The organism is Halochromatium roseum (assembly GCF_016653315.1).
Lineage (GTDB): Bacteria > Pseudomonadota > Gammaproteobacteria > Chromatiales > Chromatiaceae > Lamprobacter > Lamprobacter roseus.
In genome coordinates this window covers 124,327-181,997 of the sequence record NZ_NHSH01000070.1, presented here as the reverse complement: position 1 = coordinate 181,997, position 57,671 = coordinate 124,327, and the positions used below count along the sequence as shown (strand labels likewise).

The following is a 57,671-nucleotide window of genomic DNA, read 5'->3' as shown; positions in this document are numbered from 1 at the left end:
TCACCGGAGGGCATGATGTCGACCCCGTCCTCTATGCCGCCGCTCCCGAGGTGAAGCCGAAATACGATCCAGAACGCGACGCGCTCGAATCGGCCGTTATCGATCGCGCCTTGAAACGCGGCCTACCCCTACTCGGCATCTGCCGTGGCGCGCAGCTGCTCAACGTGCGCCTCGGAGGAAACCTCTTCCAAGAACTCCGCTCACGCCGCAAGCACACCTCCAACCGCTGGACCATCTTCCCGCTCAAAACCCTCTGCATCGAGCCCGGCACCGAGCTGCGGCGCCTAATCGATAGCGACCGCGCCCGTATCAACAGCCTGCACAATCAAGGCATTGACCGCCTAGGCGAAGGCCTGATCGTCGCCGGTCGTGATCTCGACGGTATCGTGCAAGCGATCGAAGCCCCCTTGCGCCACAGCGTCCGCGGCGTTCAATGGCACCCAGAATTTCTCCTCTACAACCGCGGCCAACGCCAACTCTTCAACAGCCTTGTCGCCGCAGCTCGGCTCAGAAACGCCCTCCTAGCGACTGCGCGACCAAAAGGCCAGCATTGATTCGTGCTCGCCTTTGTTGGCCTTAAGCGCCTTGTAGGATGCGAGGAAGTCCTCCTGAACCTAGGGATCAGGAGCCTTGCCCGAGGCTGCAGATGCGCATCCAGTTCGGCCAGCTGCAAGTGGGTGAGCAGCGCCTCACGACCAAACCTCCATGCCTGCGCCAACACCGTCTGCACCGCCGCCGCCTGCAGATCAGGCGGATAGCCATACTTGCGCAGGATGCGCTTCACCAGCACCCGCATCTTGGCGCGCGCATTCTCACGATGTGCCCAGTCGACGGTAATGTTGCCTTGCAGCTGCACCAGCAACTCATGGGCGATCACCTTGAGCTGAGCGTTGCCCATCACCTCGACCGCGCTTTGATTCTCGGCCAGGGCATCGTAGAAGGCCAACTCATCCTCGCTTAGGCCTGCTTCCTCACCACGCGCCTGGGCCGCGCGTAGCTCCTTGGCGATCTCGATCAGTTCCTGCAGGACTTCGACCGTACTGATGGCGTTGCTGTGATAGCGGGCGATGGCGGCCTCGAGCCGTTCGGAGAAGCGGCGGCTTTCGCTGACATTGCTGCAACTGCGTAAGCGCACCTGATCGTTGAGCAGCTTGCGCAAGGCCTCGAGCGCCAGGTGCTTCTGCGGGGTCTGGGCGATCTCGGCCAGGAACTCATCGGAGAGGATCGAGATGTCTGGCGAGCGGATGCCAGCGGCACCGCGGATGTCGACGATCTCGGTGGAGACCACCGAGCGATCGATCAGTTGGGCAATGGCCGCATCACGCTCGGCGCTGCCGTGACCGCCACCGCTGCTCGACTTGACCAAGGCGGCGCGGATCGCCTGGAAGAAACCGACCTCATCGCGGATCGCCTTGGCCTCTTCGCTGGCGGAGGCCAGGGCATAGGCCTTGGACAGTTGCAGCACGGCGTCTTGATAGCGGCGGTGGGCGCGCTGCTTGGCGGTCTCGTCGCACTCGCGCGCGGCGGCGGCTTGTTGCTGGCTGAGAATCCACTCGATGGACTGGCCCATCAGTGCCAGGCGCTCGCTGGGGTGCCGGTGAGCGCGGCCCGATAGTCAAGGCCGTGGGAACCGAACCCATGGAACATGGCCTGCACGATCTCGACCTTCTCCAGCATCACCGCGACGGCCTCGGCGGTGTCGATGCCGGTGCGCTCCTGATCCGAGCGTGAGTATTGGCCGAGGGCCTCCTTCAGACGCTGGGCGATGCCGATGTAATCCACCATCAGCCCGGCGGGCTTGTCGCGGAAGACGCGGTTGACCCGCGCGATGGCCTGCATCAGCCCGTGACCGCGCATCGGCTTGTCGACATAGAGCGTGTGCAGCGCCGGGGCATCGAAGCCGGTCAGCCACATGTCGCGCACGATCACTAGCCGGAGCGGATCGTTCGGGTGCTTGGCGCGGCTGGCCAAGCGCTTGCGTTGGGACAAGCTGGCGATGTGCGGCTGCCAGTGCTCGGGATCAGCGGCGGAGCCGGTCATCACCACCTTGACCGCGCCCTGGTCCTCTTGGTCGTTGTGCCAGTCGGGCCGCAGGGCGACGATGGCCTGGTACATCGCCACGCAGATGCGCCGGCTCATGCAGACGAGCATCGCTTTCCCATCGAGTGCCTCCAGGCGGCGCTCAAGGTGTTCGACGAGGTCGGCGGCGATGCGGTTGACCCGATCCTCGGCGCCGACCAGGGCCTTGATGCGCGACCATTTGCGCTTGAGGATCTCCTCGACCTGATCATCATCGGCGTCGCCGGTCAGCTCATCCAGCTCCGCGTCCAGCTCAGGCTTCTTGCCTCGGGCAGTTCGATGCGGGCCAGCTGGCCGTCGGAGATCACCAGTGCGGCGTTGGTGCGGAACAGGCTGGGGATCTCGGCCTTGTAGGTCTGTAACTGGGTGTAGGCAGTTTGAAGGGTCGCTTGCTCGCTGCTCGGGCTTTTCAGCTCGATGACCACCAGCGGCAGGCCGTTGATGAACAGCAGCACATCGGCGTAGGCCTCACGCTCCGGGGCGCTGCCATCGGGGCCGGCCTGGGCCTCGGTGGTGGTTTGGTAGCCGAGTGCCGCGAGATCGGCGAGCAGGGCTTGCTCGATGTCGGCTTCAGCGAGAAAGGTCATTGCCCATGGCCTTGGCGAGCAGTGCGAGTCCGCGGGCGTTCTGGCCTTGGCCGCGCTGGGCACGGACGCGAAAGAGGGCTTCGGCTTCGGCTTCGGCTTCGGTGACCATCTGACTCGCCATCGCATCAAACAAAGCATCGATGCTCTGGCCGCGGCCTTGGGCGATCTCGTCGAGGCGTCGATAGGTGTCGTCGGGTAGCGTCACGGTGAGCGAAGTCATGGCGTTGAGAACCAGTTTTCCATAGCCAGCCCTTCAAACGCGCGAAAGTCGTCCAGGTTGCGCGTGACCAGCACCAAACCATTGGTGGCAGCAATGGCGGCTATTTGCGAGTCTGCGTAGGCGGGCGGTTGACCCAGCCGCCGCAAGCGGGCGCGCTCATTCGCCTGCCAGGTCGCCGCTTCGGTATCGAACGGTAGCACTGGCAGACCGGGTTGCACGCGCGAGAAGAGGTAATCTTGGAGTTGTGCGCGGCGTCGGCCTGGCTCCAGGATCAACATCCCAAAAAGCAGCTCTTGCCAGGTGACGCTTGCCAGCGCCGCTGTTGAGCCATGGGCTTCAAGTTTCCGCATCACCCCGGGATCTGGCTTTTTCGCCACAGGCTCGGAGACGACATTGGTGTCGAGCAAATAACTCAGTCGGGCCACTGAAAAGGCTCCTGAGTAGAACGATCACGCCAACCGTCGATCTCATCATGTGTCCAGTCAATCGGTTCAAAATCGGGCGCGGCTCGCATCTCCAGCAAGGATTGCCAAAAGTTCGCCGATTCGCGGGGCGTCGCAATCGCTGTGGTCTGAGGGTCGCGAGCCTTAAGCGGACGCACAATGACTTCCACAGCTTGGTGTTCCCATTCCGGGGGCAAGTCGATGCAGAGTTGTCTGGGCGCATCGTCGATCTGGCTTTGCAGGATGGTCATGGTCGTTTGCACCTCATCAGGGGTCTTAAAGCACCGCCTCGACCTCGCGCTCGGCGTCGCGTAGGCGAAAGGTGACGATGCGCGGCGGGTGTCACGCTGGGCACCGATCGTCGGCACGCGCTCAGTATAGGGGCATCCAAAGCGATACGGCATTGCTCGGGGTGTCCCGGAGCGTTCCTGCACCACTTGCACTCCAATTGTCCCGTAATCCACGAGGGCGAGGCTGAAGGACGACACGAAGACGCGCCAACGAGATTCATGGATCATCTGCGCTGCAGCTGAGCGCAGGACGACGGGATCATTTGAGGGATATCGATCCCAGGTAGGGATTTGGGCGATTAGCCCATTTGACCAGGTATACCCTTGTGGGGATTTTGAGGGGTCAAACCACCGAACCGATGAAAGAAAGCACCATTAGTGATTGTTTTTAATGGTTTTATCGAGCATTGAATGGCGGAGAGGGTGGGATTCGAACCCACGGTACGCTCGCGCGTACACCTGATTTCGAGTCAGGCCCGTTCGGCCACTCCGGCACCTCTCCTAGGGCCGATCTTTACGACCGGTAGTCGCAAGACGGCCAGTTACTATATCATTTCAAGTTGCAGAGACCAACGGATTGCTGCAATTTCTGGCGTAGCACGCGCCGGCTCATCACAGGCCGCATCCAACGCCGCTGCGCTGCCTGACTGTGTGCGCAGTCCGTCGAAGGCGTGGTCAGGGGTGACGCCAAGTCCGCAGCCGCTGGGCGTTGACGAACTCGAGGCTGATGCCATGTTGCTCGTGCCGTATGCGAGTCAGGCCAGCATAGTCGATGCGGATGCGGTACCAATGCCGGGGGTCGGCGTCCATGACATGACCGACGATGGCTCGGCTGACGCCAGCGTGACAGACGATGAGTAAGTGCCGTCCTGGATAGCTGGCGACTTGGCGATCGTAGGCGCGACCAATGCGCGCCTGCAAGGCATCGAGGCGCTCGCCACCTGGCGGCCGGTTGGCGACCGGATCGCGTCGGAATGCGCTGAAGACGGCCGGCTCTTGTTGCGCGAGATCGGTTGGCCTGCGACCTTCCCAAGCGCCCATGGCGACCTCTCGCAACTCAGGGTCGACCGCTAACGGTAGGCCGTGCCGCGATGCCAGCTCGCAGGCGAAGTCGCGCGCGCGGGCCATGGGTGAGCTGAGGATGAGATCCCAGGGGTTGTCGTCGCCAACGGCAGCGCGCATCTGCTGCCAGCCGAGGGCGCTGAGTGGATGATCGACGCCCTGGCCGCGGATCATGCGGCCACCGAGCGGCTCACCGTGGCGGATCAGGTCGACAATGGTATCTTGACCGGGCACAAGGATCTCCTTGGCGATGCAGCGGCCAGCAGCCGCTCCTAGGTGTTGCGTGATGAGAGTATCTTAATGCTGAAACGAGACAAGACCTACGTCGGCCTAAAGGCTGACAGCTACGGTGGCATGACGCCCACCGGCACCATTATTCGCGACGCCCAGGTCTTTGGCCTGATCCCGGAGGATGAGACCTGCAAGGGCTGGACGGTGTCGCGCGTCGAGGCCCTCTATGATCAGGTCAGCCAGGCCTGGCACCCGTATGGCCACCTCGCATCGCGCCTACCAGAAGACTTGCGCGAGCGTCATCGCCGCATCTATCAAGCCGCTATCCAACAGGCCCGCGAGTTGGGCTGGTCCGCCGAATTGTATGACGACCCAGAGATCTGACGACCCACTGATCACCCGCCTGCTTGAGTTGGCCCGCGAACTCTCTGAGGGTTCCGAGGGCTATCTCGAGCGCCAGGACGACCCCCAGCTCTGGTACAACCGCGGCTACGCCAATGGCATGCTTGCCGCGCTCCACAGGCTAGGCTATGGCGCGGAGGCGGATGCCGCGGTCGAACCGGACTGCTACGATGCTGCCCGCGACCAAGCCCACCTCGCTTGGGGCAAGGCCTACGAGCACGGTCGCGAGATGGGGATCGGCGAAACCTACCAAGTCACGGGGCATCACCCACCTGAGTCAACGCAACCGGGCTAGCCGGCAAGGCGCAATCCAACAGGATCACTCTGGTCGAGCGCGCCGATCCGCAGCGTATCGCCTCGCTCAACCTGCTTTCTTGACTTAGAAACTGTCCACCAACTCCTTCCCGATTTGAGGACCCAGGGTGGGCGATTATCGGGAAATAGAAAAAGGCAGCCACTTACTTTCACTCACTTACTTTCACTCACTTGCTCGAACCACTCGCTCGACCCACTCGCTCGACCCGATTCAGGAACCGGAATGACTCGACTGATTTCGTTTAACGTCAACGGCATCCGCAGCCGTCCGCACCAACTCGAGGCGCTGAAGGCGCGGCATGATCCGGATGTGGTCGGCATCCAGGAGTCGAAGGTCGCCGATGAGGCCTTTCCCGCCGCCGCCATCAGCACCCTTGGCTGGCGCGCGGCCTACCATGGCCAAAAGGGCCACTACGGCGTTGCACTGCTTAGCAAGCGCGATCCGCTGCGGGTGATCAAGGGCTTCCCAGAGGATGGCGCAGAGGCACAGAGACGCGCCATTACTGGCTTCTACGAGCTCGATGACGGGGCCGAGCTGGCAGTCATCAATGGCTATTTCCCGCAAGGGGAGAGCCGCGCGCACCCGACCAAGTTTCCCGGCAAGCAGAAGTACTACGCCGATCTGGCAAGCTACCTGCGCGAACATTTCAGCCCTGATCAACCGCTCGTGCTGATGGGCGACATGAATGTCGCGCCACAGGACGCGGACATCGGCATCGGCGCCGACAATGCCAAGCGTTGGCTGCGCAGCGGCAAATGCAGCTTCCTGCCCGAGGAGCGCGAATGGCTGCAAACCCTGATGGACTGGGGCTTACACGACGCCTATCGCTGCATTCATCCAAACTGCGACGACAGCTTCAGCTGGTTCGATTACCGCTCGCGCGGCTTCGAGCGCGAGCCCAAGCGCGGACTGCGGATCGATCTGATCCTGGTCTCGGCACCGGTGCGCCAGCGACTGCGCGACGCCGGCATCGACTATGACATCCGCGCGCTCGAGCGGCCGTCGGATCACTGCCCGGTGTGGATCGACATCGATTAACGGACAGGCCGACCCCATTCTTTGCCGACCGTCAGCCACTGCGCCAACCGGCCGCACTAGCCAGGAGACCACGATGAGCGAAAACAAGATCCACGCATTCGAAGGCAACGAGATCGATGTGCACTGGGACCAGCGCCTGTGCATCCACATCGGTGAATGTGGACAGGCCGACAACAGCCTGTTTGAGGGCGGCCGCGAGCCCTGGTGCGTTCCGGACCAGGTCTCCAAGGCCGAGGTCCGCGAGGTCTGCGAGCGCTGCCCGAGCGGGGCGTTGAGCTACATCGACAAAGACGGCTCGGCTGAGCAGCCCGCGGCTGAGAACAGCGGCCAAGTCGTCTACAACGGCCCGCTCTACCTGACTGGCGAACTCGACATCGAGGGCGCACCGGAGGATATGCCGGGGGTTCGCTTCCGTGCCGCACTCTGTCGCTGCGGGGCGTCGAAGAACAAGCCCTTCTGCGACAACAGCCACATCGAGGCCGGATTCGAGGATTTCGGCGCCATCGGCAAGAGCGGGCCAGGCCTCGAGGCCAGCGGTGGGCCGCTGAAGATCAAGGCCATCCCGGACGGACCTCTCAAGGTCGAGGGCAATCTCACGCTGCGAGCGGCCAGTGGACGCATCGCTTGGCAGGGCACCAAGACCGCGCTCTGTCGCTGTGGCGCATCGAAGAACAAACCCTTCTGCGATGCCAGCCATCGCGAGGCGGGGTTCAAGTCAGACTAGCTCTAAGACGCTGTGCTTGAGACCGGCAAAGGCGGATGCGGGAAAATCGCCCGTCAATGTGCCCGATGTTCATCTGAATCCTTAGAGCCTCATCGAGAGCCTCATCGAGAGCCTCATCGAGAGCCTCGTCGAGAGCCTCGTCCAGAGCATCATCGGCCCATGTGCCGCCTCGCGGCGTCGGGCTATAGCACAGGCGTCACCAGGTCGGCATCAAGCACGGGATCGGCCTGCAGCCCAGGCCGCTGATCGACCTCATCGGGGTCGATCACGCCTTTGATCCGCACGGGGAGGAGACGGTTGCTCAGATCCACTCCAGAGGTCGGGATATGCGCCAGGAGGTAGCCCGGCGTGTAGCCTACCTGCACTGAGACGTCGAGCGAGGCGTCGTCTTGCTGGCCGCTGACGAAGCCCTCGATCAGAACCTCCTGAACCGATCCAACCTGGCGCTGCAGCCAAGCACGTTTGAGGCGCTGGGCGAGCACATGCAGCGCGCGACTCCGGGCGCGCTTGACCGACGTTGGCACCTGATCCGCCATCTCGGCAGCGCGGGTGCCTTGGCGTGGCGAGTAGCTGAAGATATGCAAGCCACCGAAGTCCATCTGCTCGACGAAGGCCAGGGTTTGCATCCATTCTGACTCGGTCTCGCCGGGAAAGCCGACGATGATGTCGGTGGTGAGGTTGAAGTTCGGATGCGTGCTGCGCGCCAGCTCGGCCAGCCGCGCAAATTCCGCCGTCTTGCAGCGCCGCGCCATCCGCTTGAGCACACTGTCGGCGCCGCTCTGGAGCGGCAAGTGCAGATGCGGCATCAGGCGCGGATGTTCAAACAGCCGCCAAAACCGCTCCGGCAGATCCCAAGGCTCGACCGAGCCTAGCCGGACCCGTGCCACATCAGTCTCGGTCAGCACGGCCGCCAGCAGCTCGCTGAGGCTGGAGTCGCAATCGCTGCCATAGCCCGCGGCATGCACCCCGGTCAGCACCACCTCTTGAATGCCATCGGCGACCAACTGGTTGATCTCGGCACAGACCTCGGCGATCGGTCGGCTGCGCTCCTCGCCGCGCGCGCGGGTCGTGATGCAAAAGCTGCACTGATAACGACAACCATCCTGGATCTTGACGAACGCACGCTGCCGACCGCGCGCAAACAGCGCCGCCGCGCCGGGCTCGGTCGCCGCCTCGGGCATCAACGGCAGCTGCAGGGCTTCCTCGGCGATGGCGACCAAGCGATCCTTGTCCTGGTTAGGCACCACCAAGTCGATCCCGAGCTCACCTAGCTGATTGGCCTCGAGCGACACTGCACAGCCACTCACGACCAAGCGGGCACGGGGGTTTTCGCGCTGCAGCCGACGCAACAGTTTGCGTGATTTACGCACCGCCTCGGCAGTGACGGCACAGGTGTTGACCACTACCAGATCCGCCGCATCGCCCTCGCCGCTGATCCGGCAGCCGCGGGCCTCCAGCTCCCGCGACCAGCCGGTCAGCTCGGCTTCATTGAGCCGACAGCCTAGAGTGCGCAGCTTGACCCGCACGCCGTCTTACCAAGGATTAGCGCCAGCCAGGCATCTGGCGACGCGGGATCAGGACGCGCACCTGCTCAGCGCCGTCTTCACGCGTCAGACCCAAGACATCGCCATCAGGCGGCACCGGCAGCCGACGCGTGCTGCTGCCGGTCGAGACACGATAGCTCTCGCGATAGCCGCGACCATCATCGAACGTCTCTGAGCGGCGGGTATGCGCATCGCGCCGCGTCCGCACGAGCACATTTTGTCCGAACGGCCGTACCTGCACATTGTCTGGCGCCAGCCCATTGAGATCGATGATCAGGATGTAGGCCTCCTCGGTGCGCTCCTGCGTCATCCGCACCTGCCCCGTACTCCAGCGATGCCCGGCGCCGGAATCAGGTAATGGCGCGCGATAAGGCATCGCCGGCGCCGGCATAGGCTGCGCGCCGACCGGCCCTTGAGGCGGTGCGGCGAAGCTACTGGTGAGCGCCACCAATAGGCTGATGCCGAGCGCAGCAGCCGTTAAGCGGGCCATCGACCCATTAGCTAAACATGGTTTCATTGGACCAGTCCTCTACAGGTGAGCAAAGGGGATTCAGCACAACTTCAATTATAGGCGGGCCAGCTTACGCAAGCAGCCGAGCTCGTCCTAACGCTCATGGCGCCGCGCCACCCCGGCAGATGAATCGCACGAGATCCAGGTTTAGGCTCATCGCGCCGCCAACCCTGACGATGAAGTGTTTGTTGGACGATAAGCCATTGTCGCAACCTCAGGCACGCAGCTTCCAGGTCGGACAGCCGGCCGTATCAATGAGCCCATGCCGCAGCAGCCAGTCGCGCGCATCGGCCGCGTCTCGCTCGAACCAAGCCGCTGTACTGCCGAGCCTAAAACTGTAGCCCCAGGCGTCCATATCAACAAAGAGACGCTCAGCACCAACCGTCACGAGCTGGTTGGCCATTAAGATCTGCAGATAGCAGACCGCATCTTCCTCGGCAAAGCCGCCACCGGCGTCGGTATGCAAAGCGGCACGGCGCTCCGCATCCATGCAGACGAAATGCGCGGCCTCATGCAGCGCCGAATGCACCGGGGTATCGTCGCGCAGATAGATCACTGAGCCGATCAGCCCCGCCTCCGGCGCGCCCCAATAAGAGCCTGGGATCGGTGCCGCAGACTCGACGCGCGCCGTGCACAGCGGCTTGAACCGGCGCAGTAATGCATCGATCTCAGGACGGCAGTCGTGGTAACAAAGCATCTGGTCGTCTGTCTTCTCTATCGAATCGATTGTCGTTGATGGCCTATGACGCGGTCCCAGACACCCTGCGCCAGCGCCTGCTGCGCTTCACCAAGAGGATTCTTCGATGGCACGCCATGCCCCCGACACCTTTTCAAGTCCTGCAACTTCAAGCCCCACGACTTCTAGTCCTACGACTGTAGCTGAAACGACACCCGGAACAACCCTAACGGAGCAACTCGAGCCTAGCCGCATTCAGGTCAGCCAGATGGATCAGATCGCTGCCCGTGCGATCGCGATCATGAGCGTCTTGGGTGGGCTCGGCCTCGGTACCCTACTGATGCTTGCACTCGCAGGACCGGCCCCAGAGCGCCTGCAGCAGGATGCCGAGCTCGCCGGCTTAGTGCGGAGCATGGTCCTGGTGAAGGGCATCATCCTGCTCGCCGCCCTGAGTCTCCTGACCTGGCGGCTGGGCCAGCCTGTCGCGCGACTGCCGCTGCTCGGCTACGCGGTCAGCCTTGGCGTCTCGGCGGCTGCGCTCGCCTGGATGTGGAGCCTGAATGCGATCCCGATCGCTGCCCTCTTCTTCTACGGCGGCCTCATCAGCGGCTTCTTCACCGCATCGCGCGACCACGCTCTGCCACCGAGCCGATCCAACGCCTAGCAAGACCTAACGATAAACAACCCGCGCCGCCAGCCCGCCAAACCGAAGCTTGCCCGACGCGAGCGAGGCATCAGTTGCCAACAGCCGAGCTGAACGTGCTAGCGTAGTGGGTTTTTCACGCCGTTCCCATCTCGTATGCTCGCACTCAGCGTCCACCAGCTCAGTAAGACCTATGCCAACGGCCTCCAGGCCCTCAACGCTGTCGATCTCCAGGTCGAGGCAGGCGATTTCTTCGCCCTGCTTGGCCCGAACGGTGCTGGCAAATCGACGCTGATCGGCATCGTCACCTCGCTGGTGCGTAAGAGCGGCGGTCGCGTCGAGGTCTTCGGCCACGATCTGGATCGCGAGCCAGAGGCGGTGCGTGCGAACATCGGCGTGGTCCCGCAAGAGTTCAATTTTAACCTGTTCCTGCCCGCGATCGAAGTCGTGCTGAACCAGGCCGGGTACTTCGGGGTACCGCGCAAAGAGGCCCGCGGCCGGGCCGAGATGCTGCTGCGCAAGCTCGATCTCTGGGACCGGCGTGAGACCGAGATGCGCCGACTCTCCGGCGGCATGAAACGGCGTTTGATGATTGCGCGAGCACTGGTGCACCGCCCGCGCCTGGTGATCCTCGATGAGCCCACCGCGGGCGTCGATATCGAGATTCGCCGCACCATGTGGGGCTTCATGCGCGAGATCAACGCCGAAGGCACCACCATTATCCTCACCACGCATTATCTGGAAGAGGCCGAAAGCCTCTGCCGCAACATCGCCATCATCGACCATGGACGCATCCAGTCGCGTACCGATATCGCCACCTTACTCAGTGAACTCGACACCGAAACCTTCGTGCTGAACCTCAAGGGACGCGTCTGCCAGCTGCCGTCGCTCGGTGGCTTCGTGCTCGAGCACATCGACGAGAGCACACTCGAGGTGCAGATCAGCCGCGAGCACACCATCAACGGGCTGTTCGAGGCGCTTTCGCGCAATGGCATCGAGGTATTAAGCCTACGCAATAAGCAGAACCGGCTGGAAAAGCTGTTTCTCGATCGGGTCGAGGCGGGCCGAGGAGCAACCCCATGAACATCAACGCCGCAAACAAAGGACCGCTGATCGACGCCAACCGCTGGCGTCGCTATCAGATCACCTTCACCACCCTGTTCAGCAAGGAGGTGACGCGCTTCTCGCGCATCTGGATCCAGACCATCCTGCCCTCGGCGATCACCACCACGCTCTATTTCGTCATCTTCGGCCGCCTGATCGGCGATCGTATCGGCCCCATGGAAGGTCTCGCCTACATCGATTTCATCGTCCCCGGGCTAGTGCTGATGGCGGTGATCACCAATGCGTACAGCAACGTCGTCTCCTCGTTCTACAGCAGCAAATTCTCGCGCTACATCGAGGAATTACTGGTCTCGCCGGCGCCAAACTGGGTCATCCTCGCTGGATACGTGGCCGGCGGCGTTGCCCGCGGCCTCGCCGTCGGCAGCGTGGTCTTGATCGTGGCCGCCTTCTTTACCCGCTTCAGCATCCACAATCTCGGCGTGACCTTTTTGATCCTGCTGCTCACCGCCATCCTGTTCTCGCTCGGTGGCTTCATCAACGCCATCTATGCCAACAGCTTCGACGATATCTCGATCGTACCAACCTTCGTGCTGGCGCCACTCACCTATCTCGGCGGTGTCTTCTACTCGATCGAGCTGCTGCCGCAGCCCTGGCAAACCCTCTCTCTTGCGAACCCGATCCTGTACATGATCAACGCCTTTCGCTATGGCCTACTCGGCGTCAGCGATATCCCGCTCGGCTTAGCCTTCCTCATCATCGCCATCTTCATCGCGGCCCTCGGCTACTACAGCCTGAGCCTGTTGCGACGAGGCATTGGCATCAAGCAGTGAGGCCGCGGCTCGCGTCTAGATCAGACGATCCCTGCTTGTGACCCGATGCCCGCAATGGGATGATTAACTTCTGATTTCGCCTGCTGAAACACACTGCACCGCCGAGACGGGTCTCAGCCCGGCCGTGACGGTGCAGCAGGCACACCGAACCGCCCCCTTCAGGAAACACGCCGAGTGGCCAAAGCCAAAATCACCGCTCCTTCGCCCAAACGCAGGCCACCACGCCGGCGTCGCCGTGGGCTCGGACTCTGGGCCTTTTTCTTCAGTTCTGTCCTACTGTTAGCCCTCATCGGCGCCTTAGGCCTCGGGCTGTACGGGGTCCAGCTCGACAAGGTAGTCCGCGAGAAGTTCGAGGGCCAACGCTGGGCACTTCCCGCGCGCGTCTTCGCGCGACCGCTCGAACTCTATGTTGGCCGCCCCATCACCCAAGATGCCCTCATCGGTGAGCTCGAACGACTCAAGTATCGACGCAGCGCCGGCCTCGAGCGCGCCGGTAGCTTCCAGGCCGAAGGCGATCGGGTCCTGATTCGCACCCGCCCGTTCCGATTCTGGGACGGCTCTGAGCCGGAACAGCGGGTCGAGATTCGCATCGCCGATGGGGTGGTCACCGACATGCGCTCTGGCGCTAACGGCCGCGACCTGGCCCTGGTCCGGCTCGACCCCGCCCTCATCGCCAGCATCTATCCGACCCACAACGAAGACCGGGTTCTGCTGCAGCGCAAGCAGCTGCCACCGCTGCTGATCAAGACCTTGCTCGCGGTCGAGGACCGGAGCTTCTACAAGCACCAGGGGATCGACCCAAGGGGCATCATCCGCGCCGCCTACGAGAACCTGATGGCGGGCCGCACGGTGCAGGGCGCCAGTACGCTGACGCAGCAGCTGGTGAAGAATTTCTATCTCACCCAAGAGCAGACCCTCGAGCGCAAGGCCAAAGAGGCCTACATGGCCGTGCTGCTAGACCAGCGCTACTCGAAGGACGAGATCCTGACTACTTATGCCAATGAGGTCTATCTCGGTCAGGATGGCAGTCGCGCAATCCACGGCTTTGGTCTCGCGAGTCGGTTCTATTTCGACCGCGACATCGATGAACTGACGGTGCCGCAGATCGCGCTACTGGTCGGCATCCTGAAAGGCCCGGGTGAATACAACCCACGCCGCAACCCGGAGCAGGCAACCGCGCGTCGCAACCTGGTCATCGACGTCATGGCCTTCCACCAGATCATCACCGCTGACCAAGCTGAGGCGGCCAAGAACAGCCCGCTCGGCATCAAGGACGGCGGTGCCAAGCCGTCCGGCGTGTACCCCGCCTTCGTACAACTCGTGCGCCGCCAGCTCCAGCGCGACTATCGTGAAGCGGACCTGCGCTCCGAGGGGCTGCGCATCTTTACCACCCTGGACCCATTGATCCAGAGCCAGACCGAGGCCGCCATCGACGAGCGCATGCCGCAGCTTGATAAGCAGCGCGGATATGCACCCGGCACGCTCGAGACCGCAGCGGTGGTCACCTCGGTCGCTCAAGGAGAAGTGCTGGCGATCGTCGGCGGCCGCGACACCGAGTATGCGGGTTTCAATCGCGCCCTCGACGCCGTCCGCTCGATCGGCTCGGCGATCAAGCCGGTGATCTATCTGACCGCATTGGCGCAGCCCGAACGCTTCTCGCTGGTCAGCCCGATCGCCGACAAACCGATCAGCCTGCGCGCCGGCGGCGAGCTGTGGACGCCGAAAAACTACGATCATCGAGTGCATGGCACGGTGCCGCTGTACAAAGCACTAGCCAAGTCCTACAACCTCGCGACCGTCAACCTCGGCCTCCAGGTTGGTGTCGGCGAGGTCGCCAAAACACTGCGGAAGCTCGGTGCGGTGCGCCCGGTCAGCGAGGTACCGGCGATGCTGCTCGGCTCGGCCTCACTGCCACCGATCGAACTCGCCCAGGTCTATCAGACCATCGCCGCCGGTGGCTTTCGCGCCCCATTGCGCGCCATTCGCGAGGTGCTCGACGCCTCCGGCCAGCCACTCAACCGCTATCCGCTCGCGGTCGAGCCGGTGGTCAGCAGCGATGCCGCCTATCTCACCCAATGGGCCATGCGTCAGGTGGTCGAGCAAGGCACCGCGACCTGGCTCAAGCAACGCCTACCGGATGGAATGACTGTCGCCGGCAAGACCGGAACCACGAATGACATGCGCGACAGCTGGTTCGCCGGCTTCAGCGCCGACCGCGTGCTGGTGGTCTGGGTCGGACGTGATGACAACAAACCGATGGGCCTGAGTGGCTCGAGCGGTGCGTTGCGGGTCTGGGGTGACATCATGGCCGAGATTGGCAGCGAGCCGCTGAGCGACGCTTTCCCCGACACGATCGAGATCGCCAGCGCTTGCGGAAGCAGCAACATCCCCTTTAGCCGTGGCCATACCGGCGGCAGCGCGGCCTGTGGCGGCGGTGGTGGCGGCGGCGGCCGCTCAAGGTCAGAACCCGCGGCCAATGACAATGACGAACCGAAGCTGGCCCAAGGCTCGCCTGCGAACACGCCCGATCCGCAACCGCCACGCCGCGAGCGCAATGAGCGGCCTCAGAACAGCCCTTTCATGAGCGATTTTTACGGCAACTGATATGTACAAGCACCTGATCCTGCTGATGCTCTTACCGCTTCTGCTCACCGCCTGTACCTCGATGGAGCGCAGCGGACCACCGGCACCCATCGTCGCCGTGCAAGAGGCGCCCAAGCCCGTTGTCGACACACCTCCAGCCGAAGTAAAACCACCAGCGCCGCCAGCACCAGAACCGACCCGGGTCTACGCCTATACGCCACCTGAATCGATCAGCGACACCCCTACTGAGCCAGCGCCGCCCAGCAGCAGCTCGGCGCCATCAGCTGCTGCGACATCGGCTGCTGCGCCATCGGCTGCTGCCGCACCGACGCCAGCGGCCCAGAAGCCAGCCACTCAAACGCGGACGCAGCAGACGCGGCAGACGCAGACCACCAGCGTAGACCGAACACCGGCAACGCCGAGTCCAGCCAGCCGTCCGCCAGCCGAGACGGCACAACCAAGCTCAACGCCATCGCAAACGGCTCAGGCCAGCGCCGACACGCCACCGACACCGCCCCAAGAGTCCACTCCCCCGGCGACACCTGAGCCCGCGGCAGCCACCCCGCCAGCGGCCGCCCCACCGGCACCTGAGGTCGCCAGCGCGGCGCCCGCAGGCGGTCTTGCACCGAACGACATGCCACCCGCCGTCGCCTCCCTCGCCCAGCGCGCCGAGCAGCAGCGCCAGTCTGGCGATGCCGGCGGCGCGGCCGCTACCCTAGAGCGCGCGCTGCGCATCCAACCGCAAGAGGCCTACCTGTGGAATCGGCTCGCGCGGGTCAGGCTGGAACAAGGGATGAGCGATTCGGCGGCCAAGCTGGCTTCCCGCTCGAACGCGCTGACCGGCGACGCACCGGCCCTGAAGACCAACAATTGGGAGATCATCGCGACCGCCCGCCGCCAATCCGGCGACATCGAGGGGGCGGTGGAGGCCGAGCGTAAGGCTGCCGGCGGCTAATGCGCAGCGATCGGAGCCTGTGGATCAAACCCCATCAACCCCCGCGAACCCGATTCAGCAGGCCGTGCACCTGGCGCTGGCGGCCGATGGGCCGCTCGCCGAGCGGCTGCAGCAGTTTCATCCGCGCCCGCAACAGCAGGACATGGCGCAGCGTGTGGCCGACATCATCGGGCGCGGCGGTGCCCTGATCTGCGAAGCCGGCACCGGCACCGGCAAGACCTTCGCTTACCTGGTGCCAGCGCTGTTGAGTGGGCGCAAGGCGGTCATCTCCACCGGCACCCGCAACCTCCAAGATCAACTGTTTCAGCGTGACATCCCGTTGATCCGCGCCGCGCTTGGCGCGCCGATCGAGATCGCACTGCTGAAGGGACGCGCCAACTATCTCTGTCGCTATCGGCTCGAGCTCGCCTTCGAGGAGCCAACGCGGCATCGACCCGAGGTCAGAGCGCACCTACAACAGGTGCGCGACTGGAGCAGTCATACCCTGCAAGGCGACATCGCCGAGCTGCCAATCCCGGAAAACGATCCGGTCTGGCCCGCGGTCACTTCCACCGCCGATAACTGCCTTGGCCAAGGCTGTCCGGTCTTCAACGATTGCCATCTGCTCGAGGCCCGCCGCCGCGCGCAGGCGGCCGAGATCGTCGTCGTCAACCATCATCTACTCTGCGCCGATCTGGCGCTGCGCGACGAAGGCTTTGGCGAGGTCTTGCCCGCCGCCGATGTCTTCATCATCGACGAGGCGCATCAACTGCCCGAGGTCGCCGCCAGCTTCTTCGGCGTCTCGATCAGCGCGCGCCAGCTGATCGAGCTAGCACGCGATGTCGCTGCTTGCGATCGGCGCGATGCCGGCGACGTGCCAGACCTGCCGCTCGCCTGCGACGCACTGCAACAGGCCGTCGCCGAGCTACGCCTCAGCCTGAGCCAAGACCTTGGCTATGAAGACCGCCGCGGCCCTTGGCAACAGATCGCCGAGGCCCAAGGCGTCCAAATGGCGCTCGATGGTCTCACGGAGGCACTGGACGCGCTCGCCAGCACCCTAGAGCCGATTGCCGATCGCTCGCGCGGTCTGGAGCAGGCGGCCGCGCGGGTGACGGCGATGCGCGCCCGGCTGGAGCTGCTGCTCGCCGATGAGCCAACGCCTGAGACTCAGCAAGGGCCTGAAGATCAGCCCGGATACGGGCGCGACAATCACCCCGCTGAGCCACTCAGGTACGAGCGCGATCCTGAGCACCAAGCGTCCGCGCCTGATGCCAGCCGAGACCAGATCGGCGCGCATGGCGCTGTTCAGCCCGGTGGCGAGCGTGGCAGCGAACCAACCCGCGTGCGCTGGTTTGACCTCCAGGGGCGAAGCTTCCGCTTCCATCAGACGCCGCTTGATGTCTCGGAGGTGTTCCGCGAGCAGCGCCATCGGCACCAAGCGGCCTGGGTCTTCACCTCGGCAACGCTTGCGGTTGGCCGCTCATTTGCCCATTTCGCCGGCCGCGTCGGCTGCGAGGATGCCGAGACCGCGCAATGGGACAGCCCCTTTGATTACGCCCAGCAGGCCCTGCTCTATTGCCCCTCAGGCATGCCAGAGCCATCCCAGAGCGGCTACACGACGCGGGTGATCGAGATCGCCCACGAGGTCATCAGACTCAGCCAAGGCCGCGCCTTTCTACTCTTCACCAGCCACCGCGCCTTGCGCCAGGCCGCCGCCCAGCTCGAATCCCGCATCAGTTACCCTTTGCTGGTCCAAGGCCATGCGCCACGGGCAGAGCTGATCGAGCGCTTTCGCCAGCTCGGCAATGCCGTGCTGCTCGGCACCTCGAGCTTTTGGGAAGGCGTCGATGTGCGCGGCGAGGCGCTCTCCTGCGTGATCATCGACAAACTGCCGTTCAGCTCCCCGGCCGATCCGATCCTGCAGGCGCGTGCTGATGCGCTGAAGCGCCAAGGCGGCAATCCGTTCCGGGATTTTCAGCTCCCGCAAGCCGTCATCGCCCTTAAACAGGGCGCCGGCCGGTTGATCCGCGACCACCAAGATCGTGGCGTGCTGGTGGTTTGCGACCCGCGCCTGAACAGCCGCGGTTATGGCCGAATCTTTCTCAACAGCCTGCCGCCGATGCGGCGCACCGATGATCTGACGGAGCTGGAGGCCTTCTTTACCCCGTCACCCTGACGCAGCGGCTCAGCACAAGCCGAAAAACAGGGGATTGGGATAATCAATCCGACGGGTGATCAGTCCTGCGCCAGCCCGGCCTGGCGCAGCAGTGCCCGCAGACGGGCGTTTTCGGCCTCGGCCGCATCGGCCCGGCGTGCCTCATCCTCGGCCCGGCGCCCCTCCTCCCGAGCGCACGGAATCCGTTGGCCCTGATACCAGAGCCGTACCTTTCGACCCAGCCGCCACAGATCCGGCTCCAGCACCTCCAGCTCTAGACCCGGCACGGCCTGACTGCGAAAGCGCCGATCCGCGCGCAGTGTCGCCTCCCGATAGCGGCTGGCGTCCGCATCGAGCCTAAACCAACGCAGCGCGCGCGGGTCCTTCAACTCCGGATAGAGCAGTCCGAATTCCGGAACGCCGTTGGTGGCATTGCGGTCGCGCATCCGCTCGCTGTCCTTGCGCTCCTTCTCCGCGCGCTCGGTGCTCACCACCTCCAGCGCCAGCCGCAGATCCGTGGCCAACGCCCGCTCCGGGTCAGTGGTGTCCGCCAGCGCGTAGTCCGGATAGAGAATGCGCTGCTTGTCGTCCTCCTGGACCCAGTACCAAATCGGGTTGTCGCTCAACACCCGCAAACCAGTCCAGTCGGCGAGCTGATCCAAAAATGCTCCCAGGTCGCGGATCATGGCGGAGTGAGCCGTCGATTGCGCCATGTCGAATTCGTCGTCGTAATAGGGGATGCCAATCGTGGCCTCAGGCGGAAAGGGCTGCCGACACAGCCGCGCGCGCGCGATCTCGGCGGGCGAGGACGGATAGGATTCGCGGACGGGCTGGGCTAGCGAAGACATCGGCGACTCCGGCAGGGTGGCAAACATGCGTTTCGAGTGGCGAGCACTGAGGACAAGCAGGATAACCGATCCTGATCCAGTGAGCTTTAGCGCGACAGGATCGACTCGATCGCCCCCGGACATCCACCCGATGGGCGATGCCGACAACGCCCAGCGCGCTGTGCTAACGGAGAGATTCAACCCTGCACCAATGCCAGCATCTGCTCATAGCTCAGTTTGCCACCATCATCGGCGCCACTGAGCAGACCATCGGCCAGATCACGCTTGCTCGCGTGCAGTTTGAGGATACGCTCCTCGATGGTGTCTTTGGCCACAAGCCGATAAACCGTCACCGGCCGCTCCTGACCGATGCGGTGGGCACGATCCGAGGCCTGATCCTCGACCGCGGGATTCCACCAGGGGTCCATGTGAATCACATAGTCAGCCGCGGTGAGATTCAAACCGGCACCGCCGGCACGCAGGCTGATCAGGAACAGATCGCCCTCGCCGGCCTGGAAGGCATCCACCGCCGCGCGCCGCTGCGCCTCCGGGGTCGATCCGTCGAGATACTGATAGCGGATCTGGCGCCGATCGAGATGTTCTCGGATCAGGCTCAGATGATCGACGAACTGGCTGAACACCAGCGCCTTGTGGCGGTTATCCAAGAGTTCGTCGACGATCTCGGCAAAGGCCTCGAGCTTGGCACTCGGCAGCTCGGTCTCCGGCAGCGCGAGACGCGGATGGCAACAGACGCGCCGCAGACGCATGATCTCGGCCAGCAGCAGCAAGCGCTTGTGGCCCGGTCCGGCCTTGTTGCCCTCGCTATCCAGGCGCTCCATGGCCTCGCGCCGCAGCGCCTCGTAGAGCGCCATCTCGCCAGCGCTGAGCTCGAGCTGCAGGTTGATCTCGGTGCGCGGCGGCAGCTCAGCCAGCACATCGGTCTTCAGGCGCCGCAGGATGAAGGGCTTGAGCAACTGCCGCAGTCGCTGTCGCGCGCCCTGATCCTTGTCTTGCTCGATCGGGGTCGCGAAGCGCTGGTTGAAGCGCTGCATCGAACCCAACAGGCCCGGATTGATGAACCGGAACAGGTTCCACAGCTCGCCGAGATGATTCTCGATCGGGGTGCCGGTGGTGATCATGCGAAAACCACCCTTGAGCGCCATGATGGCCTGCGAGCGCTTGGTCATCGCGTTCTTGAACGCCTGCGCCTCGTCGGCGACGATGGTCTGCCATTCGACCTGGCTGAGGCGCTCACGCTCAGTCTGCAGCAGTCCGTAGCTGCAGACCACCAAATCAAACGGGCCTGCCGCCTCCAGCATGGCACCGCGGTCGCCGTCTCCGAAGCGCAGCGGGCTTAAGGTTGGCGCAAAACGCTCGGCCTCGTTGAGCCAGTTACCGCAGACCGAGGTGGGCGCCAGCACCAGGGTCGGACCCCGCGGCGCCCGGGTCAGAATCAAGGCCAATGCCTGAATGGTCTTGCCCAGCCCCATATCGTCGGCCAAGCAAGCGCCGGCGCCCCAATGCGCCAGCCGTGCCAGCCAACGGAAGCCTTCATGCTGATAGTCGCGTAGCTCGGCCTGCAGGGTCGATGGCAGCTCCGGCTCGAAGGCCTCGATCTGCGCCAAGCGATCGAGCAGACCGAGCCACTCCTGACTGGCCTCGACCTGCATGCCGTCGATCAACTCATGCACCGCCGGCGCCGCCAGCGGATGGAAACGGCCGTCATCGACTAGGCTCGCGAGCCCTTGCAAGCGCCGTCGCAAGGCGCTGCTCAGAACCAGGAAATCGCCCTCGCCAAGCCGCACGTAGCGGCCCTGCGCCGATGCAACGCGCTCGATCAGCTCGCGCATCGCCAGCACCCGACCGTCATCGAGCTGCAGCCCGCCGGCGACATCGAACCAGTCGTTCTTCTGTCGGACCTTCACCTGCAGGCGGCTCAGCCCGATCTCTTCACTCAACGCGATGCGCCGCCCCTGCGGCCAATCCAGCTGCACCTGATCGCCCAGCGCATGCAGTTGCTCGAGCGCCGCCAGCGCCTCTGCGGGATCGGGCAGAGTCCAGGTCCAGTCCTGCGCGTCGTCCCAGTCTGGCCCGAACTCAGGGTCCAGCGCCAGACCCGCATCCAGCATCGCATCGAGGGCCGGATCGAGCGCTGAGCGCAACACTGGACAGGCCGCAATGACAGTCTGAGCCGCCGCTTTCTCTGCCGACAGATCGCGGGTGCAGCGCAGTGGCCGTCCCTCGTGTTCAGTGAACAGGATCGCGCGGCCAGCGCCTGGCCGCAGCTGTGGACCGATGTCACCGAACGGATGGATGAAAAGATCCAGCCTTAGCCCCTCATCGCAGGGCATTAAATGCATGTGCGGGCGGAGATCGGCCTGAATCGCCTCCGCCTGGCCGTCTCCGCCGCCGATATCCGAGTGCACGGGAAGCATCGGCGCGACCGCGGTGAGACTGTCCAACAACGCCTTTTCGCCAGCGCGCGGGATCGCCAGGCCTTCAGACCCAAGGATGCGCGCGATCTCGCGATGACCGGCATCAAACTGGATCACCCGCAGTCGCTGCGGGGTCTCCTGCACCGGCAGCAATGAGCGACCGTCCGGCGGAAAGGGCTCAAGGCTGACGAGGATGTCCTGGTCACGACGGATCACGCTCAGCGCCGGGGCGCCACGGATCAGCTCGACCGGCACCTCCGGCGCATCGGGCCGGAACACCAGCGGATGGCCAATCGCGGCCAACAGCGCCCGATCGAGATCCATATTATAGCTGCTGCGTCCATAGCCACCGGACCAACCGACCTGCTGCTCGCATGTGATCGCCTCGCAAATCGCCCGATCCTTTGGCGTCAGATACGGGAAACGCTCCGGCTCCTCGGCCAGACGTTGTAGCGAGACCGCGCGGCCCTGGGTCCAGCCACCACGCTTGGTCCGCTTTTGCTCCCGCGGCTCGAGCTGGGCAATGCCGCCGCCATACAGGGTCAGAAGCCAAGCCATGCGGCGGTTCGCATCCTGCCGCTGCCCGACCCGATCAGCACCCGTGTCGCGCTGTGCTGCCAGGCCCTTGAGCGCCTCGAGCGCAATCTCCCAGGTCGGCTTAGGTGCCAGCAGATCGGTCAGCAGCACCTGGCTGCTCGGAGGCTCCGCCAACGCAGGCAGCTCATCCTCGACGCCAAACCGCTGGAGCAAGACCACCGCCTCACGCGCATACCAATCAAGCCCCGCCCGGGCCGCCTCCGCGGCGCTGTGGCGGAGCGCGATCAGACTCTCCGCAGAGGGCCGCTTGCCAAGCCAGTGCAAACAGAGCGCCTGAAACAGTGCCGGGAAGGCGCCACGTGGGGCCAGGCTCTGCAGCAGCCAGGCGCTCTCGGCGACGCGCGTCTGCCCAGCGAGCACGGCCGCGAGATCATCGATCAGCCGGAACACCGGCTCGAGCAGGTCGGTGACGCTCGCCTTCAGACAGATGGCCACCTGCTGCCGGACATACTCCAGATCAGCGGGTTCGCCACGCTGCAACAACGCCAGCAGATGCAAGACGCCAGGGATACCAGGGACATAGAGATTGCGCTTGCGGGTACGCCGACGTTGCCATTGCAGCGCTGCCTCGAAAGCCTCGATGGCCGCCGGATAGGCGCCCTGCAGCATCGACAGCCAGCCGGTCAGGATCAGCGCCTGCGGATGCTCGCGTCCGGTCAACAGCTCCGCAACCTGATCGAGCTGACCCCGGAGCAGACGCTGTTCGGCGAGCGCATCAGCAGCATCCGGGCAGCTTGGCACCAGCGGCGCGAGCAGGCGTTCCATCAGCCGGTACGAGCTTGGCTTGGCGTTGAGATCAAGGGCTGCCTCGCGCAGCATCGGCGCCAGCGCCAGCACCTTCAGCCGCGCGGGCAAGGTCTCGAGCCAGGCCGGATCAGCAGAACGCGTGCAGATGCGGGCAAGCAGCTCGACCTGCCGATAACGCACCTGAGCAAACGACTCGACGCCCTGCAACGAGAGCATCTTCAGGACCTCATCCTCACGCCCAGCGTAAACGGCAATACGCAGCTGCCGAAAACGTCGTTCATCGCTAGGCCGATCCCAGGCGTTGCGCATCGCCACCGGCACCACCTGCTCAGCCGCACTGACGATGGCCTCGAAGTTGCCATCGGTGAGGGTCTCGCGGGTCAGCGGCTCGAGCAGGTCAGGATGGCAGACCAGCAAGTTGCGTCGCTGCTCCATCAGGCCTGCATTGAGCATGCGATCGCGCCACAGCTTGCCAAGACGCTCCTTGAGCGGAGCGCCGCGCCGGTTCTTCCAGCCTAGCGCATCCAACACCCCGCCAAGTGTCGTCTGACTAATCGGCTCGCAGACCACCGAGAGCACGCGCAGGATTCGGCGCTCGTCGGCGATCAACGACTGATAGGCGGCGCGGCGATCGCTCATGCTCGACGCTCGCGGGTGCGGGCTGGCAAGGTTAGCTCGGCGGACCGGCGGCAGCGAGTTTGGTCTAAGATGCGGATCGCGAGCATATCCTTCGGTTCGTGCACTGACGGGATCTTGAGCTGGGGAAAGTCCCCCATGGTACAGTCTGCACGTCCAACGTCCACTTGGCCGCCACATTCCGATATGAAGATCCTGGCCCTAGAAACCTCAGGCAACGACTGCTCAGCCGCCTTGCTGATCGACGACCAGCTTGAGCAACGCTGCGAGACTGCGCCACGACGGCACGCCGATCTGATCCTCGGGATGCTAGAAGCGCTGCTACAGGAAGCACATCTGCCCCTTTCAGCGCTGGACGCGATCGCCTACGGCCGCGGCCCGGGCTCGTTCACCGGCGTGCGTATTGCCACCGCGGTCGCACAGGGTATCGCCTTTGGCGCCAATCGACCGGTGATTGGCGTCTCAACCCTTGCCGCCACCGCTCGCGCCGCTTACCGGCAGACCGGACAACGCAAGATCGCCTGCGCACTCGACGCCCGCATGGGTGAGGTCTATTGGGGATGTTACCGGATCGACGACAATGATCAGACCAGGCTCCTCGATCTGGAATCGGTCGTTACACCCGATCGCACGCCCGCCCTGGATGGCTCGGGTTGGTGTGGCGCCGGAAGCGGCTGGGAAGCCTATCCAACCCTCGCCGAACGCCATCAAGCGTCGCTTATGAGTGATGCTAATCCTGACCCTGACCCTGACCCTGAGTCAGAGCCAACGCGAGTACGCCTGCTCGCAGACAGTGGCCCACAGGCCGAAGATATCGCCTGGCTAGCCCGCGCCACCGCACAGAACGCGCAGCGGCCGGATCAGGCGCTTCCGGTCTACCTTCGGAATCGGGTCACCGACGTTCGACCGAAGCCCGCTGAATCAAGCTAGGTCTGGGCGAGCCGGGCTTAGAACCCAAGAGAGCCTCAGGCTTCCGGGCTCAGGTGGTGGCCGCGGCCCATCTTCGGGGCGTGATGGCGGCAGTGGCGACGCATACAGCTCACAACATAGTGGATCAAGGTTACCTCGACCGCGACAAACACGATCAGGCCAATCGCAATTCGCGTCTCGGGCTCCGGCTGTGACAGGCCAAGTGTCAGCCAAGTGACAAATCCGGTGATCCCAGCGATTACAGTCATGAGCACGAACGGCCACATCGACGAAAAACACGTCTTGCACAGTTTCATCACAACCATCCTCGGGCGCACAAACGCGACCTGTTTTTAAGTTTTTGGTCGAATACTTGATAAGCATAGCCGAACTCTCGGCTGACGACGACAACCACGAGCCCAGATTGGAAATCAACCATCCTGGTCGTCTTGTTCTGAAAAGCATATAGCCTGTTCAAAAACAAAACAACTGTATCTTGACTAACCAAACAGCAAAACAAACGCTTGTCAGCGCCGCCGCTGCTTGTCTGGCCGCAACCGAACCCGATACCAAGGTCGCACTGACGCGCCAGGTTTCGGCGCGTTGGGCAGCTGGGGAGATCGCACCCGGAGCGCCGGCCGATTGGCATCCCCTGCAAACCTCGGGTCGCCCTGCCCGACCACGGCTGGTCTCAGCCCGCGAACTCCCTAAACGCAAGCTCAACAACCCAGCCGGACTGGCCTCACTGGTCCACGCCGTCGCCCACATCGAGTTCAACGCCATCAACCTCGCTTGGGACGCGGTGCAGCGCTTCACACAGATGCCAACGGCCTACCAAGCCGACTGGGTGAAGGTCGCCGCCGAGGAGGCCGAACATTTCGTCTTGATGCGCGATCGGCTCCAAGCCTTAGGCTACGACTATGGCGACCTCCCCGCCCACGATGGTCTCTGGGACATGGCACACCGCACGGCGGGCGATGTCCTCGAACGCATGGCGCTCGTGCCACGGGTGCTGGAGGCACGCGGACTCGACGTCACACCGGGGATGATCGAGCGGCTGCGCCAGAGCGGGGATCATGACACCGCGGATCGGCTCGAGATCATTCTGCGCGACGAAGTCGGCCATGTCGCGATTGGCAGCCGGTGGTTTCATCACCTCTGTCAAGAGCGAGGCCTGGAGCCGCGTGCAACCTCCCTAGCGATGATCCGGCTTCATCTGCACGGCCAGGTTCGCTGTCCGCTGAATCGCGCAGACCGCTTGAGGGCCGGCTTTGATGGCGCCGAACTCGATGACCTTGAGGGATTGTGTGCCGGTGGGCGACGGCCAGCACAAAGCCAGCTGACATGACGGCCGCTCATAAAAGCCCAACCTCGCCCGGCGAAGCTGACGATCGGCCACCGATTCACGCTGACTCGGGTGTCCGCGTTCACGCCCCCCTGCTCTCAGTATGACGCTCGGACAGGTACATCCCGACCAAGACGGCGACGCAGAACACGATATAGAACTGGCCGATCATGCCTTCGAGCACCGTCAGCGTCTGCGCCAGATGCGACATCGGGACGATGTCCCCATAGCCGATCGTCAGCAGCGAGACGAAGCTGTAGAAGTACAGCAGGTCATACAGTTGCAGCATCTCGAGATCAGTACCATGCGGGCCGAAGTCGAAGGAGCCGGGGACGAGCAGTTCGATATTGAGGAAGACGACCGTGAAGGTCGCGCCGATCAGCAAGTAGACGCACAGACCGCCCAACACGGCGTCTAAGGTGATCCGGTCGCGTTGCAAGATATACGAGACGATGGACAGGATGGTCGCGACCATGAACGCCCCACTGACGACACCGAGGACAACGGTCATGAGCCGGTTCGGCGACAACAGCAGGATGCCGTAGGCAACGACAGTGAGTCCAAAAAGCGCGGCGCTGAGCCAGAACAACCGCCCATGCTGGATCAGCACCAGAATATAGAAGATCAAGACAAAATAGGTCAGGTCTCCGATCGCGCCGAGGTAGAGGTTGTTCTCGAAAATCGGCAGTACCGCCATCTGCACCATCATGTATGCGAACAGCATGATGAACGGCGCTTGAATACGTCGGCCCTGGGCTGTTAGATGCATGGAGAACACCTACTCTGATGTCGGTGCGTCGCCAGACTGATCTGCTCCGACCGTCCGCGGAAAGATCAACTGCGCCGCCTTGTCAGCGGCAACGGGCTCGCTGTAGAGATATCCCGCCAGCATACCCGATTCCACCTCCCTATCGACCTTAGTGTCGTTAGTAGGCGTCGATATCGGCTTGTATCTCCAAATAGCCGGCTGCGCCACACTGCTCATCTTTTCTCACACAGCGCTAACGACCGATGAATCCGAGCCTGTCCTGGCGATCTCTTCCGAGAAATCCTCGCAGAAGAGCGCGGGCGACAACAGCGCCCTACTTCAGCTTGACACAGTAGTTTCCGCTGGTTCGATATCCCTTCGGACAGTGCTTAAGCTTGATAATGACGTCGTTGTCGCCGCTGTCGGTGCGCTCAAGCGGCACACAGTACTCGCCGCTGGTACGGTACCCGACCGGGCAGTGGCCCACCTTCGGGATGGGCGTCTTGTCCTGATCCGCCAGTGCTGCCGTTGGCAACAGCAGCATGACGACTCCTGCGCCGACGAAGGCACGAACGGTGTTCCGCAGCACATTCAGTGGTCGTCTTTTCATCTGCATCTGCTCATTTCTGCCGAAGATAAGTCACCTCAAACGCCTTGCACGGCCGTAACTGCTGCAGGCGGTTCGCGAAGGCAAAGGCCTCGTTCATCTCGTAGTGCTGGAAGATGTCGAGGCCCCGGTCGAGCGCGATCTTCCAGCCCGTGTCGGTGACGATGTGGCGGGCATGGATCGATTTTGACTGGTCAAACTCCCAGTCGAAGTTGATGTCGATGGCCTCGCAGGCCTCCTTGATTTTGCCAAGATTGTCGCGCTGCTGCTCGCCCCTGAAGTCATCTTCGACGGTGACGAGCCTGATCGACACCTCCTCGCCCGGCTCCTTCTGGCGAACCACGGTTTCCACGAACTCCATAAAGTTGCGGACCTGATAGAACAGCCGGATATAGGGATCGGTGACGGTGATGCGGCTCGCGCCACGAACGTAGGGTCCGAACAGCGTGTCGTAGGTCACGCCCTTTTGGTTCTCGATAAAGGTCAGATGCCCTTCTTTCGGGCCAGCCGCATCGTCTGTGCCGCCAGCCGCGTCCTGTGTGTTCTGCGACGCGGCTGCCCCCTGCTCTGCCAGCGCCGGCCTTCCCGCGACATCCGGTTCCGCTTCCGCAATGGTTCGGTGGTAGTGGTGTGGGTACTCGACCTCCTCAAGCGTGGTCACGACCTTCTCGGTGCCTTGCGCGTCGCTGTAGTGGAACGCCACCGCGGCATAGGTGGAATCGATGCGCATCAACTGATCCTTGACGCGTTTTCGCCCCTCCATCGAGAAGCGCAGCAACTCCTCGACCTCCTCGCTGGTCGCGCCGTCATGCGGAAACAGGATCTTCATCAACCCGGAGAAGGTCTTGTGAATGCCGTCGCGATCCCGGGTCGAGATGTCGGAGGACAGGCTGAAATGCGGCTTGTATCGGTCTGAGAAGTCGTGATCGCGCAAGGAGCGCAGGATCTCGGCCAGGTAGTCGACGACAAAGCCATAGCCGTTCGAGAACATCTCGTTGCGGATGATATCGACCTCCCAGCCCGGCACATAACAATGCAATCGGTCCAGGAAGGCTGAGTCGTAAAACCTGTCCGGCAGCTCCTCGAACAGGTCCGAGTGCTTGAGCATGTAGGGCACGGCATGACGGGTGTTGCCGACGAATACCATCGACGCCTCCGCGCCCAAGGTCTCGATCCCGCGGGAGAACGACTTGTTCGCCATGTAGTTCTTCAGGATATCGACCAGCGCCTTATCCGCACGCTTCTGCTTACCGGCAAACTCGTCAAAGGCCACCACGTCCCAGTAGCCCACCAGCCCGATCTTGCCGGTCGAGTTGTTGACGAACAGCTTCGGCACCGTCACCTCGCCACCGGAGATCAATATCCCGTGCGGGGAGAACTCGGAGAAGATGTGTGACTTACCGGTTCCCTTGGGTCCCAGCTCGATCAGGTTGTAGTTGCGCTCGCAGAACGGGATCAGCCGGATCAGTTGGGTCAGCTTGCTGCGGCGACCGAACAGCTCCGGGTTAAAGCCCATGCTCTGAACCAAGAGGTCGATCCACTCATCCAGCGAAAACTGCCGTCGCGCCTCCAGGTAGGCGTCAAAATCAAAGTGCGAGAGCTGGATCGGCTTCAGGGTCGAGAGCATCCAGGGCGTAGCACGATTGTCCTCGGTGAACTGGTACTCGATGTCGCAGATGCACCAGACGCCACTGACCAGCAGTTTCGGGTGCGCCTTAACGGTGTCCGAGTCCACCAGCACCTTCTTGATGCCCAGGTTGGAAAACTCGGCCTCATAGGCATCGGTCTTCTCGTTCAGCGCGACACTGACCTTATCGATGACCTTGTAGCGTCCCTTCTCCTTGATGTTGGAGCGGACCAAGCCGGCCTCGTTGCGGTGCACGAAGTGTTTGCGCAGGATCTCCTTGACCGTCTCGATGCCGGTCTGAATGGTTGGCTCGTCACTGGTCGCGCAGTACTGGCCAAGGAGATATTCGAGCACGTAGGATGGAACGATGGCATTGCCCTTGACGGCCTTGACCAGGTCCTTTCGCACGACGAGGCCGGGAAACCACTGGGTTATTTTTTTATCAAGAACATTCACTTGAGTTTAACTACGGAAGATGAAGATTTTTAACCACGGAATACACTGAATACACGGAAAAAATGAATTATGTGGGAAATTTGGGAATTGGAATATTAATAACATACAGAATAAGCGCAAAGGTTCATAGAACGATTCTTTCTATTTCGGCCTTTGGGTAGTAACCGAAATTGACTAGCAATGCTAGCTCATGCCCAGTCGCTTTTAGGTAATTGAGTGTTTGAGCACGATGCTCGTTGCCGAGTTCTTTAACGGCTTTCAGCTCAACAATAATTTTTGAATAACAGATGAAGTCGGGCCGATAAGTTTGCTTTAATGTCTCATTTTTGTAATGAAGCACAATCTCCTGCTGTGCAACATATGGGATACTCGCTCTCCTTAACTCTTTCTCCAAGCACTCTTGATAAACAGCTTCGAGAAAACCGCACCCCATTTCGCGGTACACCTCAAAAACAGCACCTCGTATCCGATAACTCTCTTCTTCATATTTCAATTTACCCATTTCCGTGTCCTCCGTGTATTCCGTAGTCAAAAACTCTCTTCTTCATATTTCAACCACCATTTCCGTGCCCTCCGTGTATTCCGTAGTCAAAAACTCTCTTCTTCATATTTCAACCACCATTTCCGTGCCTTCCGTGTATTCCGTGGTCAAAAATCAAAGTCGCTGGTAAACGACCGCCGCATCAGGTAGCGCACCGCCTTGTACTCCTTGTAGTGCGTCGTTCCCGCGTGCCGCTCCTCGAGCCTCAACACTACCTCCTTGCTGTTGGCAGCATCCGCCGCCCGCGACAGCACGAAACGCACCTGTAGCTCTCGCTCGCGCGGGTTGTCCGAGGTCAGGTCGAAGATCAGCTCATGGCTGTCGGAGATCAGCTCACCGGCTTCGGTATAGATGCCGGCTCGCAGTGCCCGCGGCTGGACCTTGTCCGTCACCGGCTGGGCCTGGTAGAGCACCACGGCAAGCTGCCCGGAGGTGATCACCGAGCTGGCGCCTCGCAGGATGTCCACCTCGACCTGCGTCACGTCACTCTGGCGCTTCTTGTTCACCTTCAGCACCGGGATGATGACCTCCTGCAATGAGGCACCGCCATGCACAAAGCGGCTACCGGAGCCCTTCAGCCGCAGCCGGTTGATCGACTTGGACAGTTGTACTTCAAGATCACCGGCAAGGCCCAGCGCCTGCGAGCTGAAGTGCTTCAGACCCGGCTTCTGCCGCAATCCCTTGCCGATCACGAAGCGTCGATCCCGGTAGCTGATCGCGTCGCCTTCAGGCTCCTCAGCCGAAAAGTCGCTATCGTCGATCGCCCGGTGTTGGTAGATGAAGCCATGATCGGCCGTGATCAGGATGTTGGAGGCATTCGCCGCCGTCAGCTTCTTCACCAAACGCAGCAGCTCCTGGAGCGTCTGCTCGGCCGCCTCGAACGCCTGACCTTCCGAATGGATCTTGTCTCCGGTGTGGTCGATGCAGTTGTGGTAGACGTAGACGACCGTGTTGGACTTGAGCAGGTCGCGGCTATCATCGCGATTCATCGCCATGAATTGCTCCGCCGTCACGGCAGCCCCCGCCCCGTCCAGCGCCGTCTTGAGGATCTTGTCCCGATTGGTCGTGCCCTGAGAGCTCAGGCCATCCACCAGCACCGCCGCCGCGGCGTTGTCAGTGATGGTCAGCTCGCGATGGGGCAAGAGTGCGGCCATGCCGAGCTGGGTGTAACTGGGCAGCGTCGAGAGTGCCGGCTCCAGCTCCGCGCTGTAGCGGTCCTCTTGGCGGATCAGGGTCAGCAGCTCCTCGCCGATCTCATAGCGCAGCGCGTCCGAAATCACCACGCAGACCTTGACCCCTTTGCTCAAGAAGGGTTGTATCCAGTGCTCGAAGAACCGGCGTTGCGGCCGCAGCCTGGGGATGCCCCAGGTCGATACTGCATCAACATACGCCTGCCAGCGATCGTTCACCTTGAGCAGATACGCGGTCGAATACAGGTTCTCGACCTGCTCCGCCAACGCCTCCAGGAGCGAGGACTGGCCGGACTTCCGCACGTGGTAGATGAATTTGCGATAACGCTGATCGAGCTGGTACCAGGTGGCACAGTAGCGTTGCACCCCATCGGCCAGGCTGTTCATCTCCAGGTTGGCCTCGCCGAGCAGCTGGATGAAGCCGGCGGCGTACTCGATGGCGTCGTAGAGATCACGATAGTCGGCGTACCAGTGCCCTTGCCGGCGCTGGCGCACCCACAAAGCCACATCACCGGCGCTGACCGTGCGACCGACCACCGCCTTGACCAGATCGCTGAGGATCTTGCGGTCGATCAGCTCGAAGTAATCGATCTCAATCAGATCGCGAACATCACGCTTGCTGAGGTCCGCCTCGATACCCAGCACGCCCGCACATTCGTTGGAGAGCTTCTCGAAGCTGTCTTCGTGCGCGCGGCTGTCCTTCCAGCGTTTAAGGAACACCAAGGCGTCGGAGGATAGGTGGCCTGTGGTCAGTGGCCCGTGGCTAGTGAAATGCTGGAAGTAACAATCCTTAAACAGCGTGACCGCAAAGTCTCGGATGCTGGGCTCGGGCGACGCATAGCCGTAGTGCCGGGTCAACTGGGTCCAGACAAACCCATCGAGCGCGCACCCTGTGATCAGTGAAAATCGGTCGTCGGCGTTCTCCGCCACATCCTGCAGCAGGCTCTCCAGGATGCTGTCCATGCGCGGCTCGGCACCCGCGCAGACCGCGACCATCTTGAGCCGGATCACACCCGCCGTGTCGTCCGGCTTGAGCAGCTTCTTCAGTGCCTCTTTGCGCTTGGCGGCATGAAAGAACTCGAGGTGCTGCTGAACGACATCGGCAAACTCTAGCCCCAGGTCCAGCTCGGCCAGCCAGATGGCTACTTGGTCGGTGCGAAACTCCCCTTGTGCCAGCTGCACGTCGAGCAGCCAGTTGTCGAGGTCCTCCGGCTGCGGCCCATCGCGATACAGCAGGAACTTCTCATCCGGCTGTTCACGCAAGATGCGGTGCTTGATGCCGAACTCGTTGTTCGCGATCTCGAGCTTGCCGACGCCTTCGAGCGAGACGGCTTCGAAATCGGCGCGCAGCTCGCGCTTGGCGTCGTACCAAAAGACGATCCGGTGCTTGTCGAAAAGTCGGCGTAGCGCCTGCTCGATGCGGGATTCCATGATCAGGCTCCAAAATCGACCTTCCAGATGCCGGTCGCGATCTTTGCGAGTTGCTGCTGCCGAGACTCGATCTTCTGTGCATCCCAGTGATCATAGTGCTCAGCAACTGCACGGGTAATCTCAAAGTCGCTTTGCGAGTAGACCTCTCGTTTTACCGGGTAATCCGCATTACTAAGGTCACGGTTTCGATTGGTCTCCAGGGGAGTCATATTGCCGATGCGATAAATGAGCCGATCCTGTTTTGGCTCATCAATGTATGACCAGGCCTCCGATGGATGCTCCGGCAGGATGTGCTCAAGATTGTAGGTTGCGCTCTCGAAATCGAAGCTTTTTCGTGACCGCTGCCGTTCAATCTCAAACAGAATGTAGCGCACCACCTTCTTGTTCCGGCTGTTTGTCGTGCGTAGCTCCTTCTCTGTGAAGGCCACTCTGAATTGACTGTCGTCCGGATAGACCTCGCGGAACGCAGAGATCACGTCCGTCATACGCGAGTACGTTCCGGCAGACACTTTCCAAGCGATATCGTTGTATAAACGCTCCTGCTCATGAGTCTGCAGGTTGCAGATCACATTATATCGAAACGAAACAACGGCAACCGCCTTCATGATACGCGTGAAACCGCTTCTCTCGGACTCGTAGAACCTTCCATGACAGGCTAACAGCATGGCTAGCGGCTGCCGCACATTGAACATGAGCAGTTGCTCAAGCGCACGCCTCTCCTCGCTACCCCAAGATGGATCTTGTGGGTCTCGAAGGGCCGCGTAGACAGCGGCTGATTGATCAAGGTTTCTCAGGAGTCCGAATGCTGCGTCGCGCGTTGTAATGCACCTGCGTATCGTCTTGAACAAGTCAGACTTTCGCACAAGCTTGTTGCGGCTATTCCAAAACACGCGCAGAAACTCAGGGAAGCTTTCGCTACCCAGCAGTCCCACGATCCGCTCCCATCGCTCCTCAAGCGCCAGCAGTTCCGATTCATGAGTTTCCTGCGTGCTAATGACGGAAAATAGGTAGTTTTTCAGCAGATCAGTGGAAGAAAGCCTGACGCCTCGTGCATTCAAAGTTTCAAAGACCTTAAAAGCGTTCAGCTCATCCGTTACAGTAATAACAGTAAAAAAGAGCTTATCAACCAGCGCCTCGACAAAGGCTGTCAGCAATTTTCCACTTTCTTCCAGGTTGCCGGTTCGTGACTTTATCCTGTCCTTGAACCAATTAAATGCTTTGCGCAGTTGATGTTCAGAGGCATTTAATCCTCGTTGTGGTAGCTTGTCTAGAGGCACAAGGTATGTTTGATAGAATCGGTTGTTGTGCCGATTGAGTTCAAGTTTGGAACGGGGCACCAAGCTGACGGGGTCCAGATAACCAATATAGCTATTCTGCAGCTGCTGCTTACGCTTTACATTGTTGTCCGCATCGAGATTGCCATTGATCAGATCTTGGAGGTGCCCAAGGCCCGCCAAGATCATGACACTGATCGTTGTAAGTCGCTGCTGACCGTCAATGATATCGAATTGTTTGCTATCCGATGACTGGAGCACAAGATAGCCCATATAATGGGCAGGCTCTCCATCAGACTCGAAAAGCGCGGTCATATCCTGCCAAAGATCGTCCCATTCATCTTCGGTCCATGAATAGTCGCGCTGAAAAGGCGGCACTCGGTAGTTTAGCCCGTTGCCGAGCAGCTGCCGAAAGGTTGAATTGGTTGTGTTGAAATTCATCGCTCGTCAACGCTGCTCAAAGACATCATGGAAGAAGCGCGTCTGGTCTAACCTCTGCTGCCACATCCGGTGGCGTTGGACGTTATGTCTGCTCTTTTTTCGCGCTCTTCTCGGTGATCGCCTTGAATCCTTTCTCCGTAAGGCGGTATGTTTGCAGCCGACTGTTAGGTTTGTCGGGGAGGGTATATTCCACCATTCCTTCTTCCAACAGCGCTTTGATCGCGCGTTTGAGTGCGCCTGATTTCTTTGGCATATCGAGACTTCGTGCGATTTCGCTCGCGGAAAGTTCAGAATCGGATAGCGACTGAAGAACTCGCACCGACTGGTCCCTTGACTGGTCCCTTGACTGGTCCCCTGGCTCCTGCTGCGCTGCGGTGTGTTCGCCACTTCTTGTGCTACGGTGCTCGACAGCAAGATAGATGGTCAGGCGCAGGCGCATACCGATCTCTTCAATGATCGGCTCAGGGAGTCCTTCGGCTTTAGCTTCGGCAAAGATGCGGCGCACGCCGGTGCCCCATTGCTCGATCAGATGAAGCTCACGAAAGACGCGGGCGATCACATGGTTGCGAATGCGTGAGGTGCCCTGTTTGATCTCGTCGATGGTGAGACCGGGCAGAAGAATGCCGGGACTTTCAATTTCGATGCGGTTGTCGAGAAAGACCACGCGGATTGGCGCACCCCGCTGGGCATAGTCGCCATGTACCAAGGCATTGATAATCGCTTCGCGCAAAATAGAGAGGGGTATGCTCCAGCGATCCTTGCGTCGTATTGCGCTGAGATCGGCTCCACGGTAGGCGTGCTTTTGTAGAAACAGTATCACCTGATCGACGGTTTGCGGCAGCGGCGCGATGATCTCGGCATGGTCGAGGATATCGAGCTTTTCACGGCCATAAAAGCGGCCACACTGCACCCAGGCATCGGAAAAGTGCTGAGTGCGATCTTTACCAAACAGCAAGATACCGCCACGGGTCGGCACCATCCGCCCCTGATCGTGGCTGATCAGTTTCAGGCTGAGTAGCGCCTGATCATCCAATATTCGTTGCGTACCAAAGGCTTGTATGATCGCTGCCCGATCGAGATCCTCCAGCGTGAGGCTGGGCATGGGCAGCTCGTCAAATGAGCCGCCGTTTACTGATCGCTTTAATTCGCCAATCAGTGCCGCATCGGCCTGACGGTTGGTCGAGCCAAGACGCACATAGGTGCCGCCTTCCATGCCTTCCGCCTTGATGAAGTGCGGACGAGCGCCGCTCAGAAACACCTCGATCATGAGCAAGGTCTTAGCGTCCACGGTAGTCATCTCGATATTCGGCACCAGACGTGGAGCGATCGAGTCAGCAATCAGATTGGCAAGGCGCTCCTCTTCATCGAGCGGATTTTCAATCCCCACCACCTGACGATCATCCGTGACACCGAAAACCAAGCGACCACCCGCAGAATTGGCAAACGCCACGATTGACTTAAGCCACGGACGCGGCGATCTTGCATCGCGTTTGAACTCCAGTCGCTTGCCTTCGGGTTCCTGGAGCAATAGGGCGATGGGGTTATCGTTGGCAAGCGTCATGCTGCTTCGCCTTGTGCAATCGCCTGGGTCAGCACTTCCATACTCTCTGCTTTGGAGTTGCCATCGACTAATCGCATATAGGCACCGCGATGGTTCTTTTCCGTTCAGCCAATCTTGGTAATCGGTGAATGCTGCGGTCTTGCTTGTCATGCCACCCCGTGTTGAGCGAGCGCCGCAGCCTTGGCGGCTGCGAAGCCGGCAAAATCGTGAGCGTCCGGAACGAGGCTGATGGACCGGGGCGCATGGCGATCTCAATCCTCGCTCTTGGCTTCTAGCCCCGGAATCTTCTTCAGCGCCGCGCCGAACTTTGGATAGTTGACCTTCACCCCGTCGTCGAGGTCGATCTCCACCTGCTCGGTGGCCAGGGGGTACATCACCTCGCGCTCCCAGGCATCGAGCTCTTCGATGGTCTTCTTGAGCTTCTCGATCTCTTTCAGCGCCTTGGTCTTCTCGCCCTTGGTGGCATCGGCGCTGGCTTCGACACCGCGGAGGTGGTCGAGGCGGGTACTGAGTTTGCCGCGGAACTCGCGCAGGTAGTCGTTGAGTACCACGCTGACCGTATCCGGGCGATAGCGGTGCATGTAGATCAGCGCGTTGAAGCTGCCCTTGGGGCTGGAGAAGAGCCAGTAGATGGGCCGCTTTTTGTAGCGCTTCACATGGTCGTTGTAGAACTCGCCGAGGAAGTAGTCGCGGATGCTGTAGTTGCGCTTGCCCTTGACGTTCAGGGCTTGCTCGACGAAGCGGAGGTTTTCTTCGTAATGGTCGTTGCCGAAGGTGACGCGGAGGAATTGGCGGAAGCGTTCGGTGATGTCGTCGGTGAACCAGTCGCCGTCGAGTATGGGGATGACGTTGTTCTCGTCCGCGGGAAAGGCATTTTTAACCACGGAATACACGGATGACACGGAAGGGGGATTTTGAATATTTTCTTTTTCCGTGTGTTCCGTGTGTTCCGTGGTTTGAATCTTTCTGTGGTAGTCCTCGATGGTCTCGCCTTGGTTGGCGAGGATCAGTCCCGGCTTGTCCAGCGCGTAACGACCGAACATACATCCCACCGCATAGGAAACCAGCTCGCGCATGGTGTCGGCCAGCAGCAGCGCCTCCAGCTCGTCCTCGCTTTTGTCGTTGCCGTAGCGGTAGTGCGGGTTGCAGGTCAGGGTGATTTCGTTGAGTGGGACTTCGGGGGGCAGCTCGTCCTGCAGGCCGTAGGCGTCGATGAAAATGCGGTTGTTTTCTTGCTCCAGCCGCTGCATCTCCAGCGTCATCTCCCGCCAGTGAGCGCGGAGGTTTTGGAAGGCGGCTCTTAGGGTTGGTTGGTGGTAGTCGGGATTCAGTAGTGGGAGGCTGGTGAAGTCCCAAGAGGTTTCGTAGGAGTCCCAGTCCCATCTCACGCAGCCTACCAGTTTTCCAACGGTTTCTTCTATCCGCTGTCTTTGTGCCTTGATTTCCGGTTCATTCACAGGAACAGAAGCCACGTTTCCAACCTGGAAATGCATCGTCGGATTGATGATTTTCAAGAACTCGAATGTGGTCTTTGATCCCAGCAGACCGGCAATCAAATCAAGGTCGGATTTAGGGGGAAAAGCTGAATGGCTTGAACCATCAAACAAAAAACCTCTTTCCGATCTCCGGACACCAAAAGCCGAAGCGCTTATGTCCGTCCATGTCACGGAAGGTCGGAAAAAGTAGCTAGGGTTCCGGATTGCTGATCGTTGCTTGCCATTTTCATCGCGGAAATTACGAATATCTCTTCCATCTTCCTCCCAATTGATGACAAACTCGTTATTTCCGTACCATTTCCGAAAGTCGCCACCTTTGTTGTATGGAAGCCACTTGGCCTCGTTCTCCAAAGCTTCTCTTATATTATTCAAGCTAAAGTTAATCCTTTCGAAAGAAAGCTCATGCCAACGCCTGAGAAACAAGTCGTTATTCGCAGTTGCAATTCCTTGCCGAGGACTTGCAACATTATAAAGGTATTTTCCACTATCAAAAGCCCGGCGCATTTGATCTGTAGCCCAATACGCAATTGTGCTTCCAGGAATCTTTTTAAAGTCAGCAGCTGAGGCACGATAGAACCAGCCACAGTAAGGGTTCGTAACTGCCTCTCGGATGGCGTTATCTTTCTCTGCTTCAGAATTGCCATCAACTAACCTCAGATAGGAACCCTGGTAATCCAGACGGTTAGCATTCTCCAAAACAAAGGTGGTGGTTGAAACCACTTCGCCGCCAATGCTGTCAAAAGCCCTGGCACCAAGGTGAGCCATTGATAGCAGTGTATTCTGATCCAGAAGCCGTGCGCGCAGTGCCTCGAAGGATGACAAGAACATCCAACTTTGCATCGTTATCATCGCAATCGCCCCATGTTTCTGTGCAAGGTCTAGATTGCGTTCGATGAACATGGCAAATAGGTCGGACTTACTGTTTTGATAGCTATCTTTAGCGAATGTCTGCAAACGCCCCGCCATGCTTCTAGCTCCCATATACGGCGGATTGGCAATCACCACTTGGTATTTGGGACTCAGGTAATCGGCCTGCCGAAGGGCTTGCAGCACCTTCTGATGGGTCATGCTGATAAACAACTGCCCAGAGACGTTCTTTGACTCCAGTATTCTCAGCATCCCGTCCACGTCGGTGAGATCGGGACGGATCAGCGAGCCGAAATTGTCGGCCTCTTCAAACTGGCGCAGGGTGGTTTGCAGCGGTGCGGTGAACAGGTCGCGCCCGACAAAGTCCATGTACTCCTTCAGCTCATCCTCATCGAACCGAACATTTTCCAGCACGCAGATGTTCGGCTTGACCCCCTTATTGAAGAACCGGCGCTGCTTGGCGCGAGCCTTCATGGTCAGCGCAAAGGCCGCCAGCTCCCCGGCGCGTTCGTCGATCTCGATGCCAAAGAGATTGTTCGTAAGAATCTTCTCCGGAATCTCAGCCGGCTCATAGCCTTCCTCCTCGTAGATGGCATAAAGCAGATCAAAGGCATAAGTAAGCATGTGACCAGAACCACAAGCTGGATCACAAATCTTGATCTCCTCCGGCGAAGAAACAACCAGAAAATCCTTTTCAACCACGGAACACACGGACGACACGGAATCATTACTCTTATTTTCTTTTTCCGTGCCTTCCGTGTATTCCGTGGTTAACTCTTCTCCTGGTTCAATGTAGTAATCCATACGCTCCCTGAGCCTGGAACCGGGACGATTGAGCATCCACAACCGCCCAAGCGAATTTTCCACCAGATAGCGCACAATCCAATGCGGCGTAAACAACTGTGTCGCAGCAGGAATGTTCTCAGGCGTGATCTTCTTATTCTTCTTCAGCCCGTCGAACACCTCGTCCTTCTTCTCAGAGATGTAGAACTGGTAAAGCCAGCCGATCACCTCGACATCCTCGCAGGCATCCGGCGTCATCGCCTCGCGGATAAGGCTAAGGATGGAGTTGCCCGAGAGCAGATCGTCGGGCATCAGCAGCTCCGTGTAGTCGTCGATGCGCTGGAACAGGAACGGCATCGCCTCGTTCCAGAAGTTGCAGACCGCCACCACCAACAGGCGGTAAGCCTCACCCTGCGGGTCGCGGCTAGACGCTTTGCCATCGAGCAGGGCAAAAATCTGCTGCCGGACCTTGTCGTGAACCATCTCCTCGTTGATGTGGCCCATCTTGGCTTCGGTCAAAATCTCCGGCTGAAACTGTCCGGGGTCAGCGGGAGAAACCACATTCATCCGGTTATAGCGGTTCACATCCATGAAGCGCAGGGCGCAGAAGCGGTTGAACCAGATATAGGCCACCCGTTCGATGACCTGTTCCTTATCGCTTTTTTGGATCGCTTCTTCCAGTTTTTTAACCGCCCCCGAATGCTCACGACGCGCCAAACTTTCTGCCGCTAACACCAGCTTCAACTTGGCGTCCACCTGTTCAATCAGAGCGCGCCGGGCATATTGAGCAAATCGCTTTAGCTTATGCGTTTCCATCCTTAGCCTCCCGCACTCAAACGCCGGACCGAATTTGCGCCGAAGTGTTTTTTATACTGATCCAGATTCAAAACCGCGCAGCCGGCGGCACAGGGTGCTGACCAATCTTTATGCGTGATCGGTAGAGACCGCTTCAGCTCATCCTGTTTTGCAAGCAACAAAGCTGGGTCCAGACTGGCCATAGAGATTAATACAATATAGTAGACGGGTTTTGTCGCCTTCCCACTGAGGGACCAAAACCATGAACTGTCCCGGTACTTCCCCGCTAAATCAGGAATGAGGTTTCCGGTCAGCAGCTTTGTTTTGAATGCCTCTGGATTGACCGCCCCAGGCATATCGGGATCTTTGATTTCGAGAAAGACAAATCGGTCGTCGAATTCGGCAATGAAGTCCACCCTCTTCAGGCTACTGGGATTATGTAAAGCATCATCGTCAAAGATGATCGCTTCCATGGCTGAGCTAAAGTCAAACTCCAGATCATTCTCAGTCAAAACCGTCATCAAGCACCTCCCAATGAGCGCTTGATCTCTTCATCGTAAAGATCACTGAATGTATTGGCGATAGCATTGCTGTGCAGCTGTCGATAATCATCGGCGGACTGGACACACAGATCCCCATTTTCCCAGGAAAGCGCATGAAATCTAATGTGATGCCCTACATCAGGGTTGACGAGGAGATCAAACCATTTGAGCAGCACATAGTCATGGGTTGCCAGAATGATCTGCTGGCCGATTCGTGACAGCTCTAGCAGGATCTGCACGAGCAGCTTCATCAGCTTGGGGTTCAGATTGGATTCGGGCTCGTCCCAGAACAGCGGGCCACTGACACCGGGCTGGATCGCGCCGGTTTCCAGTAGGCGTGACAGTATCCCCGCCTTGCGGAAACCCTCGGCCATGGAGTTGGCGGAGTATTCAGCATGCTCGGTTTTGAAGGTGACCTTGCCGCCGCCATGGAACAGGAAGCGACCGCCGCAGATGCCTTCGATCTCGGCCATGGCCCATTTAGATTTTTCGTGCAGGCTTTCCGAACGGACCTCGGGTAGATCGAGCAGCAGGCAGATATCCTGATAGGTCTGGTCAAAGGAGAGGCCGTATCTCTCATACAGGCTGTTGAACCCCTTCATGAACGAGAGGACTTCCTTGGTCGGGATGAATACCGCCTCGGCCTGGTACTGCTCGTAGTTGGCGCGATCCTGGATGGCTACCGCCTTGGAGTTGTTGAAGAAGGTCGCGGCGATCTTCTGCCCTCCCGAGAATCGGGCTGACAGATAGGCCTGCTCGGTCGCACCCTGGCGATGCATCTTGCCGAGTTTGTCGTCCAGCGGCATGAAGAGGCGCAGCAGCTTGGCGGTCAGCGCCGCTTCGAGTTCATCGTCGCCGCGCTTAGGCTTGTTCTTAAAGAGGGGCGCACCGGCGCAAAGCCCATAGGCTGCCTTGAGCAGATGGGTCTTGCCGGTCCCGTTCTCGCCGATGATCAGGTTGATTTTGGGCGAGAGGTCCAGTGTCAGGTCTTTGAAGACCGTAAAGTTTTTCAGTTCAAGACGCTCGATCATATTTGTACCCGCTTTCCTGCGTTGATCTGCTCTAGAAGGACCGTACGAAGCTGCTCCAGGTACTGATCGATATCTTGGGCCGTGGTCAACAGCGGCTTGTCGAAGGGAACGCGCAGTTGCTTGGCCGCCACGTATTCTCGCCGAGGTTCCTTGATGCCCGTGGGTTTGCCATTGTCGGCGTCCGTCTCCGGGTCTGGCTTAGGGGGCTCTAGCAGCGCAAACATGCGGTCGAGCAACTTCTGGTAGCCCTGCTCTTCAAAGTAGCGCAGCCGATCATTGATGACGGCGATCAGCCTCTGCTGGGCGATGTGCGCCTTCAGCTCCTGAAACGGCGCATTCAGCTCGTCGGTGCGTGCGGTCGGGAGCCTTTGGTATTCGGCCATGTTGTGCAGGCGTTGCTGCAGTTCATCGAGCAGGCCCTGCGCCCTGCTCCGCGCCTCGCTGACCTGCTGCTCCACCCGCTGCTTAAGGGCATCGAGCTTGGCCTTGAGCTGCTGGATGCGATTGCCCTTGAAGCAGTGCGGGTCGTAGAGCGTCTGGCGTATCTCGTCCAGCTCTGGGGTTTCGATGTAGGCGAAATTCGCGTCCTGGTCCTTGAGGAAGGCCTTGGCATCGTCGTAGATGGCGTTTTGGGGGCCGCCCATGAACTTGCGGATCGGATCGATCACGCCTTCCTTCAGGTCCAGCAGCGCATCTTCCTCGCGGGAGAGCTCGCTGAGGTACCAGGTGTAGGGCTTGGCCGCGAGGTCCTTGAGTTTGTCGATGACGGCATCGAGCCCGTTCAGGAACGGATAGCGATCGGCCTGGGCCTGGAGCTGCTCGAGATCGGCCAGCAACGCCTGGACCTTGGCACTGGTTTCCTGGCCGAGCGCCTTGGCCTCGTTGGCTGACGGGGGTGCATCGAAGAAGTCGCCGACGAATTCCTTCAGCCGTCGCACTTGGGCGGCGGTGAACTCGACCGTGGGCTCGAGCACGACGTTGTTGGTGCCCTGGGTGTTGAGCAGCGCCCGTTCCAGCGCGTCGTCTTCCAGCAGGTTGCCGTCGGCACGGACCTCGAGCTTGCCGCGGGCGCAGAGGTTGGCGAGGTTGCATAGGATGGCGGCGTAGTACCAGCCGTAGGGCTTGCGCTCAAACTTCTCGAGCAGGCCCTTCAGGGTGGTGCGCACCCCGCCCCGGTTGTTGCTCTGGATGAAGGCGAGCAGCTCCTGCTCGGATTCGGCCAGGTTGGTCGCATCGCCACCGAACAGGCCGTCCTGGGCATGGCGCAGGTAGTTGCCGACATCGGCTTCGGTCAGGGTGATGCCGCGCAGCATCCGCAGATTGGGGTAGGCGCGCCCGATCAGCTCATGGAACCCTTTGCTGATGCGGGTTTCCGGGTCTTCCGAGCCGACCTCGACATCGCCACCGGCGACCAGCAACTTGGCCTTGCCCAACAGCGTGCCGACCAGGTCCTTGAGCTGGTTGTAGCGGTCGCGGTTTTGGAAGCCCTTGTCGGTCAGGATGCGCTTGACGGTCTCCTGCTGGGTGACCGAGACGTTCTGCTGGATGTATTTCTCGGTCTTCTTGAACATCAGGAGGTCGCGCATCAGGCGGTCTTCCTGCGGCAGCACGACGAACAGCTGGTCCTGTTGGTAGGTCGAGTGGGTGCGCAGCATCGACTCGTTGTCGGCGTGCTCGTGGAAGGGGCTGACGATGTGGATGGCCAGCTCTTGCTCACGCCCGTGCAAGCGGTCGTCGAGCTTGCGTGAATAGGCGTAGTCCTGGCCATTCTTGTCATAGCGGATCTTCTTCGCCCGCAGCACCTGATCGAAGATCAGCTTCTGTAGCTCGTCGGCGACGTCCGTGGTTTCGACCTCGGTGTTCTTGATCTCCTGCTCGATGTCCTTTTCTTCGTCGGTGAGGTACGCGTACAGCTCGCCGTTGCGCTGGATGTAGGTTTGCTGTTCGAGCAGGTTCAGTGCGCCCTCGACCTGCTTGGTCAGCTTGGACAGGTCGGCATCGAGGTCCTCGAGCATCAGCACGCAGAGGTTGCGGATGGTCGGCTTGAACTCCTTGACGTACTTGACCAGGAACAGCGCCTTGAGCACGCGGATCGCAAAGGCATCGTCGAGGTGATGCTCGGCCTGCAGAATGGCGCGCTGGATGTTGGCCTTCACCACCGTGCGGATGCCTTCGAACATCAGGTCGAAGGTGGCCAGCTGCCCGACGGGCCGGTCGGCGATCTGCAGCGCGACCTGCTGGAACACCCCGAGCATCGAGCGCTCCCCGACCGAGCTGTGCTTGCCCTCGAAGGCATTGTGCTGAGAGAGGTTCTGGATCGCGGCCTGGAACAGCGCAAACTGGTACGGGATGAACGGGTAGCTGTGGATGAAGTGGTCGCGGTCCTGGAAGTTGCGGTAGGTCTGGGAGCCGTCGGCGAAGCCGAACAGGGTCTTAAAGTTGTTGACCTCGGCGTGATAGGTGTCGGAGAGCTGTGCGACACCGGCGTCGTTCTTGGCCAGCAGGCGCTTTTGAATCACCTCGGCGACATCGGCACTGGTCAGCTTCATCCGGTTGGCGAATCGTGCCTGGATCTTGGTGAAGTCGTTGCCCTGCTGCTGGGTCATCTCCCCGACCACGGTGTTCATGTCCTCCTGCGCGGTGACGATCACCCAGGCGCGGCCCCGACTGCGGGTCGCCAGGCTCTCGGCGATGGTCTGCAGGTTGGTCATCAGCTTGACGTTGTCGGCGATGTACTGACCGACCTCATCGACGAAGAAGTTCAGGCGAAAGGCCGGCGATTGCTGGTCCAGGTAGGCTTGAACCTTCTCGGCAAAGTCCTCGATGGAGACGCGGTACTGGCTGCGGTACTTGTCCAGGATGCCAGTGGCGTCGGCCGCGTCCCCGCCGGTGACCTCGGCATAGGCGTTGGCGATGTTTCGGGATTCCAGCAGTGCCTGCTCACGCCCGGCCTCCCAGGTGCGGCCGGAGGCCTTTTGATAGGCGTGCTTAAAATCGGCATACAGCCCGCGTGCGTCGAGGTCGCGCTCGAACTGGGCGATATGCCCCTGCTTGCCATAGTAGCCGCACATCTCATCGAAGACCTTCATGAACACCGCGAGCAGGGCGTCGATCTGGGTCTTGCTGATGACATCGGCCTTTTGGTCGATGTTGAACAGGATGCTGCGCGAGGGGATGGCGACCGCGCGTGTGATATCGCCGCGCAGGATCTCGTTGTCGCGACACTTGGGAAGGAACAGATCGAGCGTCTTGGCGCCATCGATCTCGCGGTTCTCTAGCAGGAGGGCGAGCATCTTGAGCAGGTGCGACTTACCGGAGCCGAAGAAGCCGGACACCCAGACGCCGTTGGCACCTGCGTAGTTGTTGTAGGCGTCGAGGAAGCTCTCGAGGCGCTTCTCGACCTCGTTGGTCAGGACGTACTCTTCGACCTCCAAGCGCAGGCTGGCGTCGTCATCGGCCTTGATCACACCCTCGATGGCGCGATCGATCGGTTTGGCAAAAATATGCTTGAGTGTCGTCATCACTGAGTCGGTCCAAACGCCCTGGTTGTCCAATCGTTTGCTGACGGAGACAGCTGCTCCGCCAAGGCATGCCGTCAATACAAAAATCAATCCATCTAGCGAGCCACCGAGCGGGTGCCGACGAACACCCGGTCATGCCTCGTAAAGGTAAATGTTGAAGGCGCGGTAGTATTTGTCGTCGCGCAGGCGGCCAAACAGGTCCAAAGAGGCCCCGGCCTCCAGTGAGTGGGTATAGGCGCCGGGGAAAAACATCAGCGTTGGCTTTTCTTTGGCAACGCTTTGCAGGTTGTTCAGCACGTTGTGGGAGCGGATGTAGGGAAACACCTCGCCGACGCCGCTGATGAACATGACGTCGAACTCAGCAGCCTGCATGCGTGCTGCGATGGCTGGGACCAGGTGCGCTTCAGGGTCCAGCACGCCTTGCAGCAGTTCTTTCAGCTCGGCCTTCGAGACCGAGGCCTCCATCTCCAGGATTTGATCCCAGATGCCGCGCGTCTTGAGCAGGTCAATCGCGATGTCGTAGAGGTTGATCTCGAGCGGGCGCACGCCGGATTGATCGAGTGTGTTGTGCAGTTGCCGTTGCAGCCGGGCCATGGCGACCGCCTCGTCAGGCTTGAACGGGCAGATGAAGAAGGGCACCTCGTTGCCGAGCCCCTGCTTTCTGAGAAAACGCTGACCGGAGATCACCTCAAGCAGGTGGTTGTAGCGCGCTTGCATCGGCAGGGTTGCGATGTCGGCGGTCATGCGGCGATCCCCCTGAGGTCCTGCTCGGTGATTGGGAAGTAGCGTGCCGCTGCGGCCTGATGCGTCAACAGGAGCGTTGTCAGCTCGCGGCTCAGCGTGGGCGCCAAGATGATGTTGTCCTTGCTCAGCAGCCGGGCCTCGCGCAGCATCTTGAACAGCACCTGACGGAGCTTAGCGCGGGTGGACGGAGTGATTCCGGCCAGCTCGGGATGCTGCGCCTGCTTGGCGTCGAGGAAGGCGTCAAAGTCGGAGCCGCTGAGGTCGTTGCGCAACGCCAGGTAGCGCTCCCTGACGACATCGGCCATGAAATCCGCGATAAACCTGAACCGACGGCAGATCGCGACCCACACCAGCATGGCTTGGTCTTGCGCGTCCGCGGAGTCGAAGAACGCGATCTCCTCGGACGTCAGGTGCTGCAGACGGGAGATGACCTCTCCGACCAAGCGCTTGGCCGTGCTGGCCTTGCGGGCTTGAAGCAGGTTGTCGCGAAGGGCCTCGGCGCGCGCCGCATGCCAGTCCCCGAGTTGCTGGAAGCGCGCAAGCACCAGGAGCGTCTCGCGCAACAGGAGACCGCCTGTCGTGAACGCCATGTTGTATCGCTCAACGCCCATCGGCTGGTCTTCGTGCCCCTCATCGTCCCACTGATCGTCTCCGTTTAGATCGGACGATCAATTACTTGCGCTTTTCCCTTTGCTCCTCATAGTCCCGACGCAAGTGATCCGCAAGCGCTTGCCGCGACACAATGATTTCGCTGGTTGCGCACTCCATCGCCTCATCCTTTAAGGAATAATTGACAATCGCGTAGGTGTTGTCGGTGTCGTTCTCGACCAACAGGCAGTTCTTTAAGTCATGCCTGGCAGACACAAACAGCTGCTTGCCAAACAGCGGGTCCGTGCTTTGCAATGCACCAGACACCGCCTCGCTCCATTTGCCCGCGCTCTCCAGAGGCATCATTGACCACGGAAATTTAAACTCAATGGTGATCAACGAAGGTCCTCATCATGCTCGGCAAATGCTGATTGTCGTCCAGAGACGCGAAGGGCCAGGCGAAGCGGCGAGGTGGATGCGGTGTCGTGTGACGGCGACGACCTAGGCAGCCTCGCTGCGCGGCGATTCTCGATCGTCCCGCGTCAGCGCATTCGCACAGCGATCAACAACGAGGACTGCGGGAATCAAGCAACGAATTGACGTAAATGGTCGGGGTGAGAGGATTCGAACCTCCGGCCCCTGCCTCCCGAAGGCAGTGCTCTACCAGGCTGAGCTACACCCCGATGTTCTTCATCAATCGCCTGGTGCGCCAATTGATGGTTCGCTTATCGCGCGGATGGCCGTTGCAGCTATCCGCTTCGTCAGTTTATACCTGCTCGTCTTGCAACTCTTGGCCTGCTTTTTCTGAGCTTGCCTCATTAGCTTGCTCGGCTACTTACTTTGATAAGTATCTTCTCAGCGCCACTTTCAGCTCGACTCGTTACTCATCGAACCCCCTGGGTTCGCTAGCGAGTAGATTTGGCCTGTACTAATAGGTCCGAGCGACTGAGAAGTCTGCCGTTGCCGCCAAGGACGCTCGACTGGGCGATTCTGTTACTGCGTTTAAGGCTTGTTTGGCCGCGTCCGCATGCCAGCGAGCAAGCTCCACAGTATAGTCGATCGCTTTGGTGGCGACAATGGCTTCGATAACATCGTCGATATGTTGCCTTCCGCCCTCTTCGATGGCTTGGCGGAGCCGCTTGCGCTGAGCGTCGGTGCCGACCTCCATCGCGCGAATCACCGGTAGCGTCGGCTTGCCTTCGTCGAGATCGTCGCCGACCTGCTTGCCAATGGTGCCGTCGTCTGAGATGTAATCGAGCGCATCGTCAACCAGCTGGAAGGCGATGCCTAGATGCAGGCCGTAGCTTGCCATTGCAGCCTCGACCTCGGGGCTCGACTCGGTGAGAACGGCGCCAAGTCGCGTGCCAGCCTCGAACAGAGTAGCGGTCTTGCGCTGGATCACCTCCATGTAGCGCGACTCGTCGGTGTCAGCATCGTTGGCATTGAGCAGCTGGAGCACTTCACCTTCGGCGATGCGGGCCGTTGCCCCTGCCATCACCTCCATGATGCGAAGATTGCCGACATCGACCATCATCTCGAAGGCGCGGGCATAGAGAAAATCGCCGACCAGGACGCTGGCTTCATTGCCCCATACGGTATTTGCCGTATCGCGATTGCGGCGCAGCTCCGAGCCATCGACGACGTCATCATGCAGCAAGGTCGCGGTGTGGATGAACTCCACGATCGCCGCTGCATCCAGATGTCGATGGCCCGAGTAACCGCAAGCGCGCGCCGCCAGGAGGACGAGCAGGGGCCGTAGTCGCTTGCCGCCGCTACTAACGATATAGTGGCCGATCTGGTTGATGAGTACGACGTTAGACTGCAGGCGCTCAACGATGAGCTTGTCGACAGCCTTGACGTCATCGGCCACGGGCGACCGAATCTGAGAAAGGTCCATGAAGCGGCATCTACTGCTGATAGGGCCGGCAAATGCTAGGTTCGCACTAGAAGACTGTCAAGAGCGTTCGCTGAAAGTCATGCCGTTGCCAGAACCTCTACGCCGTTGCCAAGGCCTCGCCAGGACCTTGCCCTAACCTCGCCATGCCTTCGGAAATTGGGGCTTGAGCCGGCGTTGCCGACAACTCAGGCCCCTGCCTTAGCGGCGGCAAGCCGAATCGGACCTTTCATGCCTTTGACGCCCAGCGATCGCGGGGGCATACTAGGGGGTCTTGTGCGATCGAGGGATTGTCCGGCGGAGGTCACTCAACGACTGTACCGCAGCCCCACCTCGCTTGGTGAAAATACTTCTATTTCGAGGCATCTCGACCCCGTTATGTACGCAATCATCGAAACCGGCGGTAAACAGTACCGCGTCGCCGAGGGCGATCTCGTGACCGTCGAGAAGCTCGACGCCGATCAAGGCTCGACTTTGGATATCCCGCGCGTGCTGATGCTCGCTGACGGTGACTCTGTTCAGGTTGGCAAGCCTTACCTGGACGGCGCTAAGGTCACGGCTGAAGTCGCCGCTCACGGCAAGCATGACAAAGTCCGCATCGTCAAATTCAAGCGCCGTAAACACCACCTGAAGCGGCAGGGCCATCGCCAGCTGTTCACCCAACTCAAGATCACCAGCATCAGCAACGGCTGACCGACCCACTGGATTCGGCAGCGCGACGGAGACCACTACAATGGCACATAAAAAGGCAGGCGGCAGTTCCCGAAACGGCCGCGATTCAGAGTCGAAACGACTCGGTGTGAAGCGCTTCGGCGGTCAAACCGTCTCAGCTGGCAGCATCCTCGTGCGCCAGCGCGGCACTCGCTTCCACGGCGGCGTCAATGTTGGCTGTGGCCGCGACCATACCCTGTTCGCGTTAACGGACGGCGTGGTGCGGTTCGAGATCAAGGGTCCGCGCAACCGCAAATTCGTCAGCATCGAGCCTACCGAAGCCAGTGCGTGAAATTCGTCGATGAGGCTGAGATCCGGGTCGAGGCAGGCGACGGCGGCAATGGCTGCGTCAGCTTTCGGCGCGAGCGCTTCATCCCCAAAGGAGGCCCCGATGGCGGCGATGGCGGCGATGGCGGCAGTGTCTACCTGATCGGCGATCCGGGGCTCAACACCCTGGTCGATTTTCGCCATTCGCGCCGCCATCGCGCTGAGCGTGGCCGTGACGGCATGGGCCAGAATCGAACGGGCCGCGGAGGGGAAGACAAATGGATTCAGGTGCCGCTCGGCACCCGCGTGCTAGATGCCGAGACCAATGAACTGATTGGAGAGGTTCTCACCGCTGATCAGCAACTGCTGGTGGCACAAGGCGGTTTCCATGGCATCGGCAACGCTCGCTACAAATCGAGCACCAACCGGGCTCCGCGCCAGTCCAAACCCGGCACCCCGGGCGAGCGGCGTCGCTTGAAGCTGGAGCTGATCCTACTCGCCGACGTCGGCCTCGTTGGACTCCCAAATGCGGGCAAGTCGAGTCTGATCCGCAAGGTCTCCAGCGCGCGCCCCCGCGTTGCTGACTACCCGTTCACGACCCTGTATCCGAACCTCGGCGTCGTCAGTTTGGGTCCGCGACAGAGCTTCGTGATCGCCGACATCCCTGGTCTGATTGCCGGCGCTGCCGATGGCGCCGGACTCGGCACGCGCTTCCTGAAGCATTTGAGCCGAACGCGACTGCTGCTGCACCTGGTCGACATCGCCCCGTACGAAGGCAGCCCCGCCCCGCTTGAGCAGGCTCGGATCATCACGCAGGAGCTTGCCGCGCACGGCGAGGAGCTGGCGACAAAAGAGCGCTGGCTGGTGCTCAACAAGGCTGACCTGCTCGAGCCGGAGCTGGCGACCGAGGTGCAACACAGGCTCATCGACGACCTCGACTGGACGGGGCCGGTGTTCACCATCTCGGCCGTCACGGGTGCGGGCACTGATGCACTGGTCGGCGCCGTGATGCAGCGGCTCAACGCGCTTCAGCATCCATTCGAGCCCCGACAAGAGGCCAATTCCCCACCAAAGGCCCAACCAAAGGCCCAACCAAGCGCATCCGAGGTCAGCGACAACACGAGCACCGAGACCAGTACCAGCGAGCCATCAACCTGGCACCCTCTCGACTAAACTCGCCCCTCACGCCTCGCCTCTCACAACGCACTAATCGCTCCTCACGCCTCGCCACTCAAATGTTCAACCGCGAGCGGATTCCGCAGACCCGGCGCTGGGTCATCAAGATCGGCAGTGCGCTGCTGACGCGCGACGGCGCTGGCCTGGATATCAACGTTCTCGAGCCCTGGGTCGCCCAGCTCAGCGCGCGTCGGCTTGCTGGCCATGATCTGGTTCTGGTCTCGTCTGGCGCCGTCGCCCAAGGCATGGCACGCATGGGCTGGCTCCAGCGACCACGCGCACTACACGACCTGCAGGCGGCCGCGGCGATCGGTCAGATGGGGCTGATCCGCGCTTGGGAGACCTGCTTCGCGCGGCGCGGCCTGCATACCGCACAGGTGCTCCTCACCCGCGACGATCTCGCCAACCGCGAGCGCTATCTCAACGCCCGCAGTACCCTGCGGACCCTGCTCTCGCTTGGCGTGGTGCCGGTGATCAATGAGAACGACACCGTCGCCACCGACGAGCTGCGCTTCGGCGACAACGACACCCTGGCGGCGCTGGTCGCAAACCTGATCGAGGCCGAGCTCTTGGTGCTGCTGACCGATCAGGACGGCCTGTTCGACGCCGATCCGCGCAAGCATCCAGGCGCCCATCTGATCGCTGAGGCCCGCATCAACGATCATCGCCTCGATGAGGTCGCCGGTGGCAGCGGCGGCCTCGGCAGCGGCGGCATGGTGACAAAGGTTCGCGCGGCCAGGCTCGCCGCCCGCTCCGGCTGTGCCACCATCATTGCCCCCGGACGCAGTGAAGACTGCCTCAGCCAGCTCGGCAAGGGAGCGCCGATCGGCACCCTGCTCACCCCGGTGCAAGAGCCACAGGCAGCACGCAAGCAATGGCTGGCCGGCCATCTGCGCGTCAGCGGTCGGCTGGTGCTCGATGACGGCGCCGCACGGGCGCTGTGCGAGCAAGGGCGCAGCCTACTCGCGGTCGGCGTCAAGGCCGTGCGCGGTCAGTTCAAGCGCGGCGAGGTCGTTGCCTGCGTGGACGAGCATGGCCGCGAGATCGCGCGCGGGCTGGTCAACTATGATGTACAAGATACCTTGCGCATCCAGGGCCAGCCCAGCTCGGCCTTCGTTGGCATCCTCGGCTATATCAATGACGAGGAGCTGATCCACCGCGATAATCTGGTACTGATTTAGCGCTCGCGCGTCACCCGCACGCTTGCCACCCCAGACCAAATTCCATACCCTTCGTCGGTGCTTATGCCGAACCTCTGGCCCAACCACCGACCCCAGATGAGGACCCCAACGGATGCAACCGACCATGGATCGCGCACGTTTCAACATGATCGAGCAACAGGTGCGACCTTGGGATGTGCTCAATGAGCGCGTACTGACGGTGATGCGCAACCTGCCGCGTGAGGCATTCGTGCCAGACGCCTACCGCGGGCTCGCCTACGCCGATATCGAGATCCCGCTCGGCGAGCGTACGGCCATGCTGGCACCAAAACTCGTCGGGCGCATGCTCCAAGCGCTGGATGTGCGACCACACGAGAGCGTCTTTGAGATTGGCACCGGCACTGGCTACGTCACCGCCTGCCTGGCACACCTTGGAGAACGGGTTTCCAGCATCGAGATCGACCCGGACCTCGCCGAGGGCGCCCGCGCTCGGCTCGACGCCATGGGGCCATCCCGGGTCGAGGTCCATACCATCGATGCCTTCGCTGGGCATATCCAGGGCTGGCCGTTCGACGTCATCGCCGTCACCGGATCAGTGCCCACCACCGAGCCTCTAGCCGCGCTCGAACGCTTGCTGGCGGATGCTGGCCGGCTCTTCATCGTCGTCGGCGAGCCGCCGCTGATGGAGGCCATGCTCATCACCCGCATCGGCAACGATTTCCGCCGCGAGCGCCTGTTCGAGACCAATATTGCGTCGCTGGAGAACGCCCCAACGCCAGAACGCTTTGCATTCTGAGCTGACACGAATCGAGCAAGAGCCCAGCGTATGGACCAAATAACCCCCCAAGCGCTTAAACAGATCCTTGACGGCAGCGGCAAGATCGATGACCAGCGGCCACTCCTGCTGGATGTCCGTGAGCCCTGGGAGCATGCCATCTGCCGCATCCCAGGCAGCGAACTCTTACCCATGCGCCAGGTGCCGGCCAACGCCGGCCAGCTTGACCAAGAGCGCCCGGTGGTCGTCATCTGCCATCACGGCATTCGCTCGCAACAGGTTGCTCGCTTCCTCGAACATCAGGGCCTGAAGCGCGTCATCAACCTGCGCGGCGGGATCGCCGCCTGGGCAAGCGACATCGACCCCGAGATGCCAACCTACTAAAACCGAGGAGATTACTATGAGCATCCATCAGGCTCCGATGCCGTTATGCCAGGCCGCGTTCGCGCAACTGCTGATCATCGACGCCCAGGAACGGCTCGCCGCGGCCATGCCAGAAGACCTGCTTGAGCGCACGGTGACCAACATCAACCGCCTGATCAGCTCAGCCAAGATCCTCAACATCCCGATCATCTCGACCGAGCAAAATCCGCGGGGTCTCGGCAAGACCATCGCCGCGGTGCGCGAGCAGATGCCAGAGACCGCGGTGCCTACCGAGAAGACCTGCTTTTCCTGCTGCACCGCCCCTGGCTTCGAGCGCGCGCTCACCGAGCAGCCGCAGCGTAAGCAAGTCGTCCTGGTCGGCATGGAGGCTCATATCTGTATCCTTCAGACCGCCTCAGGCCTGCAACGTTGGGGCTATCAGGTCTTCATCGCCGCTGATGCGATCTGCTCACGGCACCCAGGCAAGGCCGAGAATGCCTTGGAGCGCATGCGCCACTCCGGCATCCATGTCAGCAACACCGAGTCGGTCGCATTCGAATGGCTCAGCGACTCCCAAAACGAGCAGTTCAGAGCCGTCTCACGTCTCTTCAAAGAGCCGCGCAATCCCTAGGCTGAAAGGATAGGAAAGACAAGGACAGGAAAGCCCGAGCAGCGCCGGAGCGCCTAGTCGCCCCAGCACGGACAGGCTCAGGTATACGGCCAAAGCAAGACGCGCAAAACCAACGCGAAAGCCACAACAGACTCCGATCGAATCGACGGCTAGGCGCATCAAGCGGTCGGCTTGATGCGGCCGAGTTCGGAGTCGAGTAGCACCAGCAGGCGCTGCAGCGCACCGCGGTTACGTGCGACGAAGGCAGCGCCGTTCTCTCCGATCCGGGCGCGCTCAGTAGCCTCGCCAAGCCAGGCCTCGAGCAGCGGGGCCAAGGCTTGCGCGTCTTTCACCTGCACCGCACCCTCCTCGGCCACCAGGAGTCGAGTGATCTCGGCAAAGTTGAAGCAGTGTGGGCCAATCACGACGGGGACGGCTAATGCTGCCGCCTCCAACAGGTTGTGTCCGCCGATCGGTACCAAACTGCCACCGATAAAAGCCACATCCGCCGCCGCCAAGAACAATGGCAGCTCGCCCATGCTATCGGCCAGATAGACCGAGCAGGCGGCATCGCAAGCGCAACCATCGCTGCGACGCACCATCGCCATGCCTTCACGATGCACCAAGGCCGCAACCCGATCGAAACGCTCAGGATGGCGCGGCACCAAGACCAGCAAGGCCTCCGCGAACGACTGCCGCAGCCGGCGCTGAACCGCCAGCAGCGGCTCCTCCTCGCCCTCATGGGTGCTAGCGGCGACCCAAACCGGGCGGTTGACGCCCCAACCACGGCGCAGAACCTCGGCGCGGTCACGCAGGCTCGCCGGTAAACGCACGTCGAACTTGATGCTGCCCGTCACCTGCACCCGATCCGCCGCCGCGCCGAGCTGAATAAAACGCTCGGCATCGGGCTGGCTCTGCGCTGCGATACGTGCAAAGCGACCGAGGGTCTGCGCGGTGAACTGGCCAACGCGGGCATACCCTTGAGCCGAGCGCGGCGACATCCGTGCATTCGCGAGCATGACCGGGATCTCCCGCTCAGCGCAGACCGCGAGCATGTTCGGCCAGATCTCGGTTTCGACCACCATCACCAACCGAGGCCGGGTCCGGTTCAGGAATCGGCGCATGATCCAGGGCAGGTCATAGGGCGTAAAGACGTGTTGGACCCGCTCACCGAACAAGGCTCGCAGCCGTCGCGCACCGGTCGGTGTCGTCGTACTGACCACCAACGCCATCGCCGGCTCGCGGCCGAGCAGTTCGCGAATCAGTGGCTGCATCGCCTGCACCTCACCCACCGAAACCGCGTGAATCCAAATGTCGACGGGACGCAACGGCCGACGCCAAAGCCCGATGCGCTCGGGCCAGCGCTCCAGGTAAGCCGGATTCCGATAACCACGCCAGAACAGGCGCAGCAACACCAGCGGCAGCAAGAGCAAGAGTAGGAATGAGTAAAGACGATTAGCCATCGGCAAGATCGACATAGAGTTCCCAGTACTGCTGCATGATCGCAGCACGCGAGAATTCTTGTTCGACGCGCTCTGCGCCGCGCTTGACCAATGCATCCGCCAACAAGGGCTCTTCCAGCAAATGCTGAATCCCTTGCGCCAACGCCGGCCCATCGGCGCAAGGCACGCACCAAGCATCCTCGCCATGACGGACGATCTCGCGTGCGCCACGAAACGATGCCGTGACCAACGGCAGCCGCCAGGCCCAGGCCTCGAGGATCACATTCCCCATGGGCTCAGCATCGAGCGATGGAAACACCACGAGATCGGCAAGCTGGAGATAGGGTGCTGGCTCTGGGCGCCAACCAAGCCAAAGGATGCGATCCATGATCCCGAGCGCCCGTGCCTGCTGGTGCAAATCCTCCCGCAAAGGTCCATCGCCGAGCATCAACAGGCGCCAGCGCCGGCCGCCAAGCTCGACAGGCAAGCGCGCAAGCGCATCGAGAAGATATCGATGCCCCTTGAAGGTAACGAACCGCCCCATGCAGATCAACAGTTGCTCATCTGAGCTTAAACCGAGTTCTCGGCGCAAATCCTGACCGTCGCTTTGAAGGCGTGGTGGCAGATCGACGAAATTGTAGATATGAAAAACTCGCTCGGCGGGCAGCCCCTGCTGAACCATCCAGTCACAGAGCTGGCGCGTGTTGCCGATCCAGGCATCGGCATGCCGATAGGCTGACAGCTCATAGTAGCCGCCCAGTCGTGTCAGATGCAGCGGCCTCGCCGATCCAGCCAAGCCAGTGCGTCGCGGCAGCTGCGCCAAGCGCGTCAAGCGTGTCGCACGGCCCATGTAGGTCTGCACGATTTCGGGCTGGAGGCGTTTCACCAGCTGATCGATCGCAGCGCGCGACAGCGGGTCCCAAACCGTTCGGAACGGCAGCCGATGACAGGGGAGCTGTGCACCAAGCCCCTGCGCGCGCGCCTTGTCCAAGCCACTACCGGCACGGATACCGATCGCGGCCGGCGCGCCGCGGTCGGCCAGCGCATCGCAAAAGCGCTGAAACCAACGCTCGGCGCCGCCGAGTCCCTTACTCCCAATCAGCTGCAAGCTGGATGGCCACTGAGGCTCTGGCTGAGCCGGAGCGCCAGCATGGCCGGCAGTCTCCGACCCTGGGCCTAATCTCTTGCTGTCATTCATGACGGGGCCTCGCAATCAGCTCACGATAGACCCTAAGGTTACCCTCAACCATGGCGTCGACGCAGAAGTCGCGCCGAACCCGCTCTGCCCCAGCTCGACCGAGCCGCTCGCGCAACTGTGGGTCGGACAGCAGTGCCCGTATCGCCTGCTCCAGTGCGGCCCCATCGCCGGGAGGCGTCAGCATACCGGTCACACCGTCCTCGACCGCCTCCGGGATGCCACCCACCCGACTCGCAACGATCGGCACCCCAGCCGCTGCCGCCTGCAAGAGCGAGACACCAAGCCCCTCCATCAACGCCGGGTGCACCAACAGCGTTAGACAGGGCAGCAGTTCTGGCAGGTCATCGCGAAAGCCGGTCAGATGGACTCGCCCGCGCAGTCCCGCAGCGCCGATTTGCTGTTCGAGCGCTGCCGCCAGCGGACCTTGACCAAAGAACAAGACCTGCAGCCGCGGCTGCTCGGCGAGCAGCGCCGGCAGCGCCTCTAACAGCAACGCATGCCCTTTGCGCTCGATCAGCTGCGCGACCACCCCGAGCAGGAGCGCGTCTTCCGGCAGTCCCAGGCGTTGGCTGATCAGCTGCACGCGGCAGGGCTGCGCATATCGCTCGGCTGGCACCGCACTGCGCACCAAGCGCAGCTTGGCTGCTGGCAGGCCTTCGGCGAGCAGCACGCGCTCGATACCTTCGGAGATCGCGATCACCCGGTCGTGAAGTCGGTACTTGGTCGCCACCAGCAGCTTGGGCTCGGGATTGTCGACTCGACGCGTATGCAGCACCGGAACGCCAGCCAGGCGTGCGGCGATACCGCCCATCAGATCGGCACCGATGCGACTATGAAGGTGCACAAGGTCCGGCCGCGTCTGGCGAATCACGCGATACAGGCGGCCGATCATCAGCACATCGAGATCGCCACCCATCGGCATCTCGCGGACCTGGGCGAAGGGTGCGGCGCGGGTCGCGAGCTCGCAGCCGCAGCGGCAGGCCAGATGAGTGTCGACACCGCGCGCTGCCAGCCCCTCCAGTAGGTAGAGCAACTGCAGTGCACCGCCGTACAGGTGCGCCCCACCCTCGACATGCAACACCCTCATGCTGGATTCGCCGGTCGATCGGCCAAGTCGCCGCCATCAGCGAGATCGCCCAGGGTCGCCATCACCTCGCTGACCTCGATATCGCGCATGCAACTAAAAGCCCCGTCGCAGGTTGGCCGGCGCCGGCAGGGCGAGCATTCACGCCGATGGTAGAGCACGCGCGCTTTGGTGCTGCCGGTCTCGGTATAAGGACAAGTCGAGCCGAATAGCAGCACCGTCGGCCGCTCGAAGGCGATACCCATGTGGCTGAGTCCGGTATCGACGCCAACCAGCAAGCGCGCGCGCTGGATGAGCGCCGCCGCAGAGAGCAGGCTGGTCTCACCGACAAGGTTGACCAGCGCCCGGCCACCACCGGTAGCCAGGCGGCCATCCATGCCGTCAGCCTTTTCAGGCCCTGGCCAAGCGCTAACCACTGCTCTACTCCCTGCCCCGTCTTCGGCTTCTGCTTCGGCGAGAATAACCTGCGCGGCCTGGCGATCGGCGGGGCCGCCGAGCATCAGCGTCGGCAGGCCGAAGTGCGCTTGAATCTGGCCGGCCAGCGCTGCCCAGCGCTCATCGAGCCAGTGCTTTTGCGGACGCGTGGTGAACGGACAGATGACGGCGTAACCGGCGCTCAGACCATGCGCGGCGATCAGCGTCCCGGCCTCAGCCTCGGCCGCGCTGCCCGGATAGACCCGCAGCCGAAAGTCATCGATCGGCCAGCCCAGACGGGATGCCAGGTGACGATATTCGGAGCTCATCCAAGCATTATCAGGCCCGCGTCCGACTCGACGCGTCATCAGCCACTGGCCACCCTCGCGCGAACCCAACCCAATGCGCTCTGGCGCGCCGGACCAACGCACCGGCAGCGCACTCTTGAGCAGCCCTTGGAGATCGATCGCCAGATCGAAGCGCTCCGCCCGCAGCGCCTTGATAG

49 protein-coding genes, 2 tRNA genes and 2 pseudogenes (2 of these 53 only partly in view) are annotated in these 57,671 nt (G+C 61.3%); 20 read left to right on the top strand and 33 right to left on the bottom strand.

Going from position 1 to position 57,671, the window contains the following annotated elements; translation table 11 throughout:
• Positions 1-554 carry the 3' portion of a gamma-glutamyl-gamma-aminobutyrate hydrolase family protein gene (locus tag CCR96_RS19585; protein ID WP_201222504.1) on the top strand. 172 nt of this gene lie to the left of the window's left edge, so only the last 554 of its 726 coding nucleotides appear in the window; the start codon falls outside the window, past its left edge; it ends in the stop codon at positions 552-554.
• A gap of 135 nt (positions 555-689) precedes the next feature.
• On the opposite strand, the pseudogene CCR96_RS25660 reads toward CCR96_RS19585, so the two are convergent.
• From CCR96_RS25660 to CCR96_RS19555, 7 genes and pseudogenes are all read right to left on the bottom strand, one after another.
• Positions 690-2,378: pseudogene (locus CCR96_RS25660) on the bottom strand (type I restriction endonuclease subunit R); the annotation flags it as partial.
• A gap of 39 nt (positions 2,379-2,417) precedes the next feature.
• Positions 2,418-2,666: pseudogene (locus CCR96_RS24780) on the bottom strand (type I restriction endonuclease); the annotation flags it as partial.
• Entirely contained in the window at positions 2,650-2,886 is a 237-nt protein-coding gene (locus tag CCR96_RS19575) for a ribbon-helix-helix protein, CopG family (protein ID WP_201222502.1), read from the bottom strand. The gene CCR96_RS19575 and the pseudogene CCR96_RS24780, both read right to left, overlap by 17 nt.
• Positions 2,883-3,311: a PIN domain-containing protein gene (locus CCR96_RS19570; protein ID WP_201222499.1), complete on the bottom strand. Its 429-nt coding sequence runs from the start codon at positions 3,309-3,311 to the stop codon at positions 2,883-2,885. The genes CCR96_RS19575 and CCR96_RS19570 overlap by 4 nt, the downstream gene beginning before the upstream one ends.
• Positions 3,299-3,580, bottom strand: coding sequence for a hypothetical protein (locus CCR96_RS19565; RefSeq protein ID WP_201222497.1), 282 nt, complete (start codon positions 3,578-3,580; stop codon positions 3,299-3,301). Before CCR96_RS19565 ends, CCR96_RS19570 begins: the two co-directional genes overlap by 13 nt.
• 451 nt (positions 3,581-4,031) lie before the next feature.
• Positions 4,032-4,121 (bottom strand) — tRNA-Ser (locus CCR96_RS19560).
• Positions 4,122-4,294: 173 nt separating this feature from the next.
• Complete coding sequence (locus CCR96_RS19555) at positions 4,295-4,915, bottom strand: histidine phosphatase family protein (protein ID WP_338035918.1); 621 nt, start codon at positions 4,913-4,915, stop codon at positions 4,295-4,297.
• Positions 4,916-4,981: 66 nt separating this feature from the next.
• On the opposite strand from CCR96_RS19555, the gene CCR96_RS19550 reads away from it, so the two are divergent.
• The 4 genes from CCR96_RS19550 (at position 4,982) to CCR96_RS19535 (ending at position 7,392) form a co-directional block, all read left to right on the top strand.
• Positions 4,982-5,296, top strand: coding sequence for a hypothetical protein (locus CCR96_RS19550; RefSeq protein ID WP_201222495.1), 315 nt, complete (start codon positions 4,982-4,984; stop codon positions 5,294-5,296).
• Positions 5,277-5,609 (top strand): hypothetical protein, encoded by a 333-nt coding sequence (locus CCR96_RS19545; RefSeq protein WP_201222493.1) that lies wholly within the window; start codon positions 5,277-5,279, stop codon positions 5,607-5,609. Before CCR96_RS19550 ends, CCR96_RS19545 begins: the two co-directional genes overlap by 20 nt.
• A 243-nt stretch (positions 5,610-5,852) precedes the next feature.
• Entirely contained in the window at positions 5,853-6,668 is an 816-nt protein-coding gene (gene xthA, locus CCR96_RS19540) for an exodeoxyribonuclease III (RefSeq protein WP_201222491.1), read from the top strand.
• Between the two features lie 73 nt (positions 6,669-6,741).
• Positions 6,742-7,392 (top strand): CDGSH iron-sulfur domain-containing protein, encoded by a 651-nt coding sequence (locus CCR96_RS19535; RefSeq protein WP_201222489.1) that lies wholly within the window; start codon positions 6,742-6,744, stop codon positions 7,390-7,392.
• A 182-nt stretch (positions 7,393-7,574) separates the two neighbouring features.
• Here the strand turns inward: CCR96_RS19535 and mtaB are convergent, their stop codons facing one another.
• From mtaB to CCR96_RS19520, 3 genes are all read right to left on the bottom strand, one after another.
• Complete coding sequence (mtaB, locus tag CCR96_RS19530; RefSeq protein ID WP_201222480.1) at positions 7,575-8,918, bottom strand: tRNA (N(6)-L-threonylcarbamoyladenosine(37)-C(2))-methylthiotransferase MtaB; 1,344 nt, start codon at positions 8,916-8,918, stop codon at positions 7,575-7,577.
• 16 nt (positions 8,919-8,934) lie between these two features.
• On the bottom strand, positions 8,935-9,426 hold the full coding sequence (locus CCR96_RS19525; RefSeq protein ID WP_201222472.1) for an Hsp20/alpha crystallin family protein: 492 nt from the start codon (positions 9,424-9,426) through the stop codon (positions 8,935-8,937).
• Between the two features lie 235 nt (positions 9,427-9,661).
• Positions 9,662-10,144: a hypothetical protein gene (locus CCR96_RS19520; RefSeq protein ID WP_242519222.1), complete on the bottom strand. Its 483-nt coding sequence runs from the start codon at positions 10,142-10,144 to the stop codon at positions 9,662-9,664.
• A gap of 247 nt (positions 10,145-10,391) precedes the next feature.
• Here CCR96_RS19520 and CCR96_RS19515 point away from each other — a divergent pair, with 247 nt between their 5' ends.
• The 6 genes from CCR96_RS19515 to CCR96_RS24775 all read left to right on the top strand — a co-directional run bounded on the left by CCR96_RS19515 (position 10,392) and on the right by CCR96_RS24775 (position 18,354).
• Positions 10,392-10,787, top strand: a complete 396-nt coding sequence (locus CCR96_RS19515; RefSeq protein WP_201222470.1) for a hypothetical protein — start codon at positions 10,392-10,394, stop codon at positions 10,785-10,787.
• A 135-nt stretch (positions 10,788-10,922) separates the two neighbouring features.
• Positions 10,923-11,849 carry an ABC transporter ATP-binding protein gene (locus tag CCR96_RS19510; RefSeq protein ID WP_201222468.1) on the top strand — a complete coding sequence of 309 codons (927 nt, stop codon included), beginning with the start codon at positions 10,923-10,925 and terminating at the stop codon, positions 11,847-11,849.
• Positions 11,846-12,661, top strand: a complete 816-nt coding sequence (locus tag CCR96_RS19505; protein WP_201222466.1) for an ABC transporter permease — start codon at positions 11,846-11,848, stop codon at positions 12,659-12,661. The genes CCR96_RS19510 and CCR96_RS19505 overlap by 4 nt, the downstream gene beginning before the upstream one ends.
• Before the next feature lie 174 nt (positions 12,662-12,835).
• Positions 12,836-15,265 carry a penicillin-binding protein 1B gene (gene mrcB, locus CCR96_RS19500; RefSeq protein ID WP_338035917.1) on the top strand — a complete coding sequence of 810 codons (2,430 nt, stop codon included), beginning with the start codon at positions 12,836-12,838 and terminating at the stop codon, positions 15,263-15,265.
• Position 15,266: 1 nt separating this feature from the next.
• Entirely contained in the window at positions 15,267-16,199 is a 933-nt protein-coding gene (locus CCR96_RS19495; RefSeq protein WP_201222464.1) for a tetratricopeptide repeat protein, read from the top strand.
• A 19-nt stretch (positions 16,200-16,218) separates the two neighbouring features.
• Positions 16,219-18,354 carry a DNA repair helicase YoaA gene (locus CCR96_RS24775; RefSeq protein WP_338035916.1) on the top strand — a complete coding sequence of 712 codons (2,136 nt, stop codon included), beginning with the start codon at positions 16,219-16,221 and terminating at the stop codon, positions 18,352-18,354.
• Between the two features lie 59 nt (positions 18,355-18,413).
• Here the strand turns inward: CCR96_RS24775 and CCR96_RS19485 are convergent, their stop codons facing one another.
• Positions 18,414-19,181: a Uma2 family endonuclease gene (locus CCR96_RS19485; RefSeq protein ID WP_201222462.1), complete on the bottom strand. Its 768-nt coding sequence runs from the start codon at positions 19,179-19,181 to the stop codon at positions 18,414-18,416.
• Positions 19,182-19,357: 176 nt separating this feature from the next.
• Positions 19,358-23,578, bottom strand: coding sequence for a DEAD/DEAH box helicase (locus CCR96_RS19480; RefSeq protein WP_201222460.1), 4,221 nt, complete (start codon positions 23,576-23,578; stop codon positions 19,358-19,360).
• Positions 23,579-23,713: 135 nt separating this feature from the next.
• Between CCR96_RS19480 and tsaB the strand changes: the two genes are divergently transcribed.
• The gene (gene tsaB / locus CCR96_RS19475) at positions 23,714-24,505 is read left to right on the top strand and encodes a tRNA (adenosine(37)-N6)-threonylcarbamoyltransferase complex dimerization subunit type 1 TsaB (protein ID WP_242519221.1); all 792 of its coding nucleotides are present in this window, start codon (positions 23,714-23,716) and stop codon (positions 24,503-24,505) included.
• 35 nt (positions 24,506-24,540) lie between these two features.
• Here tsaB and CCR96_RS19470 read toward each other — a convergent pair whose 3' ends face one another.
• Complete coding sequence (locus tag CCR96_RS19470; RefSeq protein ID WP_201222450.1) at positions 24,541-24,801, bottom strand: hypothetical protein; 261 nt, start codon at positions 24,799-24,801, stop codon at positions 24,541-24,543.
• Between the two features lie 179 nt (positions 24,802-24,980).
• Here CCR96_RS19470 and CCR96_RS19465 point away from each other — a divergent pair, with 179 nt between their 5' ends.
• The gene (locus CCR96_RS19465) at positions 24,981-25,832 is read left to right on the top strand and encodes a ferritin-like domain-containing protein (protein ID WP_201222448.1); all 852 of its coding nucleotides are present in this window, start codon (positions 24,981-24,983) and stop codon (positions 25,830-25,832) included.
• A gap of 79 nt (positions 25,833-25,911) precedes the next feature.
• Here the strand turns inward: CCR96_RS19465 and CCR96_RS19460 are convergent, their stop codons facing one another.
• The 16 genes from CCR96_RS19460 to CCR96_RS19385 all read right to left on the bottom strand — a co-directional run bounded on the left by CCR96_RS19460 (position 25,912) and on the right by CCR96_RS19385 (position 47,969).
• Positions 25,912-26,598, bottom strand: a complete 687-nt coding sequence (locus CCR96_RS19460; RefSeq protein WP_201222446.1) for a potassium channel family protein — start codon at positions 26,596-26,598, stop codon at positions 25,912-25,914.
• Between the two features lie 313 nt (positions 26,599-26,911).
• Positions 26,912-27,187, bottom strand: a complete 276-nt coding sequence (locus CCR96_RS19455) for a hypothetical protein (RefSeq protein WP_201222444.1) — start codon at positions 27,185-27,187, stop codon at positions 26,912-26,914.
• Positions 27,188-27,197: 10 nt separating this feature from the next.
• Entirely contained in the window at positions 27,198-29,267 is a 2,070-nt protein-coding gene (gene brxL / locus CCR96_RS25365; protein ID WP_201222442.1) for a BREX system Lon protease-like protein BrxL, read from the bottom strand.
• Positions 29,268-29,391: 124 nt separating this feature from the next.
• The gene (locus CCR96_RS19445; protein WP_201222440.1) at positions 29,392-29,769 is read right to left on the bottom strand and encodes a GxxExxY protein; all 378 of its coding nucleotides are present in this window, start codon (positions 29,767-29,769) and stop codon (positions 29,392-29,394) included.
• 146 nt (positions 29,770-29,915) lie between these two features.
• On the bottom strand, positions 29,916-32,429 hold the full coding sequence (gene pglZ / locus CCR96_RS19440; protein ID WP_201222438.1) for a BREX-1 system phosphatase PglZ type A: 2,514 nt from the start codon (positions 32,427-32,429) through the stop codon (positions 29,916-29,918).
• Positions 32,430-32,431: 2 nt separating this feature from the next.
• Complete coding sequence (locus CCR96_RS19435; RefSeq protein ID WP_201222436.1) at positions 32,432-34,144, bottom strand: DUF262 domain-containing protein; 1,713 nt, start codon at positions 34,142-34,144, stop codon at positions 32,432-32,434.
• 82 nt (positions 34,145-34,226) lie between these two features.
• Positions 34,227-35,705 carry an AlbA family DNA-binding domain-containing protein gene (locus CCR96_RS19430; protein WP_201222434.1) on the bottom strand — a complete coding sequence of 493 codons (1,479 nt, stop codon included), beginning with the start codon at positions 35,703-35,705 and terminating at the stop codon, positions 34,227-34,229.
• A 251-nt stretch (positions 35,706-35,956) separates the two neighbouring features.
• Positions 35,957-39,667: a BREX-1 system adenine-specific DNA-methyltransferase PglX gene (pglX, locus tag CCR96_RS19425; RefSeq protein WP_201222432.1), complete on the bottom strand. Its 3,711-nt coding sequence runs from the start codon at positions 39,665-39,667 to the stop codon at positions 35,957-35,959.
• 2 nt (positions 39,668-39,669) lie between these two features.
• Complete coding sequence (locus tag CCR96_RS19420) at positions 39,670-40,167, bottom strand: hypothetical protein (protein WP_201222424.1); 498 nt, start codon at positions 40,165-40,167, stop codon at positions 39,670-39,672.
• Positions 40,167-41,219 carry an AAA family ATPase gene (locus CCR96_RS19415; RefSeq protein WP_201222421.1) on the bottom strand — a complete coding sequence of 351 codons (1,053 nt, stop codon included), beginning with the start codon at positions 41,217-41,219 and terminating at the stop codon, positions 40,167-40,169. Before CCR96_RS19415 ends, CCR96_RS19420 begins: the two co-directional genes overlap by 1 nt.
• On the bottom strand, positions 41,216-44,740 hold the full coding sequence (gene brxC / locus CCR96_RS19410; protein ID WP_201222419.1) for a BREX system P-loop protein BrxC: 3,525 nt from the start codon (positions 44,738-44,740) through the stop codon (positions 41,216-41,218). Before brxC ends, CCR96_RS19415 begins: the two co-directional genes overlap by 4 nt.
• Positions 44,741-44,872: 132 nt before the next feature.
• Entirely contained in the window at positions 44,873-45,484 is a 612-nt protein-coding gene (locus CCR96_RS19405; RefSeq protein WP_242519220.1) for a DUF1788 domain-containing protein, read from the bottom strand.
• Positions 45,481-46,074 carry a DUF1819 family protein gene (locus tag CCR96_RS19400; RefSeq protein WP_242519219.1) on the bottom strand — a complete coding sequence of 198 codons (594 nt, stop codon included), beginning with the start codon at positions 46,072-46,074 and terminating at the stop codon, positions 45,481-45,483. Before CCR96_RS19400 ends, CCR96_RS19405 begins: the two co-directional genes overlap by 4 nt.
• A gap of 82 nt (positions 46,075-46,156) precedes the next feature.
• Positions 46,157-46,471 (bottom strand): hypothetical protein, encoded by a 315-nt coding sequence (locus CCR96_RS19395; protein WP_201222408.1) that lies wholly within the window; start codon positions 46,469-46,471, stop codon positions 46,157-46,159.
• Positions 46,472-46,678: 207 nt separating this feature from the next.
• Positions 46,679-46,755 (bottom strand) — tRNA-Pro (locus CCR96_RS19390).
• A gap of 245 nt (positions 46,756-47,000) precedes the next feature.
• Positions 47,001-47,969 carry a polyprenyl synthetase family protein gene (locus CCR96_RS19385; protein ID WP_201222406.1) on the bottom strand — a complete coding sequence of 323 codons (969 nt, stop codon included), beginning with the start codon at positions 47,967-47,969 and terminating at the stop codon, positions 47,001-47,003.
• Between the two features lie 375 nt (positions 47,970-48,344).
• Here CCR96_RS19385 and rplU point away from each other — a divergent pair, with 375 nt between their 5' ends.
• The 7 genes from rplU (at position 48,345) to CCR96_RS19350 (ending at position 53,049) form a co-directional block, all read left to right on the top strand.
• Complete coding sequence (gene rplU, locus CCR96_RS19380) at positions 48,345-48,659, top strand: 50S ribosomal protein L21 (protein ID WP_201222574.1); 315 nt, start codon at positions 48,345-48,347, stop codon at positions 48,657-48,659.
• Between the two features lie 40 nt (positions 48,660-48,699).
• Positions 48,700-48,969 carry a 50S ribosomal protein L27 gene (gene rpmA, locus CCR96_RS19375; RefSeq protein ID WP_201222404.1) on the top strand — a complete coding sequence of 90 codons (270 nt, stop codon included), beginning with the start codon at positions 48,700-48,702 and terminating at the stop codon, positions 48,967-48,969.
• Positions 48,966-50,117 (top strand): Obg family GTPase CgtA, encoded by a 1,152-nt coding sequence (gene cgtA / locus CCR96_RS19370; protein WP_201222402.1) that lies wholly within the window; start codon positions 48,966-48,968, stop codon positions 50,115-50,117. The genes rpmA and cgtA overlap by 4 nt, the downstream gene beginning before the upstream one ends.
• A gap of 62 nt (positions 50,118-50,179) precedes the next feature.
• Positions 50,180-51,301 carry a glutamate 5-kinase gene (proB, locus tag CCR96_RS19365; RefSeq protein ID WP_201222400.1) on the top strand — a complete coding sequence of 374 codons (1,122 nt, stop codon included), beginning with the start codon at positions 50,180-50,182 and terminating at the stop codon, positions 51,299-51,301.
• 112 nt (positions 51,302-51,413) lie between these two features.
• Entirely contained in the window at positions 51,414-52,076 is a 663-nt protein-coding gene (locus tag CCR96_RS19360; protein ID WP_201222398.1) for a protein-L-isoaspartate O-methyltransferase family protein, read from the top strand.
• Positions 52,077-52,106: 30 nt separating this feature from the next.
• Entirely contained in the window at positions 52,107-52,439 is a 333-nt protein-coding gene (locus CCR96_RS19355) for a rhodanese-like domain-containing protein (protein ID WP_201222397.1), read from the top strand.
• A 16-nt stretch (positions 52,440-52,455) separates the two neighbouring features.
• Positions 52,456-53,049, top strand: coding sequence for an isochorismatase family protein (locus CCR96_RS19350; RefSeq protein ID WP_201222395.1), 594 nt, complete (start codon positions 52,456-52,458; stop codon positions 53,047-53,049).
• A gap of 158 nt (positions 53,050-53,207) precedes the next feature.
• Here CCR96_RS19350 and waaA read toward each other — a convergent pair whose 3' ends face one another.
• The 4 genes in view from waaA to CCR96_RS19330 are tightly spaced (each overlapping or abutting the next) and all read right to left on the bottom strand, a layout consistent with a single transcriptional unit that may run on beyond the window.
• A complete protein-coding gene (waaA, locus tag CCR96_RS19345; protein ID WP_201222394.1) occupies positions 53,208-54,491 on the bottom strand; it encodes a lipid IV(A) 3-deoxy-D-manno-octulosonic acid transferase in 1,284 nt (427 codons plus the stop codon).
• Positions 54,484-55,668 (bottom strand): glycosyltransferase, encoded by a 1,185-nt coding sequence (locus CCR96_RS19340; RefSeq protein WP_201222393.1) that lies wholly within the window; start codon positions 55,666-55,668, stop codon positions 54,484-54,486. Before CCR96_RS19340 ends, waaA begins: the two co-directional genes overlap by 8 nt.
• Positions 55,661-56,755, bottom strand: coding sequence for a glycosyltransferase (locus CCR96_RS19335; RefSeq protein WP_201222392.1), 1,095 nt, complete (start codon positions 56,753-56,755; stop codon positions 55,661-55,663). Before CCR96_RS19335 ends, CCR96_RS19340 begins: the two co-directional genes overlap by 8 nt.
• A protein-coding gene (locus CCR96_RS19330) for a glycosyltransferase family 9 protein (protein ID WP_201222391.1) crosses the window boundary here: on the bottom strand, positions 56,752-57,671 show its 3' portion. 277 nt of this gene lie beyond the right edge of the window; the window shows 920 of its 1,197 coding nt (coding positions 278-1,197); its start codon lies beyond the right edge, outside the window; the stop codon is at positions 56,752-56,754. Before CCR96_RS19330 ends, CCR96_RS19335 begins: the two co-directional genes overlap by 4 nt.

What these genes read in the sequence shown, in the direction of transcription:
- tsaB (WP_242519221.1), top strand. Translation starts at nt 23,714, where the DNA reads ATGGTACAGTCTGCACGTCCAACGTCCACTTGGCCGCCACATTCCGAT.
- rplU (WP_201222574.1), top strand. Translation starts at nt 48,345, where the DNA reads ATGTACGCAATCATCGAAACCGGCGGTAAACAGTACCGCGTCGCCGAG.
- CCR96_RS19460 (WP_201222446.1), bottom strand. Translation starts at nt 26,598, where the DNA reads ATGCATCTAACAGCCCAGGGCCGACGTATTCAAGCGCCGTTCATCATG.
- rpmA (WP_201222404.1), top strand. Translation starts at nt 48,700, where the DNA reads ATGGCACATAAAAAGGCAGGCGGCAGTTCCCGAAACGGCCGCGATTCA.
- CCR96_RS19455 (WP_201222444.1), bottom strand. Translation starts at nt 27,187, where the DNA reads ATGAAAAGACGACCACTGAATGTGCTGCGGAACACCGTTCGTGCCTTC.
- CCR96_RS19510 (WP_201222468.1), top strand. Translation starts at nt 10,923, where the DNA reads ATGCTCGCACTCAGCGTCCACCAGCTCAGTAAGACCTATGCCAACGGC.
- CCR96_RS19535 (WP_201222489.1), top strand. Translation starts at nt 6,742, where the DNA reads ATGAGCGAAAACAAGATCCACGCATTCGAAGGCAACGAGATCGATGTG.
- CCR96_RS19505 (WP_201222466.1), top strand. Translation starts at nt 11,846, where the DNA reads ATGAACATCAACGCCGCAAACAAAGGACCGCTGATCGACGCCAACCGC.
- CCR96_RS19355 (WP_201222397.1), top strand. Translation starts at nt 52,107, where the DNA reads ATGGACCAAATAACCCCCCAAGCGCTTAAACAGATCCTTGACGGCAGC.
- CCR96_RS19350 (WP_201222395.1), top strand. Translation starts at nt 52,456, where the DNA reads ATGAGCATCCATCAGGCTCCGATGCCGTTATGCCAGGCCGCGTTCGCG.
- xthA (WP_201222491.1), top strand. Translation starts at nt 5,853, where the DNA reads ATGACTCGACTGATTTCGTTTAACGTCAACGGCATCCGCAGCCGTCCG.
- brxC (WP_201222419.1), bottom strand. Translation starts at nt 44,740, where the DNA reads ATGACGACACTCAAGCATATTTTTGCCAAACCGATCGATCGCGCCATC.
- CCR96_RS19400 (WP_242519219.1), bottom strand. Translation starts at nt 46,074, where the DNA reads ATGGCGTTCACGACAGGCGGTCTCCTGTTGCGCGAGACGCTCCTGGTG.
- CCR96_RS19545 (WP_201222493.1), top strand. Translation starts at nt 5,277, where the DNA reads ATGACGACCCAGAGATCTGACGACCCACTGATCACCCGCCTGCTTGAG.
- CCR96_RS19435 (WP_201222436.1), bottom strand. Translation starts at nt 34,144, where the DNA reads ATGAATTTCAACACAACCAATTCAACCTTTCGGCAGCTGCTCGGCAAC.
- CCR96_RS19515 (WP_201222470.1), top strand. Translation starts at nt 10,392, where the DNA reads ATGGATCAGATCGCTGCCCGTGCGATCGCGATCATGAGCGTCTTGGGT.
- CCR96_RS19520 (WP_242519222.1), bottom strand. Translation starts at nt 10,144, where the DNA reads ATGCTTTGTTACCACGACTGCCGTCCTGAGATCGATGCATTACTGCGC.
- CCR96_RS19360 (WP_201222398.1), top strand. Translation starts at nt 51,414, where the DNA reads ATGCAACCGACCATGGATCGCGCACGTTTCAACATGATCGAGCAACAG.
- CCR96_RS19420 (WP_201222424.1), bottom strand. Translation starts at nt 40,167, where the DNA reads ATGACGGTTTTGACTGAGAATGATCTGGAGTTTGACTTTAGCTCAGCC.
- CCR96_RS19525 (WP_201222472.1), bottom strand. Translation starts at nt 9,426, where the DNA reads ATGGCCCGCTTAACGGCTGCTGCGCTCGGCATCAGCCTATTGGTGGCG.
- CCR96_RS19415 (WP_201222421.1), bottom strand. Translation starts at nt 41,219, where the DNA reads ATGATCGAGCGTCTTGAACTGAAAAACTTTACGGTCTTCAAAGACCTG.
- pglX (WP_201222432.1), bottom strand. Translation starts at nt 39,667, where the DNA reads ATGGAAACGCATAAGCTAAAGCGATTTGCTCAATATGCCCGGCGCGCT.
- proB (WP_201222400.1), top strand. Translation starts at nt 50,180, where the DNA reads ATGTTCAACCGCGAGCGGATTCCGCAGACCCGGCGCTGGGTCATCAAG.
- CCR96_RS19565 (WP_201222497.1), bottom strand. Translation starts at nt 3,580, where the DNA reads ATGACCATCCTGCAAAGCCAGATCGACGATGCGCCCAGACAACTCTGC.
- CCR96_RS19430 (WP_201222434.1), bottom strand. Translation starts at nt 35,705, where the DNA reads ATGACGCTTGCCAACGATAACCCCATCGCCCTATTGCTCCAGGAACCC.
- CCR96_RS19340 (WP_201222393.1), bottom strand. Translation starts at nt 55,668, where the DNA reads ATGAATGACAGCAAGAGATTAGGCCCAGGGTCGGAGACTGCCGGCCAT.
- CCR96_RS19575 (WP_201222502.1), bottom strand. Translation starts at nt 2,886, where the DNA reads ATGACTTCGCTCACCGTGACGCTACCCGACGACACCTATCGACGCCTC.
- CCR96_RS19405 (WP_242519220.1), bottom strand. Translation starts at nt 45,484, where the DNA reads ATGACCGCCGACATCGCAACCCTGCCGATGCAAGCGCGCTACAACCAC.
- CCR96_RS19470 (WP_201222450.1), bottom strand. Translation starts at nt 24,801, where the DNA reads ATGAAACTGTGCAAGACGTGTTTTTCGTCGATGTGGCCGTTCGTGCTC.
- CCR96_RS19495 (WP_201222464.1), top strand. Translation starts at nt 15,267, where the DNA reads ATGTACAAGCACCTGATCCTGCTGATGCTCTTACCGCTTCTGCTCACC.
- CCR96_RS19550 (WP_201222495.1), top strand. Translation starts at nt 4,982, where the DNA reads ATGCTGAAACGAGACAAGACCTACGTCGGCCTAAAGGCTGACAGCTAC.
- CCR96_RS19480 (WP_201222460.1), bottom strand. Translation starts at nt 23,578, where the DNA reads ATGAGCGATCGCCGCGCCGCCTATCAGTCGTTGATCGCCGACGAGCGC.
- CCR96_RS19485 (WP_201222462.1), bottom strand. Translation starts at nt 19,181, where the DNA reads ATGTCTTCGCTAGCCCAGCCCGTCCGCGAATCCTATCCGTCCTCGCCC.
- CCR96_RS19335 (WP_201222392.1), bottom strand. Translation starts at nt 56,755, where the DNA reads ATGAGGGTGTTGCATGTCGAGGGTGGGGCGCACCTGTACGGCGGTGCA.
- CCR96_RS19385 (WP_201222406.1), bottom strand. Translation starts at nt 47,969, where the DNA reads ATGGACCTTTCTCAGATTCGGTCGCCCGTGGCCGATGACGTCAAGGCT.
- pglZ (WP_201222438.1), bottom strand. Translation starts at nt 32,429, where the DNA reads ATGGAATCCCGCATCGAGCAGGCGCTACGCCGACTTTTCGACAAGCAC.
- CCR96_RS19445 (WP_201222440.1), bottom strand. Translation starts at nt 29,769, where the DNA reads ATGGGTAAATTGAAATATGAAGAAGAGAGTTATCGGATACGAGGTGCT.
- waaA (WP_201222394.1), bottom strand. Translation starts at nt 54,491, where the DNA reads ATGGCTAATCGTCTTTACTCATTCCTACTCTTGCTCTTGCTGCCGCTG.